This is a genomic window from Actinomadura rupiterrae, assembly GCF_024172125.1.
Classification (GTDB): Bacteria; Actinomycetota; Actinomycetes; order Streptosporangiales; family Streptosporangiaceae; genus Spirillospora; species Spirillospora rupiterrae.
In genome coordinates, this window is sequence record NZ_JAMZEA010000015.1 from 1 (window position 1) to 55,994 (window position 55,994).

Consider the following 55,994-nt stretch of genomic DNA (forward strand, 5'->3'; position numbering starts at 1 on the left):
ATTAGTAGTACCACGGGAAACGCGACCAATCGGGGTCGCGCTTCTCCAGGAACGAGTCCCGCCCCTCGGCCGCCTCCTCGGTCCCGTACGCCAGCCGCGTCGCCTCCCCCGCGAACACCTGCTGGCCCACCATCCCGTCATCGACCGCGTTGAACGCGAACTTCAGCATCCGCTGCGCCGTCGGCGACTTCCCGTTGATCTTCGCGCCCCACTCCAGCGCCACCCGCTCCAGCTCCGCATGCGGCACCACCGCGTTCACCATCCCCATCCGGTGCGCGTCCTCCGCCGAGTAGGTGTCGCCCAGGAAGAAGATCTCCCGCGCGAACTTCTGACCCACCTGCCGCGCCAGGTACGCCGACCCGTACCCGCCGTCGAAGCTCGCCACATCCGCGTCGGTCTGCTTGAACCGCGCATGCTCCCGGCTGGCGAGCGTCAGATCCGACACCACGTGCAGGCTGTGACCACCGCCCGCCGCCCACCCCGGAACGACGCAGATCACCACCTTCCCCATGAACCGGATCAGCCGCTGCACCTCCAGAATGTGCAGCCGCCCCGCCCGCGCCGGATCGATCGACGCCGCCGTCTCCCCCTCGGCGTACTTGTAACCGTCCCGGCCCCGGATCCGCTGATCACCCCCCGAGCAGAACGCCCACCCCCCGTCCTTCGGCGACGGCCCGTTCCCCGTCAGCAGCACGCACCCCACATCCGACGACATCCGCGCATGATCCAAAGCCCGGTACAGCTCGTCCACCGTGTGCGGACGGAACGCGTTCCGCACCTCCGGACGGTCGAACGCGATCCGCACCGTCCCCTGATCCACCGCCCGGTGATAGGTGATATCGGTGAAATCGAACCCCTCAACCCGCTTCCACGCCGACGCGTCGAACAACTCCGAAACCATGTGCCCCTCTTCACCCGGAACCCGTGCGGCCGGACGGCCGCCACCATTCAACCGCCCCACCGATGTGAACGCGTTCAACAGGGTCGCCTAAACTGGCACCGCCATGGAAGCCCGCCGCCTGCACGCCCTCGTCCTGCCCCCCGGACCACGCCTCCTCCAGGCCCTCCAAGCAGCCCTCGACGGCACCGGCCCCGCCATCTGCCCCCTGGCGCCAGACACCCCCACCCCCGCCCTGCAGGCCATCCTCGACGCCCTCGCACCCCACGCCGTCGAAACCCCCACCGGCACCACCCCCCGCCCCGGCGGCCAACCCGTCCACCCCGACACCGCCGTCCTCATCGCCACCTCCGGCACCACCGGCACCCCCAAATTCGTCGAACTCCCCACCCGCGCCCTCACCGCCTCCGCCACCGCCACCCGCCACCGCATCGGCGCCGACACCACCGACCGCTGGCTCTGCTGCCTCCCCACCAGCCACATCGCCGGCATCCAGGTCCTCGTCCGCGCCCTGCTCACCGGCACCCCACCCCACATCCACCCCCGCTTCGACCCCCACCGCATCGCCACCACCGACGCCACCCTCATCTCCCTCGTCCCCACCCAGCTCCGCCGCCTCCTCGACACCGGCGCCGACCTCACCCGCTACCGCGCCATCCTCCTCGGCGGCGCCGCCGCACCCCCCGACCTCCTCGACCGCGCCCGCACCGCCGGCGCCACCGTCCACACCACCTACGGCATGAGCGAGACCAGCGGCGGCTGCGCCTACGACGGCCTCCCCCTCGACGGCGTCACCCTCGACCTCGACCCCGACGGACGCGTCCGCATCGCCGGACCCGTCCTGTTCACCGGCTACCGCCTCAACCCCGACCTCACCCGCGCCACCCGCGACGGCCGCTGGTACCTCACCCAGGACCTCGGCACCCTCGACAACGGACGCCTCCGCATCCGCGGCCGCATCGACGACATCATCAACACCGGCGGCGAGAAGGTCGTCGCCGGCGACGTCGCCGAACGCCTCACCCGCCACCCCCGCGTCGCCGACGCCGTCGTCATCGGACGACCCGACCCCGAATGGGGCGAACGCGTCACCGCCGTCATCGTCCCCGACGGCCCCGCCCCCACCCTCGACGACCTGCGCGCCTGGGTCCGCGAAACCCTCCCCGCCCACGCCGCCCCCCGCGAGCTCGACCTCCGCGCCGCCCTCCCCCTGCTCCCCTCCGGAAAACCCGACCGCGCCGCCCTCCGCACCCCCTGACCCGGCCCTCCCCGGCCCGCCGCCCCCGGCGCTTGCGATCACCACCACCGGGTAGACCCCCGGAAGCCGTCCGTGACCACCCCGGACGCGCGAGGAGGGGACCGCATGACCCAGCACCCGCACCACCAGCCCGCCGACGACGACGGCCCGGACGGCGCCGGAGACACGAGCGCCACCGGTACGTCCGAAGCCGCAGCCAGCGAGGGAGCCGGGACCGGGGACGGGACCGAAGGCGAAACAGCCACCCGGACCGGGAGCGACGGCGACGGCAGTGGCAGCGGCAGCGGCGGCAGCGGCGGCGGGACGAGTGGCCTCGCCGACACCAGCGCACCCGACGCCGACTCCCACGAGAACACCCTCACCGTCATCCTCGCCCTCGCCGCCAACCTCGGCATCGCCGTCGCCAAGACCGCCGCCGCCTTCATCACCGGCTCGGCCTCCATGGCCGCCGAAGCCGCCCACTCGGTCGCCGACACCTTCAACGAAGTGCTCCTCATGATCGGCCTGCGCCGCTCCGGACGCCCCGCCGACCGCCGCCACCCCCTCGGCTACGGCAAGGAGCGCTACATCTGGACCCTGCTCGTCGCCGTCGCGATCTTCGGCATGGGCGCCCTGTTCGCCTTCTACCAGGGCGTCCAGACCCTCCTCGGCCACCCCACCGAGGCCGACCCCCTCGTCGGCTACATCGTGCTCGCCGTCTCCTTCGTCCTGGAGGGCACCTCCTGGCGCCAGGCCCTCCGGCAGATCCGCGGCGCCGCCCGCGACGAGGGCCTGACCCTGTTCACCCACATCCGCCGCACCGACGACCCCACCTCCGTCAGCGTCCTGCTGGAGGACTCCGCCGCCCTCACCGGCCTGCTCATCGCCTTCGCCGGACTCGGCCTGCACCAGCTCACCGGCAGCTCCGCCTGGGACGGCGTCGGCTCCATCCTCATCGGGGTCCTGCTCACCGCCGTCGCGCTCATCCTCGGCCGCATCAACCTCAACCTGCTCATCGGCAACCAGGCCGACCCCCGCATCGTCGCCGACATCCGCGGCCGGCTCGGCGCCGCACCCGAGATCGACTGGGTCGTCGACATCGTCACCCTCACCTTCGGCGCCGACCAGATCCTGGTCTGCGCCCGCCTGGACTTCCGCGACGCGCTGTCGGCCGCCGACGTCGAGCGCGCCTGCGTCCGCATGTCCCGCGAGCTGCACGACGCGCACGAGGAGGTCTTCGAGGTGTTCCTCGAACCCGTCCCGCGGGACGACCCGGACCTGCGCGAGCGCGTCATCGCCCGCTACGGCCGCGCCCTGCCGCAGAACCCGGGCCATGGCGCTCCTCCTCTGTCGGAGACGTGACGTAGAAGATGCTTTGTAAAATCTCTCCCGGCCGGGAGCTTTACGCAGTAAGGTTCATGAGGAGAGAGGTGCTGACCTGCAGGGTTCGGCCGTCCCCGGCCCCTGCTGCCACGGACTCCTGAGACACGCCGCCACCCGATCCCGGGAACAACGACCCCCTCCCGCGACGTTCCGACTAATGCGCGCGTCACCAGCAGGCGAGCACCAGCGAAGCCTCCGCGCTGCCACACCACGGAAGGGAGGGGGGTGTCCCCATGCCGCGAACCGCCGCCGAGAACCCGCTCACGGAATCGCCGAGCCCTGCCCTCGACGACCTCCTGGAGCGCGGCCGGGCGCAGGGCCGCCTCTCGCTCGACGAGGTGCGCCGGGCCTTCGAGGCCGCCGGGATCAGCCCCGGCCAGGGCCGGTCGATCCTGCGGGAGCTGTCGGAGGCCGGCATCAGCCTGGCCAGCGAGGACGACACCGCCGCCAAGAAGACCGCACGGGGCACCCGCACGGCGAAGGCGCCGACCACCGACACCGCCGGCAAGGCCACCAAGCCCAGTAGGAGCCGCGCGGCCAAGGCCGCCGAGAGCGCCGAGCTGACCGCCGAGCTGGTCGCCGCCGCCGAAGCGGCCGCGGAGACCGCCGAGGACGGCGAGACCCCCGCCAAGCCCGCCGCCGGCGCGAAGAAGACCACCGCCGCCAAGAAGGCCCCGGCCCGCAAGCGCGCCACCGGCTCGTCCAAGAGCACGGCCGGCAGCGCCGCCAAGTCCGTGGTGAAGGCCGCCCCCGAGCCCGCCTCCCCCGCCGACGAGGACGCCGACGGCGCCGATGACGGCACCTTCGAGCTCACCGAGGTCGAGGCCGCCGAGACCGAGGTCACCGCCGACCTGGACGACCAGTCCACCACCATGGGCGACTCGGTCCACACCTACCTCAAGGCCATCGGGCGCCGCCAGCTGCTCACCGCCGAGCAGGAGGTCGACCTCGCCAAGCGGATCGAGGCCGGCCTATACGCCGAGCACCTGCTGGAGAGCAGCGACACCCTCGACGACCGCTACCGCATCGAGCTGGAGTGGGTCGCCGGCGACGGCCGCCGCGCCAAGGCGCACATGCTGGAGGCCAACCTCCGGCTGGTGGTGTCGGTCGCCAAGAAGTACTCCGACCGCGGCCTGTCGCTGCTGGACGTCGTCCAGGAGGGCAACCTCGGCCTGATCCGCGCCGTGGAGAAGTTCGACTACTCCAAGGGCTACAAGTTCTCCACCTACGCCATGTGGTGGATCCGGCAGGCCATCCAGCGCGGCTTCGCCGACTCGGCCCGCACGATCCGGCTGCCCGTCCACGTGCTGGAGATGCTCAGCAAGCTCAGCCGCGTCGAGCGCGACATGCACCAGCGCCTCGGCCGCGAGCCCAGCCCGGAGGAGCTGGCCCTGGAGCTCGACAAGAGCCCCGAGCAGGTCCGCGAGCTGCTGCGCACCAGCCGCCAGCCGATCAGCCTCGACTCCACCATCGGCGAGGACGGCGAGACCCGCATCGGCGACCTCATCGAGGACACCGACAGCCCCGAGGCCGCCGAGCTGGTCGACCGGCAGCTGATGGCCGACCAGCTGCGCCGCACCCTGGACATCCTGAACCCGCGCGAAGCCAAGATCATGGCGATGCGGTTCGGGCTGTACGACGGGACGCCCCGCACCCTGGACGAGATCGGCAAGGCCCTCGGCCTGACCCGCGAGCGGATCCGCCAGCTGGAGAAGGAGTCGCTGTCCAAGCTGCGGCACCCCAGCAACGCGCGCCCGCTCCTGGACTTCGCCGTCTGACAGGCCCGTCCGCGCACCAAGGCCCGCCACGTCCCCCACCCGGACGCGGCGGGCCTTTCCCTTTCCGAACGATCAGCCCCGGTTCCGGCCGTAGCGCTCTGAACGATCAGCCTGGTTCCGGCCGTTGCGTCCCCGGTACGGGGCTTGAGTAGTGGCCACGCGCAGCCCGGCGAGGGCGCTGGTCAAGGGGCGGCGGGGCCTCGGATGCCGTCCAGGAGGTAGCGGGTGCGGCGGTCGTAGGCGTCGCGGGGTGGCAGCGGGCCGTGCTTGAGGGCGAGGGCGTTGTCGATGACGAGCGCGTGCAGGTCGTCCGCGGTGAACTCCGGCCGCAGCGCGCCGGCGGCCCGCGCAGCGGCGATGAACTCCTCGTTGGCCTCGCTTCCGGCGCGGCAGATCTCCATGAGCTGCGGCGAGTGCGGGTAGGTCTGCAGCAGGACGTCGTTGAAGGCGGGCTGGCGGTACTGCAGGTCGCGGATCGCGGTGAGGTAGTGGGCGATCCGCTCGCCGGCGTCGCCGATGGCCCGCGTCCGGTCGATGAAGGCGAACAGCTCCCTGGCGACGACCTCCTCGATGACGGCCTCGATGAGGCCGATCCGGCCGCCGAACCGGTTGAAGATCGTGGCCTTGCTCACGCCCGCCGCCCTGGCGACCTCCTCCAGCGGCACCGTCAGGCCCCGCCCCTGGAAGGCGCCGATCGCGGCGGCGCGGATCTGCTCGACGTTGCGCCGGGCGTCGGCGCGCAGCCGGGCCTGCGAAGGCACCGCACCGGCCACGGCCCCCACCGTCCCTTCCCGTCGCCCCCGGCCGTAATTTGACTTGCATGGTCAGTTTACCTACCGTCGCAAACGGACCAGAAGCTGACCCAGATGGTCAACTTATGCGGCCTCCCGCCGCCGGGACCGGCGCGGGGGGCTCGGGAAGGTCGAGAACATGATCGTTGTCACCGGTGCCACCGGCGGGCTGGGCGGCGCGACCGTCGAGCACCTCCTCAAGCGCGTCCCCGCCGATCGGATCGGGGTCAGCGTCCGCGACACCGCCAAGGCGCGGCACCTGGCCGACCTCGGCGTGCGCGTGCGGCAGGGCTCCTACGAGGACCCGGCGTCGCTGCGCGGCTCGTTCGCCGGCGCCGAGCAGGTCCTGGTGGTGTCCGGCAACGACCCGGCCGCCGACATCGTCGCGCTGCACCGCAACGCCGTCGAGGCCGCGGTCGCGGCCGGCGCCCGGCGGATCCTCTACACCAGCCAGCACGGCGCCGTCCCCGGCAACCCCTACCGGCCGTCGGAGATCCACATCGCCACCGAAGCCGTCCTGGCGGCCTCCGGAACCGCCTGGACCGCGCTGCGCAACGGCGCCTACGGCCCGCTTGACCAGCTGCTCGGCCCCTGGCAGCGGACCGGGGTGATCGCCCAGCCGCAGGACGGGCCCGTCCCCTACACCGACCGCGACGACATCGCCGAGGCCACCGCCGCGCTCCTCGCGGGAGAGCGCTCCCTCGACGGCCCCGTCACCCTGACCGCACGGGCCGCCGCCACCTTCGCCGACCTCGCCGAGACCGCCTCCGCCCTCACCGGACGCACCGTCCAGCGGGTCGTCGTGGACGACGAGCAGTGGGCCGCCGACCAGATCGCAAGCGGCGTCCCGGAGCCGATGGCCCGGCTCATGCTCACCTGGTACCAGGCAGCCCGCGCAGGCCACTTCGCCGAAGCCGACCCGCTGCTGGCCGAGCTCCTGGGCCGCGAGCCCCGCAGCGCCGCCGACCGGCTCGCCGCCGGCCTCGCCGCCTGAAGGCGGGCTACTCCGAGCGGCGGAACTCCATGATCGCCACGCCCATCAGGGCCAGGCCCATCAGCACCACCAGGACGATCTCCAGGCCGACCGGCACCCGCCAGCCGCCCCACGTCACGCCCGGATCGAACGTCCGGCGCAGCTCCGGCGTCAGCGTCAGGTGCGAGAACACCGCCTGGCGCAGCGGGTCGACGGCGTAGGTCAGCGGGTTGAACCTCGTCAGCACCGCCAGCCACACCGGCAGGCCCGCCAGCGGGTACAGCGCCCCCGACAGGAACATCATCGGCATCATGGCCATCTGCATCAGCCCGAAGAACGACTGCATGCTCTTGATCCGCGCGGCCATCATCACCCCGAACCCGGTCAGCGCGAACGCCCCCAGGAACATCAGCCCCAGCAGCTCCAGCAGCAGCACCGGGTCGTAGGGGATGCCGGCCAGCCCGGCCAGCGCCAGGATCACCGCGCCCTGCAGCGTCGCGACCGCCGCGCCGCCCACGCACTTGCCGACCACGATCGACGACCGCGACACCGGCGCGACCAGCATCTCCCGCAGGAACCCGAACTCCCGGTCCCACACGATCGACCCCGCCGAGAACATCGCGGTGAACATCACCGTCATCGCGCACACGCCGGGGAAGATGAACGTCTTCAGATCCACGTGCGCGCCGCCGGACGCGCCGCGCCCCGCGGTCATCAGGTTCGACAGGCCCGTGCCCATCACCAGCAGCCACAGCACCGGCTGCACCAGCCCCGACACCATCCGCATCCGGTCCCGCCAGTACCGGATCAGCTCCCGGTGCAGGACGATCTTCACCGCGCGCAGGTCGTGCGCCAGGCTCCGCTCGGGCACCGCGACCCGCGCCACCGGTCCCGCCTGCGGGGCCCGCGCCCCGTCCCGCTCGGTCGCCGTCACCGCATCCGCCCCCTTCACCGCGTCGTGCCCTCCGGCCGCGCTCCCAGCGCGCTCCGCCCCGTCATCCCGCCCGGCCGCCTCGCCGGCGCGTTCGGTCGCGTCGCCGTCCCGCTCGGCCGCGTCGCCGGCGCGTTCCACCGCGTCGTCCGCGCGCTTCATCGGCGGCCTCGCATCGCCATGCGCATCCAGTCGCTGGCCGAGCCCTCGGCGTCGCGGATCGTGGTGCCGGTGAACGACATGAACACATCGTCCAGCGACGGCCGCGACACGCTCACCGACCGGATCGGCATGCCCAGCTCGGCGAACAGCCGCGGCACGAACGCCTCGCCCGACTCCACCGAGAAGGTCACCGCGCCCTCGGCGACCGTCGCCGCCAGGTCGAACCGCTCGGCCAGCGCCGCGATCGCCGCCTGGTCGTCGTCGGTGCGGATCTGCACCCGGTCCTTGCCGACCCCGGCCTTCAGCGCCTCCGGCGTGTCGAGCGCCACGATCGACCCCGAATCCATGATCGCGATCCGGTCGCAGTACTCCGCCTCGTCCATGTAGTGCGTCGTCATGAAGATCGTGATCTGCTCGGCGGCGCGCAGCTCCCGGATGTACTCCCAGATGGACGCCCGCGTCTGCGGGTCCAGGCCCACCGTCGGCTCGTCCAGGAACAGCACCCGCGGCGAGTGCAGCAGGCCCCGCGCGATCTCCAGCCGCCGCTTCATCCCGCCCGAGTAGGTCTGCACCCGGTCGCCGCGCTTGTCCCAGAGCCGGACCATCTCCAGCACCTGCCGCATCCGCTCCGGCAGCGCCGACCGCGGCACCCCGTACAGCTCGGCGTGGAACCGCAGGTTCTGCTCGCCGGTCAGGTACCCGTCCAGCGTCGGGTCCTGGAACACCAGGCCGATGTTGCGGCGCACCTCGTCGCGCTCGCGCACCACGTCGAACCCGGCCACCCGCGCCGCCCCCGCCGACGGGCGCAGCAGCGTGCACAGCATGTTGATCGTGGTGGACTTGCCCGCCCCGTTCGGGCCGAGGAACCCGAAGATCTCCCCCGGCCGGACGGCGAACTCGATCCCCCGCACCGCCTCGACCGCACCGAACCTGCGGACCAGCCCGGCCACCTCGACGGCGGCCTCCCCGTCCCCCGGCATACGCGTCTCCTCACAGGCGGACACGCCGGACCGCCCCGGCGCCACCGCCGTACCCTACGCGCCCACACCGCGGCACTCCACGCCTTTACGTCCCACTGTCGCACACCCCCGCCGCTATGCCCCCAGTCGGGAAAAGCCCCCGTTCCGTCCGTCCACGCCGCCGCTCCAGACCCGCGGCGCGGCTTCATCCCTGGCGCTCTGCATGCCCGCCCGGTGCACCACGTCCGTGCCGTGCGAGGCCCATGTCCTGGCCACAGCGGGGCCGTATCCGGTTTAACCACTTCCGGGTGGCTACTTAATGCGGTAACAGTCGTCCGCTATCCGGTCCCGGGGGTGTGGTGATCGCGCTGCTGCTGGCTCCGGCCAGCTCCCTCGCCTACGGCTGCGCCGACTTCCTCGGCGGGCTCGGGGCGCGCAAGGCCCACGTGCTGCGGACGGTGACGGTCGCGGTGCCCGGGAGCCTGGTGGTGGAGCTGCTGCTGTGGCCGCTGCTCGGCGCCACCTTCAACAGCGGCGCGGTGCTGTGGGGGGCCGCCTCCGGGGTGGCGTCGGCAGCGGCGTTCACCCTGGCCTACCGGACGCTGGCGATCGGGCCGATGAACGTCCTGGCGCCGGTGACGGCCCTGGTCTCGGCGGCGCTGCCGGTGCTGGTGGGCCTGCTCCAGGGCGAGGAGCTCTCCACGTCCGCGTCCGTGGGGCTGCCGCTGGCGCTGGTCGCGGTGGTGCTGGTCAGCGCGGGCCCCGGCGCCGTCTCGGCCCGGCCGTCCTGGAAGGCCCTGGTGGCGGCGCTCGGCGCCGGCGCGGCGATCGCGCTCCAGCTGATCTTCTTGCACCAGGCTCCGTCGGGCAGCGGCGTCGCGCCGCTGATCATCGGCCGGACGGTCTCCTCGGCGATCACCCTCACCGCCGCCGCGGCGCTGCACGGCCGCCTCGGCGAGGAGAAGCCCGCCTACCTGATGTCGGCGGCCGCGGGCATCCTGGACTCGCTGGCCAACCTGCTGTTCCTGATCGCCTCCCGCACCGGCGACCTGTCCATCGTCGCGGTGATCGTCGCCCTCTACCCCTCGGCGACGGTCCTGCTGGCCCGCGGCGTCCTGCACGAGCGCATAGCCCGAGGCCAGCTCACCGGCCTCGCCACCGCCGCCCTCGCCGTCACCCTCCTGTCCATCACCTGACCGGGCGGACGAGGGTCAGCGGCCGAAGCCCGGGGGGCGGGAGGACGGGGGCGGGCCCGGGGGGCGGAGGTGGGCGGCGATGCGCAGGGGCGGCTCGTGGCGGGGGGTGTCCGCGGCGGGCTGGTCGGACGGGGCGGGGCCGGTCTGGGTGAGGTCGAGGCGGCCGGCGCGCAGCATGCGCAGCACCTCCAGCTCCTCCGGGGACACCAGAGCGGCCACGGTCTTGCCGTGGCGGGTGAGGACGACCTCCTCGCCGCCGTAGACGACCCGGTTGATCAGGTCCGCCAGGACCTTCCGAGCTTCCGTAACCGGTATCTCCACGCTGTTCATCCTATAGCGAACACCCCTCACTTCCCCTTCTCCCGCACTCGGGGGAAAATGTACGTTCTACCCAGGCTACCTATTTTGAGGAGAGGGCCATGGTGGGTGCGGACTGGACCGGCGGCGGCTCGCAGCGGCGGGGGGAGACGTTTGTGGGGAGGTCTCGGGCCTCGGTGGCGGCGCCGGAGGCGCAGCTGGGCGGGGAGGCGCTGTTCGGGCGGCTGCTGGGGCAGCGGATCGTGTTCCTCGGCGAGGAGGTCGACGACCAGGTCGCCAACCGGGTCTGCGCGCAGCTGCTGCTGCTCGCCGCGCAGGACGGGCGGCGCGACATCACCCTGTACGTCAACTCCCCCGGCGGCGTCGTCGACGCGGGCATGGCGATCTACGACATGATGCAGTTCGTCCCGAACGACGTGTCGACCGTCGCGCTCGGGATGGCCGCCTCGATGGGGCAGATGCTGCTGTGCGCCGGCGCGCCCGGCAAGCGGTACGCGCTGCGCAACGCGCGGATCATGATGCACCAGCCCTCCGGCGGGATCGGCGGCACCGCCTCCGACATCCGGATCCAGGCCGAGCAGTCGGTGTACCTCAAGCGCACCCTGTTCGAGCGGATCGCCTTCCACACCGGGCAGCCGCTGGAGCGGGTGGTGGAGGACGGCGACCGGGACCGCTGGTTCACCGCCGAGCAGGCCCGCGAGTACGGCTTCGTCGACCACGTCGTCGACACCACCGACCGGGTCGGCTCGTGATCGCGCCGCGCGCCGAGGGGCGCTATGTGATGCCGTCCTACGTCGAGCGGACGTCCTACGGGGTGAAGGAGAGCAACCCCTACAACAAGCTGTTCGAGGAGCGGATCGTGTTCCTCGGGTCGCCGGTGGACGACACCTCCGCCAACGACGTGACGGCGCAGATGCTGGCGCTGGAGGGCATGGACCCCGACCGGCCGATCAACCTGTACATCAACTCCCCCGGCGGGTCGCTGACAGCGATGCTGGCGATCTACGACACGATGCAGTACGTCCGGCCGGTGGTGGAGACCACCTGCCTCGGGCAGGCGGTGTCGGCGGCGGCGATCCTGCTGGCGGGCGGCGCGGCCGGCAAGCGGCAGGCGCTCGCCGGGGCGCGGATCCTGCTGGCGGAGCCGGAGGTGGGGGTGTCGCGCGGGTCGTCCAGCGACCTGGAGATCGAGGCGGCCGAGATCCTGCGGCTGCGGGACCTCACCGAGCGGATCGTCGCCGAGTCGACCGGGCGCGACACCGCGGCCGTCCGGCGCGACCTGGACCGGGCGCGGTTCTTCACCGCGGACGAGGCGCTGGAGTACGGGCTGATCGATCACGTGGTCACCACGCGGAAGCGGTGAACGGTCCGTCACGGCCCGGTGGCGAATACGGAAAAGTACCAGGGTTGGAACCCGGTCCGACTGGGAATCTTGCCGGGGTACTCAGCGTTGGTCTGAACAAGACCGCAAGCCGTCTGGGAGGCACGTGACGATGGCGGAGCGCGCACTTCGCGGCACCCGACTCGGAGCGACCAGCTACGAGAACGATCGCAACACCGATCTGGCCCCACGCCAGGAGGTCGACTACACCTGCGGCAAGGGGCACCGGTTCACCGTGACGCTCGCTGCCGAGGCCGAGGTGCCCATGACCTGGGAGTGCCGCAGCTGCGGCGCGACCGCACTGCGGGTGGACGGCGAGCTGCCCCAAGCGAAGAAGGGCAAGCCGCCGCGGACCCACTGGGACATGCTGATGGAAAGGCGGACGCTGGAGGATCTGGAGGAGGTGCTGGCCGAACGCCTGGAGATCCTGCGTTCGGGCCGGCGCAGGACAGCCTGACAGGCCGGCGCCTGCCACGACGACCGCCGGGCCGCCCCCGTCACTGACGGAGGCGGCCCGGCGGTTTTCCGTACCTGCGGCCCGGCGGTTTTCCGTGCCTGGGGTTCTTTCCGTACCCGGGGTTCTTTCCGTGCCTGGGTTTCGGGCCGTCCGGTGGCGCCGTTCCGGCCCTCCGCGGCCCGGTGGCCTCGCGGGGTCTGCCCGGGGGCTCAGGGGCGGTCGTCGTCGTGGATGACCTCGCCCTGGACGACGGTGCCGTGCGGGGCGGTTCCGGACTCTCCCCGGGCCGCTGAGGGGCGCCCGAACGGGTCCTGGCCGCCGAGGCCGGTCATGCCGGGCGGGAAGCCCGCGCGGGCCTGGACCGACTCCAGCCGCCGCGAGGCGACCCCGCCGAGCAGCCGCCGCAGCAGCGGCCGGGTGAACGGCAGGACGAACAGCAGCCCGGCGACGTCGGTGAGGAACCCGGGGATCATCAGCAGCACGCCGCCGGCCATCACCAGCGCGGCGTCGCCGAGTTCACGCTCGGGCAGCTCGCCGCGGCTGAGCGCGGCGTTCAGGGCGCGCCAGGCGCGGCGGCCCTCGCGGCGGACGAGCCAGCCGCCCAGCACCAGCCCGGCGGCCAGCAGCGCCACCGTCGGCCAGCCGCCGATCGCCTGCCCCACCACGATGATCAGGCTGATCTCCAGCACGGGCAGCAGCAGGAACGACAGGACCAGGACGAGCGGCAGCATGGCTTCCATTTTCGGGTGGACGAACCGTCATTCATGACAACGCCGCACCCCACCCGAACGTTTCCCGGCCCCGGGCGGGGGTCAGCGCTTGCTGCGCAGGCGGGTGAGGCGGTCGGAGACGCCCCACTGGGTGACGCGGAGCATCGCCTCGATCATGATGTCTCGGCTCATCTTGCTGGTGCCGTGGACGCGCTCGACGAAGGTGATCGGGACCTCGACGACGCGCAGGCCCTGCTTGAGGGAGCGGCGGGCCAGGTCGATCTGGAAGCAGTAGCCGCGCGAGTCGACGCCGTCCAGGCCGATCTTGTCCAGGGTCGCGGCGCGGAACGCGCGGTAGCCGCCGGTGGCGTCGCGCAGCGGCAGGCCGAGCATCATCCGGACGAACAGGTTGCCGCCGCGGGAGATGAACTGCCGCGACACCGGCCAGTTCTCGATCTTGCCGCCGGGGATGTAGCGGGCGCCGAGGACCAGGTCGGCGTCCTGGAGGGCGGTGAGCAGGCGGGGCAGCTCCTCGGGCTGGTGGGAGCCGTCGGCGTCCATCTCGACCATGACGTCGTAGCCGTGCTCGGCGGCCCAGCGGAACCCGGCGATGTAGGCGGCGCCGAGGCCCTCCTTGCCCTTGCGGTGCAGGACCTTGACGTGGTCGTCGGCGGCGGCCAGGGCGTCGGCGAGGTCGCCGGTGCCGTCGGGGCTGTTGTCGTCGGCGACCAGCACGTCCACCTCGGGCACCGCGGCCCGGACGCGGCCGACGATCGGCTCGATGTTGTCCCGCTCGTTGTAGGTCGGGATGATCACGAGGACCCGGCCCAGGTCGGCTGGGATGTCCATCGGCGTCAGTTCTCCTCGTCGTCGGTGCGTGCTTGCCCCCCAGTGTCCCGCACATCGGCGGGCGCCGCGTCCCGCCCGGCCGCGTCCTGCGCCGGGTCGGGCTCCGGGGCCCGCTCGGGGTCCGGTGCCGGGTCCGGTGCCGGGGCCGGTGCGGGGCCGTCCGCGGGTGCGGCGGTGCGGCGGCGGCGCGCCAGGCCGAGCGCGGCGGCGACCGCGCCGAGGGCGGTGAGGGTGAGGGCCCACTCGGGGAGCGCGCCCACGCGGTCCGCCATCGTAGTGGAGGTGCGGGCGGGGACCGCGGCGACCTGCACGGCGGGGACGAACTCCTTCGACCGGGCGATCATGCGGCCGTCGGGGGCGACGATCGCGCTGATGCCGCTGGTCGCCGCGACCAGGACGGTCCGGCCGTGCTCGACGGCGCGCAGCCGCGACATGGCGATCTGCTGGGGCGGCAGGCTCGTCTCGCCGTAGGTGGCGTTGTTGGTCTGGACGACCATGACGTTGCCGGGGGCCGAGTCGCGGGTCTCCTTGTCGTAGGCGACCTCGAAGCAGATGACGTCGCCGACGGTGATCGGGCCGAGCCTCATCACGCCGGACCGGTTCCCCTTGACGAAGTCGCGGGAGATGCGCTGGAACCGGGTGATCAGCTTGGTGAGGACGTCGCGGAACGGCAGGTACTCCCCGAACGGGACGGGGTGCCGCTTGACGTAGTAGTCGCCGGGCCCGGTCCTGGGGTCCCAGACGATGCCGCGGTTCTCGACCTTCGTGCCGTCGGGCGTGTCGACCAGCGCGCCGACCAGGACCGGGACGCCGATGTCGCGGACGGCGCCGTCGATGGCCTGGAAGGCGTCGGGTTCGGTGAAGGGGTCGAGGTCGCTGGCGTTCTCGGGCCAGATCACCAGCTGGGGGCGGGCGACGCGGCCGGCGCGGACGTCGGCGGCGAGCTTCTTGGTCTCGCGGACGTGGTTGTCCAGGACGGCGCGGCGCTGCCCGAGGAAGTCCAGGCCGAGGCGCGGCACGTTCCCCTGGACGACCGCGACGGTCACGGGCCGTCCGGACGCGGGCGTCGGGATGGCCGTCCCGCCGCCGACCACCAATCCGGCCAGGACGAGGGCGACGGCCGCGCCGAGCAGCGGCCCGCGCAGCCCGCGGCCCCGCCCCGACGGACCGTTCTGCACCGCGCCCAGCTCTCCGCCCTGCTCTCCGCCCTGCTCGGTGTCCTGCCCGGTGGCGGGGCGGACGTCGCGTCGCAGGCGCCAGGCGGTGACGGCGGCGTAGGCGATCAGCCCGCCGACCAGCGCGGTCAGGAAGGTCACCAGCGGCGCGCCGCCGAGCGAGGCGTAGGGGGTGAGGGGTGTGGCGGTCTGGCTGAAGGCCAGCCGCGCCCAGGGGAACCCGCCGAACGGCTGCCGGCCGCGCAGCGCCTCCTCGGCGACCCACCCGGCGGCGGTCCACAGCGGCCAGGCGGGCAGGCGCGTCACCACGGCCGTCCCGGCGGCGAGCGGGATGAAGTAGAGCGCCTGGACGAGGCTGAGCAGCACCCAGCCGTCCCAGCCGACCTTGTGGATGCCCTCCAGGACGGGCAGGAAGAACACCGCGCCGCCGACGAACCCGAGCCAGGCGGCGGTCCGGGCGGGCACGCCGCGCCAGGCCAGGGTGAGCAGCGCGACGGCGAGGGGGCCGAGGTAGGGCAGGTCGACCGGGGGGAAGGCCAGCCACAGCAGCAGCCCGGCGGTGGCGGTGACGGCGTGGCGGGGCCATCCGGCGCGTCCGCCGCGGCGGATCCGCGCCCACCGCCCCTCGCCCGGGCCCGAGGCCGGACCCGCGTCCGCGTCGCGGCCCTCGGCCGGATCGGCGGCGCCCGCGGCGGCGGGGTCGTCGCCCGTGCGGGGTCCCGGTTGCCGTTCCGGGAGGGTGTCGTGCGCCACCGCGGCTCCTTGTCCGATCTGTCGGCCCGTTGTGTTCAGCAGATCCGTTGCGGACCGGGGCGAACGCTACCGCGTCCGGACACGGAGGAGGGCCCCTGGCATCCATCGGGCCGGTGCCGTCCCCACAGGCGGTAGGGGCGGTGCACCGTTTTCTCCTGGATGTCGGGGCCCTTCCCGGGTCCAACCCCCGCGCGATCGGACGGCTCCGCTCCGGACGGCGCCGTGCGCCGCGCCTGGTTCGGACGGGGCGGGGAGGTGCCCGCGGCCCGCCGTGGCGCGGTGGCCGGTGCGCGCCGGGGCGGCCGATCGGTGAGTCCCGTGCTGGACTGGAGCAAAACTACCCAGTTCCGCGACCTTGTCAACCGCCTCCGGCGGGCCCGTCCGGCCGGTCGCGGGGCCGTGGCGGACACGTGCTGGTCACGCCCCGTTCAGTCCGCCGCCCGCCCCGCGCCCCGCCCGTCCTGGGCCCGTCCCAGGCTGGTCCCGGGACGGGTCGGAGCCCGTGCGGGGCGGCCGTCAGGGGACGACGACGGTGCCGGTGGCGGTGACGACGGTGATCGGTTCGGCGAGCACCTCGGCGGACGACTCGCCCTTGTCGGGGCGGCCTCGGCACACGACGCGGGCGGTGAGGTCCAGGGTGCGGCTGCGGCGGCCGACGCGGGTGACCACGGCGGTGGCCTCCACCACGTCCCCGGCGCGCAGCGGCGCGAGGAACCGCACGTCGGCGTACCCGGCGAACAGGCCCTCGTCGCCGTCGGTGCGGATGCACACCTCGGTGGCGACGTCGCCGAACAGGCCGAGCACGTACGCGCCGTCCACCAGGTTCCCGGCGTAGTGGGCGTGGGAGTAGGGGACGTAGCGGCGGTGGGTGACGGCAAGGCCCGTCCGCGGGTCGGCCGCCGCGTTGCTGTCGTCTGCGTTGCTGTCGTCGGTCACGGGGTCTCCTCGGAGCCGGAGGCCGCTCCGGCGGGCAGCAGGGCGTGGACGAGGTAGGAGGCGACCTCCGACGGGGTGGTGCCCTTGCCGAAGATGCGGTCCACGCCCAGGTCGGACGGGGTGACGGTGTCGAAGCGGGGGCCGCCGACCACCAGCAGCGGGCGGCCGATCCCGGCGGCGACGGCGGTGGGGTACTCGGCGTGGAAGGCCGCGGCCATCTGCTTGGTGTTGTGCAGGTGGGCGTTGCGCTGGGTGACGACCTGGGAGACCAGGACGGCGTCGGCGTCCTCGGCCTTGGCGCGCTCGACCAGCTCCTCGACGGTGACCTGGGCGCCCATGTTCACCACCTGGATCTCGCGGTAGTACTCCAGGCCCTTCTCCCCGGCGAAGCCCTTGACGTTGAGGATCGCGTCGATGCCGACGGTGTGGGCGTCGGTGCCGATGCAGGCGCCGACCACGACCAGGCGGCGGCCGAGCGCGCCGCGGATCGCCTGGTTGATCTCCGGCGCGGACAGCAGCGGGTACTCGCGTCCCTCGGGGACGGGGATGGAGGCGTAGTCGATGAGGTGGCCGGTGCGGCCGTAGACGATGAAGAAGGTGAAGTCGGGGCCCATCGGCTTGGCGTGCACGACGCTGGCGGGGTCCAGGCCCATCTTCCCGGCGAGCTGGAGCGCGGCGGCGTCGGCGCGGGGCCCGGCCGGGACGGGCAGGGTGAACGACATCTGGATGAGGCCGTCGCCGGTGGTGTCGCCGTAGGGGCGGATGACCTGCCGGGTGTCGGCGGGTTCGGCCGGGGCCTGGGTCCCGGCTCCGGTCGCGGTTCCGGTTCCGGTCAGCGGGTCGGCGGTCATGCGGGCACCTCCTGCGGGGCGGTCGCGGCGTGCGGGTCCTCGCTGTCGAGGATCTCGATGGCGGGGTTGACGTAGCCGTCGGCGCGCTCGACGACGCCGTCCAGGCCCTTGCCGCCGCCCGGGGGCCGGCGGGTGACGCCGAAGGTGCCCTCGGCGATCGCGGTGAGCAGCCCGTCCTTCTCGACCTTCTCCAGCAGGTCGATCGACTCCGACAGCACGCGGCGGGCGCGCTCGGCGACGAACCCGCCGGGGCGGGGCACGAAGTCCTCGGCGAGGCCGCCGCAGGCGTCGCGGACGTAGCGGACGTTCTCCAGCGCCAGGTCGCGGTCCGACAGCCAGGGGGTGTGGATGCCCTCGGTCATCATCCCGATCAGGATGATCGACTGGCCGGTCATCACGCCGGCGAGGTTGAAGAAGGCGTCCAGCAGGTAGCCGGCGAAGATGTTGCCGGTCATGTGCTTGGTCGGCGGCATGTACTTCAGCGGCGCGTCGGGGAACAGCTCGCGGACCAGCTGCGCGTGCGCCAGTTCCAGCCGGAACGACTCGGGGATCTTCGGGTTGATCTCGAAGGCGTGGCCGAGGCCGAGCTGGGCGTCGGACAGGCCCGCCTCGTGCCCGAACCGCTCGTTCAGCAGCTGCGACACGATGACGGTGTGCGCGGCGTCGACGGCGTCGGCGGTGGTGAGGTAGTTGTCCTCGCCGGTGTTGATGCAGATCCCGGCGCGGGCGTGGATCTGGCGGGAGAACCGCTGGTCGATGAAGGTGCGGCGGGGGTTGATGTCGCGGAAGATGATGCCGTACATGCAGTCGTTCAGCATCATGTCCAGGCGCTCCAGCCCGGCCAGCGTCGCGATCTCGGGCATGCACAGCCCGGAGGCGTAGTTGGTGAGCCGCACGTACCGGCCGAGCTCGCGCGACACGTCGTCCAGCGCGGCGCGCATCAGCCGGAAGTTCTCCTGGGTGGCGTAGGTGCCGGCGTAGCCCTCGCGGGTGGCGCCCTCGGGGACGAAGTCCAGCAGCGACTGCCCGGTGGAGCGGATCACCGCGACGACGTCGGCGCCCTCGCGGGCGGCGGCCTGCGCCTGGGGGATGTCCTCGTAGATGTCGCCGGTGGCGACGATGAGGTAGATCCACGGCTGGTCGGGGTCGCCGACGTCCTTCAGCATCCGGTCGCGTTCGGCGCGGCGCCGGTCGATGCGGGTGACGCCGCCGCGCGCGGCGCCGTGGGCGGCCTCGCGGGCGGTGCGGGCGTCGGCGCCGGTCGGGAGGCGGAACCGGACGCGTCCGGCGGCGGCGGCGCCGGCCAGCTCGGCCAGGGAGCCGTGGCCGCCGGTGTTCAGGGCGTCCCAGACCGGCAGCGCGACGCCGTGCTCCAGCCCGACCTGGGCCTGGACGGCGTCGACCAGGTGGTTGGCCCAGGGGCGGCCGTCGGCGTCGGCGCCCGACAGACCGGCCAGGCGCAGCAGGGCGCGCTCGACCGACACGGTGGTGTGGGTGCGGGCCATCCGGATGACCGGTTCGGCGGCGCGTGCGGCCAGGGCGCGGGCCTTGCGGACGACCTCGGGGTCGAGGTCGAGCTTGCCGCGGGCGGGCGCGCCGCCGGGGCCGTTCGGGGTGAGGGCGGCCGGGTTCGGGCCGGGCGTGTCCGGGCCGGTCACCGGGGTGCCCCCCTCGACGGGTCGGTCGGCTGGGCGGTCGGCCGGCGGCCGGGCCGTTGGGTGGGCATCGCCGTTCCCTTCCTCCGCCGCGCCCGCCCCGCGCCGGCTTCGGGCACGCGGACGGGCCGCGACGAACAATCGTCCTCATTGACGCGTTCTCTACGGAAGATCTTCCGGTATGCACCATGTCACGCGCAAGAACCTCTTTGCAGTCCCTCCGGAAACCGCGTTCCGGACACCTACCCACGCGCCGCGCCGCATGAAACAAGTTCGTCCGGCTAATCAATTGGGGGTGGCCCCGCCCCCACGGCCACGCCCCCGAACCGACGCGCGCGCCCCGCCGGGCGCGCGCGACCAGCGAGCGCACCGAGGAGAGCGAACGCATGTGCGGAATCACCGGATGGGTGGACTTCGACCGCGACCTGACCGCCGGCGCGGCGCACGCCGACACCGCCCGCACCGCGGCGGCGATGGTCGCCACCATGGCCTGCCGGGGCCCCGACGACCAGGGCGCCTGGACCGCCCCGCACGCCGTCCTCGGCCACCGGCGGCTCGCCGTCATCGACATCGAGGGCGGCCGCCAGCCCATGACCGCCGCGACCCCCGGCTCCCCCGCTCCCGGCGCTCCCGGCGCTCCTGGGGGCGACGGGCCCGGGAGTGACGGGCCGGCCGCCGTCCTCACCTACAGCGGCGAGGTCTACAACTTCACCGAGCTGCGCGCCGAACTGACCGCCCTGGGCCACACCTTCCGCACCCGCTCCGACACCGAGGTCGTCCTGCACGCCTACCTGCAATGGGGCGAGCACATGGCCGAACGCCTCAACGGCATGTACGCCCTGGCGGTCTGGGACACCCGCACCGAGGAGCTGCTGCTGGTCCGCGACCGGCTCGGCGTCAAGCCGCTGTACTGGCGGCGGCTGCCCGGCGGCCTGGCGTTCGGGTCCGAGCCCAAGGCGATCCTCGCCCACCCGGGCGCCGACGCCGTCCTGGACGCCGACGGACTGCGCGGCATCCTCGGCTTCTTCAAGGACGTCGGCCACTCCCCCTACCGCGGCATCGACGAGCTGCGCCCCGGGCACGTGCTGCGGATCGGCCGCTCCGGCGTGACCGTCCGCCGCTACTGGCGGCCGCCGTCCGCGCCGCACGCCGACGACCTGCCCACCACCATCGCCCGCGTCCGCGAGCTGCTGGAGGACATCGTCACCCGCCAGCTGGTGTCGGACGTCCCGCTGTGCACGCTGCTGTCGGGCGGGCTGGACTCCAGCATCGTCACCGCCCTGGCCGCCGCCCGCGGCCCCGTCCGGTCCTTCGCCGTCGACTTCACCGGCCAGGCCGAGACGTTCGTGCCCGACTTCATGCGCGACACCCCCGACACCCCGTTCGTGCACGAGCTCGCCGAGCACGCCAAGACCGAGCACGCCGACATCGTCGTGGACGCCGCCCGCCTCGCCGACCCCGACCTGCGCCGCACCGTCGTACGCGCCTTCGACGAACCCGCCGTCAACGGCGACATGAACACCTCCCTGTACCTGCTGTTCCGCGCGATCCGGGACGAGTCGACCGTCGCGCTGTCGGGCGAGTCGGCCGACGAGGTGTTCGGCGGCTACCTGTGGTTCCACGACCACGACTCCGTCCGCGCCGCCACCTTCCCCTGGGTCGCGATGGGCATGCGGCAGGCCACCCAGTTCGGCTCCGACCAGACCGGCCCCCTGGACCCCGCCCTGGTCGGCGGCCTGGACATGCCCGGCCACCTCGCCGAGCAGTACCGCCAGGCCGTCGCCGACGTCCCCGAGGTCCCCGGTGAGGACGAGCACGAACGCCGCATGCGCCGCGTCTGCCACCTGCACCTCACCCACTTCCTGCCGATGCTGCTGGACCGCAAGGACCGCGCCAGCATGGCCGTCGGCCTGGAGGTGCGGGTGCCGTTCTGCGACCACCGGCTCGTGGAGTACGTCTACGGCTCCCCGTGGGCGATGAAGAACCACGACGGCCGCGAGAAGAGCCTGCTGCGCGCCGCCGGACGCCACCTGCTGCCGCCCTCCATCGCCGCCCGCCGCAAGAGCCCCTACCCCGCCATCCAGGACCCCGCCTACGAGCTGGCCCTGCTCGACCAGGTCCGCGACCTGCTCGCCGACCCCAACGCGCCCGTCACCCCGCTGCTGGACCGCGCCGCCGTCAAGGAGATGACCGAACGGCCCCTGGACGGCACCGTCGGCACCGGCTTCGGCGGACGCCGCAGCGCCTTCGAACTCGTCCTCAGCCTGGACGTGTGGCTGCGCGACCAGAACGTCCGCCTCGCCCTCTGACCCGGGTCGCCCCGGCCGCCCGGGGCCCTGCCCTAACCCCCAGGTGACCTTGGGGTATCGCGCTAGGTTCCAGTCCGGTCACACTCACGCGCAAAGCCTGACCCAAACACCTTCCGTGAAAGTAAAATCACCAACCGTCACAATGGTGTTCGACCGGGAACGGAAGTGGGCCATGCCTGTCTACCTCCTCGCGGCGGCGTGCGCGATCGCCGTCGTGGTCATCGCGAGCCGCCTGCTGCGCCGCACCGGGCGCGGCTCCGACGACGCCTCCCCCGACGGCCCCACCAACAACCACGCCGGAGCGATGCTGTCGGCGCTGTTCCTGCTCGCGTTCGCCATCGCGATCGTCGTGCCCTGGACCAGCGCCGACGCCGCCCGCTCCAACACCTACACCGAGGCGCAGGCCCTGGTGGAGACCTACTGGTCCGCCGGACGCCTCGACCCCGCCGACGCCGCCCGCACCCGCACCGAACTCGCCGACTACGCCGCCTTCGTCCGCCGCACCGAGTGGCCGCTGATGCGCGACCACCGCACGCTCAGCCCCGACGGCTGGGCCCGCCTGGACCGGCTGCGCCGCGAGACCGCCGCCGTCCCGTTCAAGGACGGCGACGACTCCCAGGACGCCCGCACCGCCGTCCTGGACCACCTGTCGGAGATCTCCGCCGCCCGCCACCAGCGCGCCATGGACGCCCGCGCCCACGTCCCGCCCGGCCTGCTCGCCATCACCCTGCTCACCGGCCTCGTCGTGATCGTCCTGCCGCTGCTCGGCGGCGCCCGCCCGCGCGGCTTCGCGCTCGTCCCGCTGTGCATCATGGCCGCGCTGCTCGCCTTCGGGATGTACCTCGCGCTGGACATCTCGCACGTGTTCAGCGGCTCCCTCGCCGTCCACCCCGACGCGTTCAGCGCCGTCAGCGGCGAGTTCGCCCGCATCGCCCAGGGAGGCTGACCGATGCGCCGCGCGCTCGCCCTCCCGGCGCTGGTGCTCATCACCGCCGCCGCGAGCGGCATGACCCTCTCCCCACCCCTGCACGCCACCCCCGCCTCCGCCGAAACCCCCGACCCCCCGAACGCCCCCCGCCCACGCGCCCCCAAACCCCCACCCGCAATCTTCAAGCACACCACCCCGCAGCCCCACCTCCCCCGCCCCCTCCGGGCCCCCGTCCCGCGGATGCCCGCCCCGTCCCCTGCCCACGCCCCGCACGACGAGGCCGACCCGCAGGCGCCCGCCCCGAGCACCACCGGCAGCACGCAGACGCCCACCCCCCGCGCTGCACCTGACCCGCAGTCCCCCGCGCCGTACGGTGCCGAGCACCCGCGAACGCCCCCTCCGCGCGCGACCGGTGCCCCGCAGCCGACCACCCCGGGCGACGACAGCGGTCCGCGGGCGACCGCCCCACCGGCGCCCGCGCCGCGCGGCGCCGAGGACCGGCGGATCACCGCCGCGCGCGCTGCCGGTGATCCGCGGCTGACCGTCCCGGGCGACAACGCTGGCCCGCGCGTGGCCGTCCCGCGCGCTGCACCCAGCCCGCCGGCGCCCTCTCCGCGCGGCCCCGAGGGCCCGCGGACGCCCTCTCCGCGCGCTGCCGGTGATCCGCAGCCGACCGCCTCGGGCGACGACGGCGGTCCGCAGGTGGCGGTCCCGCGCGCTGCGGCCGGTCCGCCAGCGCCCGCGCCGCGTGGCGCGGAAGGTCCGCGGACGAGCGTCCCGGGCGCTGCCGGTGGTCCGCGGGTGGACATGCCGGGCGGCGCGCTGGGTGCGCCTTCGGCGGGCGGGTTGCTCACAGGGAATGATTCGTACTCGCTGCTTTTGCCGCAGCCGTCTGGGGCGTCCTCGCCTCGGCCGGATGCGGCGTCCGATGATCCGGCGCCGCCTTCGCCCCGGCCTCGGGCTCAGCCGGAGCCGCAGCCTCGGCCGCGCAAGGACGGAGCCGAAAGCCAGGCTGCGGCGAAGGCGAGCCCTCCGCTGCCGTCCGGGGCCGGGCTCGGGTCCGGTTCTGATCCTGGCTCGGGCTCGGCGGACGCTTCGGTGTCGGTCTCGGTGCTCGCTCCCGCGCCCACGCCGACGACGCCCGGGACGATCCTGAGCGTGTGCGTCCATGCCGATGTGATCGTGCATATCTGGGTGGGCGTCGGGATCTTCGGCCAGGCGTGCGGCTGTCCCCCGCCCCCACCTCCGCCGCCGCCTCCTCCCCCGCCGCCGCCACCCCCTCCGACCACACCGCCGCCCCCGCCTCCGCCACCACCCACGACACCGCCGCCTCCTCCCCCGACGACGCCGCCTGCGCCGCCGCCGGTCACGCCGCCTAATCCGCCGCCGCCCGCGGCTTCGCCTGCGCCGCATCCGCAGCCTGCCGCCGCACCGCCGGTGCAGCGCCCGGCGCCTCCGGCTGCCGTGCCGCACCCGTCCAAGCCCGCGCCGAAGCCACCGGCACGGCCCCGCATCCACGGACCGCACCACCCGATCGCGGTCATCCACCCCCAGCGCAAGGCGGGCTTCGGCGCACCGCTGGTCACCGTCGTCCTCGCCGTAGTGATCAGCGCCGGCGTCGCAACCCTCTTCGCGCACTGATCCCACCCGCGCGGGCACCTAGCCAAGTGGTCAGGTGCCCGCGCGGTGGCATGTCCGCGCGGTGGCATGTCCGCGCGGTGGCATGTCCGCGCGGTGGCATGTCCGCGCGGTGGCATGTCCGCGTGGGCCCGTGTCCGTGCGGGCCCGTGTCCGTGCGGGCCCGTGTCCGCGCGGGCCCATGTCCGCGCGGGCCCATGTCCGTGTGGAGGTAGGGCCGTGTGGAGGTAGGGCCGTGTGGAGGTAGGGCCGTGTGGAGGTAGGGCCGTGTGGAGGTAGGGCCGTGTGGAGGTAGGGCCGTGTGGAGGTAGGGCCGTGTGGAGGTAGGGCCGTGTGGAGGTAGGGCCGTGTGGAGGTAGGGCCGTGTGGAGGTAGGACCGCGCGGAGGTGGGGTGAGGTCGCCTGGTCGTGCTTGTGCGGGGAGTGGGCGGGTTGGTTGGGGGCTAGGGGGCTTGGAGGTGGCGGTGCAGGGCTAGCCAGGGGGCGGGGGCGCAGCGGTTGGTGAGTTCGGTGGGGTCTAGCCAGGCTGCGTCGGTGCATTCGCTGGACGGTGCTGGGCGTGTTGCTGGGCCCGGGGTGTCCAGGCGGGTGGTGTAGAAGGCCATGAACGTCCTCGGCGGGTAGCCGTAGCCGTCGGGCGGTGCGGCCTCCAGGGTGATCGCCTGTCCGCCGAACAGGCGCAGGTCACCGGCCGGGACGACCAGGCCGGTCTCCTCTGCCAGTTCACGCGCGGCCGCGTCCGCCGGGGCCTCGCCTGGCTCCACGTGTCCGCCGGGGACCTCCCAGCCGCGGCCCGACGGTCCACGCGGGTCAGCAGCGTCCGCCCGGCCGAGTCCAGCACCAGCGCGAACGCCGTGGTCACCACCCGTCCGCCGGACGGGAGGTCCGGCGTCAGCAGCACGTCCATCCGGTGCGCGACCGGAATCCACGGGACCGTCACCGTCTCCACCACCATGCCCGCCATGATCCCCCATCATGGCGGGCAGCCCGGGGCGGGGTTCAGATGCGGCCCTCGAACAGGGCGCGGACGCCCGGCTCCGAACGCAGCAGGTTCAGCGCCATCTCGGCGTGGCCCGGCACGTAGCCGTTGCCGATCAGCATCGTCACGTCCGCGGCCAGGCCCTCGGCGCCCAGCGCCGCCGCCGGGAACGAGGTGGCCATCGAGAAGAACACCACCGTCCCGCCCGCGGCGGTCGCCAGCACCGCGCCGTGCTCGCAGCCCGGCACGTCCACGCACACCACCGTCACGTCCACCGGCGCGCCGAGCGCCTCGGCGACCGCGACCGGGTCCCGCGCGTCGGCGCGCACCACGCGGTCCGCCAGCCCGGACGCCACCAGCCGCCGCTCCTCGTCCTCGGTCGGGACGAGCCCGACCGTCGCGGCCGCCCCCGCGCGTCGGGCCGCAGCCAGCGCCAGCGCCCCGCTCTTGCCCGCCGCGCCCAGCACCGCCACCGTCGGCGGCACCGGACGCGCGGCCACCACCCGGTGCGTCAGCGCGGGCGCGCCGCACACGTCCATCACCGCCAGCGCCAGCGGCACCGGCAGGTCGTCCGGCAGCACCGCCGCGATCGACCGCGCGAACAGGATCGCGTGCCCCTGCGCCGGGACCTGCTCGCTCAGCCCGTCCCAGCGGGCCAGCCCGTCGGTGATCTCCAGCGGGGTCAGCGTCAGCGACACCAGCGTCGCGACCCGGTCGCCCGGCTTCAGGCCCAGCGGCGACTCCGGCCCGACCTCCTCGACCGTGCCGACCAGCATCCCGCCCGACCCGGTCACCGGGTTGTGCATCTTGCCGCGCTCGCCGACGATCCGCAGCACCTCGGCCCGCACCGCCGCGCCGTCCCCGCCGTGCGCGGTGTGCAGCTGCCGGTAGGACGCGGCGTCCAGGTTCAGCCGCTCCACCGCGATCCGGACCTCGTCCGGCCCGATCGCCGCGGCGGCGTCCAGCCGGCGCGCCGCCTGCGGCAGCACCCCCGGCGGGTCCAGCACCCGGTGCAGCCCCACGGCCCTGCCGGCGGCGCCCCCGGACGCCCCGCCGGCGGGCCCTCCGGCCCCCGCCACCCCGGTCGTCGCACCGGTCCCGGCCTCCCGCACGCGCCACCTCCTACCCGTCCCCGGATGAGTCCCGCAAGATATCCGGGGTATCACTAGTTCATAAGGAAGTCTTCCCGTACGGCTTCACATATACAAGACTTTTAGCGATCACATCGCCATCGCGAGGAGAGAGGGTCAACGATGACCACCGCCCTGCGTCCCGACACCGCCGGCAACGCACCCGCCGGAACCGCCGGCCAGCCCTACGCCTACAAGCGCCGGCCGCTGGCGGAACCCGACTGGCGGCGGCTGCCCGGATGGCGCGACGTCACCACCGCCGAATGGGAGTCGGCCCAGTGGCAGCGCAGCCACTGCGTCAAGAACGTCCGCCAGCTCCGCGCCGTCATGGGCGACCTGCTCGCCGAGGACTTCTACACCGACCTCGAACGCGACCAGCGCGAACGCGCCACCATGTCCATGCTGCTCCCGCCGCAGATGCTCAACACCATGGACACCTCCTCCACCGAGGCGTTCTACGCCGACCCGGTGCGCCGCTACATGCTCCCGGTCTTCTCCGACCGCCGCACCGACTGGCCGTCCCACCCCTACGCCACCCGCGACTCCCTCCACGAGGCCGAGATGTGGGCCGTCGAGGGACTCACCCACCGCTACCCCACCAAGGTCCTCGCCGAACTGCTGTCCACCTGCCCGCAGTACTGCGGCCACTGCACCCGCATGGACCTGGTCGGCAACTCCACCCCCGTCGTCGACAAGCACCGCTTCACCATCAAGCCCCCGGACCGGCACGCCGCCATGCTCGACTACCTGCGCGCCACCCCCGGCGTCCGGGACGTCGTCGTGTCCGGCGGCGACGTCGCCAACCTCCCCTGGCCGCGCCTGGAGTCCTTCGTCGACGCCCTGCTGGACATCGACAACATCCGCGACATCCGGCTCGCCAGCAAAGCCCTCATGGGACTGCCCCAGCACTGGCTCCAGGACGAGGTCCGCGCCGGCATGGAACGCCTCGCCGGCAAGGCCAACAAGCGCGGCGTGCAGATCGCCATCCACACCCACGTCAACGCCGCCCGCTCGGTCACCCCGCTGGTCGCCCGCGCCGCCCGCGCCATGCTCGACACCGGCGTCCGCGACGTCCGCAACCAGGGCGTCCTGCTCGCCGGCGTCAACGACACCCCCGAAGCGCTGCTCGACCTGTCGTTCGCCCTGCTCGACGAGGCCGGGATCATGCCCTACTACCTGTACATGTGCGACATGATCCCCGGCTCGGAGCACTGGCGGCTGTCGGTCCGCCAGGCTCAGGACCTGCAGCACGCCATCATGGGCTACCTGCCCGGCTTCGCCACCCCGCGCATCGTCTGCGACGTCCCCTACGTCGGCAAGCGCTGGGTCCACCAGCTCGCCGAGTACGACACCGAGCGCGGCATCTCCTACTGGACCAAGAACTACCGCACCGGCATCGAACTCGCCGACCCCGAGGCCCTCAACCGCCGCTACGAGTACTACGACCCGATCCACACCCTCCCCGAGGCCGGCCAGGCCTGGTGGCGCAACCTGCCCGAGCCGAACGACGCGCCCCAGCCGCAGGCCTGACCCCCGAACCCCGGTCGTCCGCCCTTACGGGGGCGGGCGGACGACCGGACCCCTTCGCCGGCGACTGCGCCCGCCGCGCCCAGTCGTGGCCGTCGGGTGGTCAGCCCTCGGGGTCCGGCTCGACCAGGAACACCGGATGCCGGTCCGCCTCGGCCGCGAACGCCGCCGCGCCGTCGCCGGGCACCGCCGCGAACGCGTCCCGTACGAACGGCACCACACCGAACCGCCGCCGGTACGCCAGCAGCACCCCCGCCTTGCGCCCGCCGTCCACCTCCACCAGCCGGACGCGCCGCACCCGCCGACCCCGGACGATCTCCGCACGGCCGTCCGCCCGGACGTTGCGCACCCACTGCGTGTCCCCGAAGGGCGACACCAGCCACTCCCGGCCGTCCAGCCGCAGCAGCGCCACCGGCGCCGTCCGCGGCAGGCCACTGCGACGCCCCCGCGTCCGCAGCAACCGCAACGGCCCCATCGGCAGGCCCAGCGCCAGCATCCGCTGCGGAAACCGGCTCATCCGTACCAACCGCGACGGCAACCGCACCTCACCCATCACCGCTCCTCGCACCCCGCTACTCCCCCGAGCCCGCGCCTGCCCCCGACGAGGCCTTCGGGAACGGCGACACCGCAGTGGTGCACGCCGAGCAGCGGCAGCGTGCGACCGCGCGCAGGCCCGATGCCGAGGAAGTCCTCGGCGAGCAGCTCGCCGCAGGCGTCCACGTCGCCCCGCAGCTCGACCTCGGCCCAGCGCCGGACCAGGTCGAGGATCTCCTGCCGGTTCTCGTCCCCCTGGCGGCCCATGTCGTCACGTCCTTCCATAGCCGGAGAATCTTTCTCCACTTCACCCTGCCACGCACCCCGGCGACCCGCAAGGGAACCGGGGAGATTTTCCCCGCTTAGGTGCTAGAGTGCCGACCGGACCGGACGACGGAAGGGCCGGCCGAAGAGCCGGAAGGGGACGCCGCCCATGCGCGCCGACGCACGACGCAACCTGGAACGGATCCTGCTCGCCGCGCGCGAACTGGTCATCGAGCGCGGCCCCGCCGTCCCACTGGACGACATCGCCCGCAAGGCAGGCGTCGGCAGCGGCACCCTGTACCGCCGCTTCCCCGACCGCGCCACCCTCCTGCACGCGGTCGCCGCCGACGCCCTGACCCGCACCGTCCACGCCGCGCGCACGGCCACCGACCAGGAGAGCGACCCCTTCGAGGCGCTCGCCCGCTACATGCGCGAAGCGCTCGACCAGCGCGTCTCGGCCGTCCTGCCCGCCCTGCTCGGCACGGTCGACCTCGAAAATGACCCCGACCTCGCCCCTCTCCGCGAGGAGGCCGTCCGCCTGCTCCAGGACCTGATCGACCGCGCCCACGCGGCGGGCACGCTCCCCCCGGACGTCACTTTCGACGACATCGGCATGATGCTCGTCCGGTTCGCCCGCCCCCTCCCCGGCCCGATGCCGGACGAGACCAAGCATGAGCTGGCGCGACGGCATTTGGAGCTGTTCGTGCGGGGACTTCGGATGCCGGTGGACGGCGACACCACCGACGGCCTTTACAAAGTAGATCAATAGCTGCGGCCGCCGTTGTGGCAGCATCGACGCATGCAGTCGCAGCGCCACGTCGCCCTCCACTTCTCGCAGGCGAGCCGCGAGGCCGCCACGCACACCAACCTGTCGGCCGTCCGCCGCGACGGCCCCTGCCTGTGGGTCGCCGGCGACGAGACCGCGACGGTCGAGCGCCTCACCGCCTCCCCCGGCGACGACGGCCGGATCGCCGAGTACGGCGCCCAGCGCTCGGTGCGCCTCGCCGACCTGGTGGACCTGCCCGCCGGACCGGACGAGGAGGCCGACATCGAGGGCCTCGCCCGCGCGGACGGCTGGCTGTGGGCGATCGGCTCGCACAGCCTCAAGCGCAAGAAGCCCAAGCCCGGCCAGTCCCCCGACAAGGCGCTCAAGCGGCTGGCGACCGTCGTCCGCGAGGAGAACCGCTACATCCTCGCGCGGCTGCCCGTGGTGACCGGCGCGGACGGCCTGCCCGAGGTCGTCGCGAAGGACGGCGAGCGCACCGCGGCCGTCCTCGGCGGACGCGGCGACTCCCTCGCCGACCTGCTCGCCGCCGACCCGCACCTCGCGCCGTTCCTGACCATCCCCAGCAAGGACAACGGCCTGGACATCGAGGGCATCGCCGTCGTGGACGACCGCGTCCTCGTCGGGCTGCGCGGCCCGGTGCTGCGCGGCTGGGCCGTCCTGGTCGAGATCTCCCCCGAGCCGCACCCGCGCGACCCGCGCCGGCTGCGCGCCCGCGCCCTGGACGGCGGCGACGGCCCGCGCTACCGCACCCACTTCCTGGACCTCGGCGGGCTCGGCATCCGGGACCTGTGCCCGCACGGCGACGACCTGCTGATCCTCACCGGCCCCAGCATGGACCTGGACGGCCCGGTCCGGCTCGTCCGCTGGCCCGGCGCCCGGCACGGCCGCCCGTCCGGGCTGGTGACCGCCGACGAGCTGCACCCGCTCGGCGACCTGCCCTACGGCGACGGCGACGACCACGCCGAAGGCATCGCCGTCCTGTCGGACACCGAGCTGCTGGTCGTCTACGACAGCCCGTCCCCCGAGCGCCTCACCCCCGACGGCGCCGTCCTAGCCGACGTCGTCCCCCTCCCCTCCTGAAACACCCCCAACTCCCTCCCCCGAAGCCGACCCAGCCTGCAAGTGAACCGGGGACGCTGCCGTCGGGTTCGTCCCGCGCCTCGCCACATCCCGCCAGATCCCGCCGGGCGCGGTCTCTGCGCAGGTCATCGGGTGTGCCGTCCCAGTGGTTCCCGCGTTTGCCCGAGGCTCTGGCCCCGGTCGCGGTCGGGGTTCCAAGCTCTGTCCCAGCGGCGCGTCCGCGTCGCCGAACAGGAGGACACGGCATGCGCAAAGTCTGGAAGGCCGGAACCGTGGGGCTGGCGGGCACGGCAGCCGCGCTCACGCTGGGCGCGGCGCCCGCCCCGGCCCACGCGGCCACCCGCGCGGCGGTCCCGGCCGTGAAGGCCGCTCCGTCGCCGACCGTCCACGCCCAGGGCCGCTGGCACACCTGGCCCGGCGGGCACGACTCCCACTCCCCGATCAAGAACTGGAAGACCCGCAGCTACTACCGGTACCGGGGCGTCCGGGTCATCCAGGTCAACGCCCGTTGCTGGGGCAACGACTCGACGATGCACGTCTTCCTCATGTACGGCAGGAACAAGGTCGCCAAGAGCGGCCGGTGGGCCTGCGACGGCCGGTACCGCACCGTCCGCATCCACAACGCCGGCGCCTCGCACTACCACGCCTACTTCGCACTCGACCGCAAGCACACCATCGAATACTGGATGCAGTACTACCAGTAGACCCGTCCCAGCCACTGCTTGAGGGCCTTGGGACCTGCCGGTGCAACCGGTCAGGTCCCAAGGCCCTCAGCCTTTACAAAGTAGATCTCTTTCCGGGGCCGTGATCTCGCGGGTGTTGGGCGAGGTGAGAGTGGGGGTGTGGGGACGGTGTGTGAATTGGGTCTTGACGGACCGTGACGGCGGTGATTGCCTGCCAGGCGTTAGGAAACCTTCCTAACTTTCCGGTGTGGCGAGCGAGAGGTGACGCGCGTGCTTCGGCGAATCGGACACGGAAGCGGAGTGGGACGCGGAGCGGTTACGGGAGCGGCGGTCTGCGCGGCGGTCGCGGGGCTGGCGGGATGCGGCGGGCAGGCGTCCGCCGCTCGTCCGGTCTCGGCGAACGAGCAGGGCGGTGCCGCGCGGCCGTTCGGGGCGCACGCCTTCAGGTACGCCGCCGGGACGATCCGTCCGAGCGGATCGCAGGCGGCGATCGACAAGGCCGTGGTCGCGGTCTACCAGAAGTGGAAGAAGAGCTTCCTGCAGAGCAAGTGCGGCAACGGCTGGTACCAGGTGTACTCCCCCGACGCCGACCACCCCTACGTCGCCGAGGCGCAGGGCTACGGCATGGTGGTCACCGCGCTGATGGCCGGCGCGGACACCGACGCCAGGAAGATCTTCGACGGGCTCGTGAAGTACATGCTGGCGCACCCGTCGGTGAACAACCGCGACCTGCTGGCCGCCGAGCAGAACGCCGGCTGCAAGAGCGTGGACGGCTCCGACTCGGCGACCGACGGCGACATGGACGTCGCCTACGGCCTGCTGCTCGCCGACAAGCAGTGGGGCAGCTCGGGCACCTACGACTACAAGCAGCTCGCCGTGAAGCACATCAACGCCATCAAGAAGAGCGAGACCAACCCGACCTCGCACCTGCTGCTGCTCGGCGACTGGAGCGACTCGGGCGAATCGCACTACTGGATGAGCCGGTCGTCGGACTGGATGGTCGACCACTTCCGGGCCTTCCGGAAGGCGACCGGCGACGCGTCCTGGGACACGATCCGGTCCGCCCACCAGAAGGTCATCACCGACCTGCAGGACAAGTACGCCAGCAAGACCGGACTGCTGCCCGACTTCGTCGTCAACACCAAGACCGCGGCCAAGCCCGCCAGCGGGCAGGTGCTGGAGGACCCGCACGACGGCGACTACAACTGGAACGCCTGCCGCGACCCGTGGCGCATCGGCACCGACGCGCTGACCAGCGGGGACGCCGCGTCCCTGGCGTCGGCGCGGAAGCTGAACACCTGGATCAAGTCCGCGACCGGCGGCGACCCCGGCAAGATCTACACCGGCTACAAGCTGTCCGGGACGCCGTTCGACAAGGGCAGCGACATGGCGTTCACCGCGCCGTTCGCGGTCACCGCGGCCACCGACCCCGGCTCGAAGGCCTGGCTGGACGCGCTGTGGGGCGAGCTCACCGCGACGCCGGTCGACCCGAAGCTGTACTACGGCGCGAGCGTGCAGCTCCAGTCGATGATCGTGGTCTCCGGCAACTACTGGACGCCCTGACCGCCGCCCCGGACCCGGACCCGGACCCGGACCACAATAAGCGCTTACTTTTCCCGTCTGCCAGGATGGGCAGGGACGAACCGGTCCGACGAAGGCGGGACGAAGCATGATCGATTGGTCCGACGAGGACGTGATGATCCGCGACGCGGTGCGGAGCTGGGTCGAGGAGAAGGTCCGTCCCCACATGGACGCGCTGGACGCCGGGGACCTGCCCCCCTACGACCTGATCAGGGACCTGTTCCGGACGTTCGGCATGGACGAGATGGCGCGCTCCTCCTTCCGCAAGCGCCTGGAGAGGGAGGAGCGCGCCGCCGCGAACGGCGCGGCGGGCGACGACGGCTCCGAACCGGACCTGGCGTCCGAGGTCAGCGGCGGGGGCGGCAACGCGTCGCTGAGCATCCTGCCGATCGTCGAGCTGTGCAAGGTGTCGCCGGGCCTGGTCACCGCGATGGGCGTCAGCCTCGGCCTGGCCGCCGGGACGGTCATGAAGCGCGGCAGCGCCGAGCAGAAGCGGCGCTGGGGCCTGGACCTGCTGACCATGGACAAGGTCGGCGCGTGGGCGATCACCGAGCCGAACTCCGGGTCCGACGCGTTCGGCGGGATGCAGGCCACCGCGCGCCGCGACGGCGACGAGTACGTCATCAACGGGTCCAAGACGTTCATCACCAACGGCCCCTACGCCGACACGATCGTCTTCTACTGCAAGCTCGACGACGGCCGCGACCCGCGCGACCGGGAGATCCTCACCTTCGTCCTGGACCGGGGCATGCCGGGGCTGGAGCAGAGCAAGCCGCTGCGCAAGATGGGCCTGCACTCCTCCCCCACCGGCGAGCTGTTCCTGAACGACGTCCGCGCGGGCGCCGACCGGCTGCTCACCGGCGGCGGGACGGGCGCGCAGAGCGGCAAGGAGTCGGCGCGGCAGAACTTCGTCACCGAGCGGGCGGGCGTCGCCGCGATGGCGCTCGGCGTCATCGAGGAGTGCCTGCGGCTGTCGGTCGACTACGCCAGGAAGCGCGAGCTGTGGGGCAAGCCGATCGGGGACTTCCAGCTGATCCAGCTGAAGCTGGCCAAGATGGAGGTCGCGCGGCTGAACGTGCAGAACCTGGTGTTCCGGCACGTGGAGATGCAGCGCAAGGGCCGCACCCCGACGCTGGCCGAGGCGTCGGCGATGAAGCTGTACGCCGCGCAGGCCGCCGCCGAGGTCACCCAGGAGGCGGTGCAGCTGTTCGGCGGCAACGGCTACATGAGCGAGTACCGCGTCGAGCAGCTCGCCCGCGACGCCAAGTCCTTCCAGATCTACGCCGGCACCGACGAGATCCAGGTGACGCACATCGCCCGGGACCTCCTCTCCCGCTGACCCCGGCGCGCGCCGAGCCGTCCCGGACGGCTCGGCGCACGCGCAAGCCGGGCGTTCAGGTCAGCGGGGACGGGTGGAGCTCGCGGACGACGTCGAGGAAGTTCGCGGTCAGCGGCCGCAGCCGTCCGGGATGCCAGACCGCGCCGATCCGCCACTCGGCCGCCAGGTGCGCGACCGGGACGAGGGTGACCGCGGGCGGCGCGATGTCGGCCGCGCTCGCCGGCACGAACGCGACACCCGCCCCTGCCGCCACCAGCGCGAGGACGGTCTGCAGGTCGCGGCTCTCCTGCGCCGGTGAGGGGTCCAGACCGAGCGCCGCGCACAGCCGCGTGATCTGCTGGAACAGCCCCGGCCCGCGGGACCGGACGAGCCGGATCAGGCCGCGGTGGGCAATCCAGTCGGCCAGGTGGCGCGGGTCGTCCGGCGGGGTCTCTCCGGTGCAGGCGACCGCGAGCCGGTCGGTGTGCAGGATGTGCCGGCCCCAGCGCGCCTCCACCGGCATCCGGACGAACCCGACGTCCAGCTCGCCGCGTTCGAGCCGGTCGAGCTGCCCCTGCGACGGCAGGTCGTCCAGCGTGACGTTCACATCGGGGTGGCGGCGGCGGAAGGCGGCCACCGCGCGCGGCGCGAACTGCAGGCTGGACAGCCCGAACCCGAGGGTGAGCAGGCCGGTGTGCCCGGCGGCCAGGCGCGCCATCCGCAGCTCCAGCGCCTCGGCGCGCTCGACCAGCTCCTGCGCCTCGGGCAGCAGCGCGGCGCCGAGGTCGGTGAGGGTGGCGCCGTGCCGGCCGCGGTCGAACAGCCGTCCGCCCAGGCGCCGCTCCAGCGTCTGGATCTGCTTGGTGAGGGTCGGCTGGGTCAGGACCAGCGCGTGCGCGGCCTGCCCGTAGTGGCGGTACTCGGCGACCGCAAGGAACGCTCGCAGCAACCCAAGTTCCATTCCCTAATCTTATCGTTCGTCCTCAAAGATTGATTGGACGCATGGAACTTGCCCCGGTTTCACTGGGTTTGCACGCGGCACCCGAGCGCGCCGACCAGCAGGGAGATGCACAGGTGAACCACATCCAGGGGCAGCAGCGACCGCAGCCGGAGCGGACGCAGGCGGAGCGGTCGCAGGCGGAACAGGCGCAGGCGGAACAGGCGCAGCAGGGAAGGACGCTGCGCTGCGCGAGCGTCCAGTTCGAGCCGCGTCCCGACGACAAGGCCTACAACCTGGCGGTCGTCGAGCGCTTCACGCGCCAGGCGGCCGCGGACGGCGCGCAGGTGGTGGTGTTCCCCGAGATGTGCCTGCTCGGGTACTGGCACCTGCGCAGGCACTCGGCCGAGGCGCTGCACGCGCTCGCCGAGCCGATCGACGGGCCGTCGGTGGCGACCGTCCGGGAGCTGGCGATCCAGCACGGGCTCGCGGTCGGCGTCGGGTTCCTGGAGTCGGACGGGCGCGGCGGGCTGTTCAACGGCTTCGCGGTCTGCCTGCCCGACGGACGCGTCCACCGGCACCGCAAGCTGCACGCCTTCGAGCACGAGGCGATCTCCAGCGGCGGCAGCTTCACCGTCTTCGACACGCCCTGGGACGTCCGGCTCGGCGTGCTGGTCTGCTGGGACAACAACCTGGTCGAGAACGTCCGCGCGACCGCGCTGCTCGGCGCGTCGGTGCTGCTGGCCCCGCACCAGACCGGCGGCACCGCCTCGCGCAGCCCGCACGGCATGCGCCCGGTCCCGGCCGAGCTGTGGCACGGGCGGCACCGCGACCCGGCGGCGGTCGAGGAGGCGTTCCGCGGGCCGGACGGCCGCGGCTGGCTGATGCGCTGGCTGCCCGCCCGCGCGCACGACAACGGCATGTTCGTGGTGTTCAGCAACGGCGTCGGCGTGGACGACGACGAGATCCGCACCGGCAACGCGATGATCCTGGACCCCTACGGCCGCGTCCTCGCCGAGACCTGGGCCGCCGCCGACACCATGGTCACCGCCGACCTCGACCTGGACCTGCTGCCGCTGTCGACCGGGCGGCGCTGGATCCAGGGGCGCCGCCCGGAGCTGTACGGAATCCTCACCACCCGGTTCGGCGACGAGCGCGACCCGCGCACCGCGCGCTTCGCCACCGGCCCGGTCCCGCTCGTCCGCGCCCCCGGAACCGGGCTGGACCAGCCGTCCGCGAGGTGACTTCCGGGGCCCGGGCGTCCGCTGGCTGCGTCAGGCTTCGGGACGGTCCTGTTCGAGGTCGTGCATCGCGGCCGACAGTTCGGTGAGGGCGTCGAGGACCTCGGCGAGGCGGGCGAGGCCGAGCCGTGCGGAGAGGGCGTCGGCGAGGGCCCGGTGGGCGGGGTTGATCCGCGCCACCGCCGTCCGTCCCGCCTCGGTGGGGACGAGCAGCTTGGCGCGGGCGTGCGCGGGGTTGGGCCGGTACTCGGCCAGGCCCTCGCCGACCAGCAGGTCGGCGATCCGCTGCACGCTCTGCCGGGTGATGCCCATCGCGCGCGCGATCCCGGCGACCGGCAGCGGCTCGTACAGCACCGCGCCGAGCACCTGCCACCACGCCGCCGTCAGCCCTGCCGGACGCGCCATCCTCTCGGCCACGTCCAGGAACTGGCCGTTCAGCCGGAAGACCGCCAGCGCCGTGCCCGACAGCAGCGCGCCGCTGTCGGCGCCCTGCGCCTCACCGGCCCCGACCGGCCGGCCGTAGCCGGAGCCAGCCGTCCGGCCGTTGCCGTCGCCGGCCGGACGGGTGTCGCCGTCAGCGGCCGGCACCGGAGGCCGCCATGAGGACGGGGAAGGCCGACGGGTCGGAATGCTGGAACAGCCGGAACCAGGCGTCCAGCACCTCGGGGGTGTAGAGGCCGAGCTCGGCGAAGATCTCGCGGGCGAGCCCGGTCTGGGCGGTCGTCCCGGCGGTGATGACGCCGCCGCCGTTGACCGCGTCGGCCTCGACGTAGCGGTCGCCGCCCTTGTAGCCGGACGCGGCGAGGTACTCGGCGGCGCTGCTGGTGTGGTCGCGGTCATCCAGCAGCCCGGCGGCGGCCAGGCCGAACGTCGCGCCGCAGATCGCCGCGACCGGCACCCCGGCCTCGACGAACCGGCGCGCGGCCTCGGTGAACTCGCTGTTGCCGCCCGCGTCCCAGGTCGCGGCGCCCGGCAGGATCAGCATGGCCGAGTCGGCCGGGTCCAGCTCGTCCAGGGCGATGTCGGGCAGCACGCGCAGGCCGCCCATCGTCGTGACCGGCTCGCGCGTCGCGCCGACCGCCACCACCGCGAACTCGTTCGGCTCCGCGCGGAAGCTCCCGTTGGCGATGTGCGCGATCGCGTGCCCCACCTCCCAGTCGGCGAGCGTGTCGTAGACGGCCACATGCACGTTCTTCGTTCCGTTGCTCATGACAGTATTCTGTCATATTGACAGCATGTTGTCGATATCTCGGGCGCGCAGCGGGCTCCGGCGGGGCTTTCGCCTGCCTCCGGCGGGGCCTCGGGAGGGACGCCGTCCGAAGTCGGGCACACGAAATCGGCGCCAGGGGGTTGACGCGTTCGGTAGGAGTCCTTACTTTCGTGGCCACGTTAGGAAAGTTTCCTAACTCAGAGAGGGTCCGGGATGACCGTGCCGTCCGACGCGCCCACGCCCCCGCATGCGCCCGCCGCGCCCGCGTCCGCATCCGCGTCTGCGCCGGCGCCCACGCCGGGGACGCCCAGCCTGCTCCGCGCCATCAACGACCGCGCGGCGCTGGAGGCGCTGCTGGCGCACGGGACGCTGACCCGGCCCGAGCTGTCCCGGCTGACCGGGCTGTCCAAGCCGACCGCGTCGCAGCTGCTCGCCCGGCTGGAGGAGTCCGGCCTGGTCATGCGGGACGGGGTGCGCGAGGGGACGCCCGGCCGCACCGCCGAGCTGTACCGGATCGTCCCGTCGGCGGCGCACGTGGTCGGCCTGGACGTCACGCCGCGAAGGATCGTCGCGGCGGTCGCCGACCTCACCGGCGCGGTCGTCGGGGAGCACGTGCTGGCGACGCCGGGCCGCGCGAACGTCGATCCCGCCGCCCGCGCGGCCGCCGCCGTGGACGGCGCGGCCGAGGCGGCGGGCCTGACCCGCGACCGGCTCAACCGGGTCGTCGTCGGCATCCCCGGCGCGGTGAACCCCGCGACCGGACGCGTCGGGTACGCCGCGCACCTGCCCGGCTGGCACGTCCCGGGGATCACCGGGCACCTGGCCGCCGGGCTCGACCTCCCGGTGGAGGTCGAGAACGACGTGAACCTCGGCGCGCTCGCCGAGATGGCGTCCGGGCAGGCCGCCGGGGTCCGCGACTTCGCGCTGCTTTGGGTCGGCGACGGCGTCGGCATGGCCGTGGTGCTGGACGGCCGCCCGCACCGCGGCGCGACCGGCGGCGCGGGCGAGATCGGCTACATGCCCGCCGTGGGGGCGCCGCTGGTGCGCGGCGCGCGGCTGGCCCACACCGGCGGCGTCCAGACCCGGATCGGCAGCGCGGCCGTGCTGGCGCTGCTGCGGCACCACGGCTTCCACGGACGCGACATGCGCACCGCCCTCACCCGCGCCGTCCGGGCCCTGGACCCGGCGTCCCCGTCCCCGGCGGCCTGGGAGGCCGCGCAGCGCGCCGCGGAGGCGCTCGGGGAGCTGGCCGAGCGGCTGGCGGCGACGCTGGCGAACGTGGTCGGCATCCTCGACCCCGAGCTGATCGTGCTGACCGGCGAGGTGTCGCGCGCGGGCGGCGAGGCGCTGCGGGGGCTGGTCGAACGGGAGCTGCACAGCCTGACCATCCCGCGTCCGCCGGTGCGCCTGAGCGCGGTGGCGGGCAACGTCGTCCTGGCCGGCGCGCTGGACCAGGCGCTGCGCGGCTGCCGGGAGGAGGTGTTCTTCCGCACCCGGCCCGCGGCCGGCTGACCACCCGGCCCGTGGCCGCCCGACCAACCGGCCCGCGGCCTCCTGACGAACCGGCCCGCGGCCGGCTGACCCCCTCCCCGACCGCGCACCCCGCCCCCGGCAACCCCGACAGCGGGCCACGCGGCCCGGCCCACTCCTCACCACCCCCCGACGGCCGTCCGGCCGTCCTCCCCGAAGGAGACCAGGAGTGTTCCTCACCCCCCGGCGCGCCCGGCGCCTGTCCGCGGCGGCACTCGCCGCGACCGGGCTGCTCGCCTCCGCCTGCACCGCCGGAAGCTCCGGCGGTTCCGACTCCGGCCCCAAGGCCGACGCCAAGCAGACCATCGAGGTCTGGCACGGCTGGTCGGCCGACCACGAGGTGAAGGCGTTCGACGACGCCGTCGCCGGGTTCCGCAAGCTGCACCCGAACATCACCGTCAAGCTGGTCAAGGACCAGACCGACGACCGCATCACCAACGCCATCCGCGGCGGGAACCCGCCGGACGTGGTGTCCTCGTTCTCCACCGACTCGGTCGGCTCCTGGTGCAACTCCGGCGCCTGGCAGGACCTCACGCCCTACCTCACCAAGTCGAAGATCGACCTGAACATGTTCCCGCCGGCCGTCCGGCAGTACACCCAGTACAAGGGGCGGCGCTGCGCGATGCCGCTGCTCGCCGACGCCTACGGCCTGTACTACAACAAGGCGCTGATGAAGGGCAACCAGCCGCCGAAGACGATCGGCGAGCTGACCGCGCTGGCGAAGAAGCTGACCGTCCGCAACCCGGACGGGACGATCAAGGTCGCCGGGTTCATGCCGTCCGCGCAGTACTACGAGCACCAGGTGCAGCACCTGGCGACCGACTTCGGCGCCAAGTGGCTCACCCCCGACGGCAAGAGCAACCTCGCCGCCGACCCGGCCGTCAAGGCCTACCTGCAGTGGAACAAGAGCCTGATCGACTGGTACGGCTACGAGAACGTCAAGAAGTTCCTGAAGTCGGTCGGCCAGGAGTTCGAGGCGTCCAACCCCTTCGAGCAGGGCCGGGTCGCCATGGCGGTGGACGGCGAGTGGCGCACCAAGTTCCTTCAGGACGAGGCGCCCAAGGTCGACTACGGCACCGCGCCCGCGCCCGTCCCCGACGACCAGACCGCCCGCTACGGCGGCGGGTTCGTCACCGGCACCGTCATCGGCGTCCCGCGCGGGGCCAAGCACCCGCAGGCCGCCTGGGAGTTCGTGAAGTACCTGACCACCGACACCCACGCGCTGGTCACCTTCGCCAACGGCCTCGGCAACGTGCCGAGCACGCTGCCCGCGCTCGCCTCCCCCGAGCTGAAGATGCCGCCGCAGTTCCAGACGTTCCTGGACGTGTTCAAGAGCCCCAACAGCGCCACCACGCCCCCGACGCCGAACGGCAACGACTACGTGGTGAAGTTCCAGACGTTCGTCCAGGACCAGTGGGAGCCCGGACGCGTCGCCAACGTCGATGCCGCGCTGAAGGACCTGGACGCCAAGGTCGACCAGGCGATCAAGCTGAACGGCGGCTGAGCATGACCGCCCTCACCGCCCCGAGGGCCGCCGCGGGCACGGGGACGCGGGCACGCCGCCGCAACCGGCTGCGCGTGCTGGCGTTCCTGTCGCCCTGGCTGGTCGGCCTCGGCCTGTTCTTCGGCTACCCGCTCGCCGCGACCGTCTACTTCTCCTTCACCCGGTACGACCTGTTCACCCTGAAGTACGTCGGGTTCGACAACTACCGGTTCCTGCTGCACGACTCCGACGCCTGGCGCGCGATGCGCAACACGCTGTGGCTGGTCGCGGTGATGGTGCCGCTGCGGCTGCTGTTCGGGCTCGGCATCGCGCTGCTGCTCACCCAGATCAAGCGCGGCGGGAGCGTCCTGCGGTCGGTGTTCTATCTGCCGTACCTGATCCCGCCGGTGTCGGCGACGGTCGCGTTCGTGTTCGTCACCAACCCCGGCACCGGCCCGTTCCCCGCGATCGCCCGGCACCTGGGCGTGACGCTGCCGGACTTCTTCAACGACCCGTCCTGGTCGCGGCCCGGCCTGACCCTGATGGGGCTGTGGGCGGTCGGCGACCTGATGATCCTGCTGCTGGCGGCGCTGCTGGACGTGCCGAAGTCGCTGTACGAGGCGGCCGTGCTGGACGGCGCGAACGCCTGGCAGCGGTTCCGGTACATCACGCTGCCGTCGATCTCGCCGGTGCTGGCGTTCTGCGCCGTCACCGGCGTCATCCAGACCCTCCAGTACTTCACGCAGGCGCTGGTCGCGGCGAAGGTCGCCGCCGGGCAGGCCGACACCCCCGGGACGCAGTTCGCGCCCGGCTACCCCGACGGGTCCACGCTGACCTTCCCGCAATGGCTCTACGACGAGGGGTTCCGGCAGTTCAACATGGGATACGCCTGCGTGCTCGCGCTGCTGATGTTCGCCGTCGGGATGCTGTTCACCACGTTCCTGCTGCGCCGGTTCCGCGCCTTCGCCAGCGAGGAGGCCCGGTGACCGCCACCGCGACGCCCGCCGCCGGGACGCGCCCCGCGCCGCGCCGCGTCCACCGGCGGTCCCGTGCGACCCGCACCCGCCGGACGCTGTACTGGATCGCCGTCCACTCGCTGGCGATCGCGCTCGCGGTCATGTTCCTCGCGCCGCTGGTGTTCATGCTGCTCACCGCCGTCATGACCGACCGGCAGGCGCTGACCAGCTCGTTCTGGCCGCACAGCTGGCACTGGGGCAACTTCCACCGCGCGTTCACCGGCGACATGGTCCGCTGGACGCTCAACAGCGTCATGTACTCGGTGCTGTCGACGGCGTTCGTGCTGGCGTCCAGCATCCCGGTCGCCTACGCGCTCGCCCGGTTCCGGTTCCGAGGCCGCTCGGCCGCGCTGGTCATCGTCATCGCGACGATGATGCTGCCGCCGCAGGTCACCATGGTCCCGCTCTACATCGTCTGGTCGCGGTTCCACCTCACCGGGACGCTGTGGCCGCTGATGCTGCCGAACCTGTTCGGCGACGCGTTCTCCATCTTCCTGCTGCGCCAGTTCCTGGTGTCGATCCCGGCCGAGTACGCCGACGCCGCCCGCGTGGACGGCTGCGGCGAGCTGCGCACGATGCTGCGGGTCGTGCTGCCGATGGCGCGGCCCGCGATCGCCGCCGTCGCGCTGTTCCAGTTCTTCTACTGCTGGAACGACTACTTCGGGCCCCTGGTCTACGCCAACCCGAACCACTGGACGCTGGCGGTCGGCGTCGCCTCGTTCCGCGCCGCGCACCACGTGGAGTGGAACCTGACGATGGCGGCGACGCTGCTGACCATCCTGCCGGTCCTCATCGTGTTCTTCCTCGCCCAGCGCGTGTTCGTGCAGGGCGTCACCCTGACAGGAGTGAAGGGTTGAAACTGACCGTCATCGGGGGCGGCTCCACCTACACCCCCGAACTGGTGGACGGCCTGGCCCGGCTGCGCGACGCGCTGCCGGTCGCCGAGCTGGTCCTGGTCGACCCGGACGAGGACCGCCTCGTCCCGGTCGGCGCCATGTCGCGGCGGATGCTGGCCCGCGCCGGACACCCCGCCCGCGTCGTCACCACCGCCGACACCGCCGCCGGGGTCGCCGGCGCGGACGCGGTGATCGTGCAGCTGCGGATCGGCGGCCAGGGTGCCCGCCGCGCGGACGAGACGCTCCCCCTCGGCTGCGGCTGCGTCGGGCAGGAGACGACCGGCGTCGGCGGCCTCGCCAAAGCGCTGCGGACCGTCCCGGTCGTGCTGGACCTGGCCGACACCATCGCCAAGCACGCCCCCGACGCCTGGATCGTCGACTTCACCAACCCGGTCGGCATCGTCACCCGCGCGCTGCTGGACGCCGGGCACCGCGCGGTCGGGCTGTGCAACGTCGCCATCCACGTCCAGCGGCGCCTGGCCGCGCTGCTGGACGTCCGGCCCGAGCAGGTGGACCTCGGCCACGCCGGGCTGAACCACCTGACCTGGGTCCGCTCCGCCACCGTGGACGGCGTGGACCGCCTCCCCGAACTGCTGGCCGACCACCGGCCGCAGCTGGAGGAGATCAGCAACCTGCCCGGCGACCTGCTGCGGCACCTGGGCGTCCTGCCGTCCTACTACCTCAGCTACTACTACGAGCACGACCGGATCGTGGAGCGCCAGCGCACCGAGACCCCGCGCGCCGAGCAGGTCGCCGCCGTAGAGAGCGCACTGCTCGACCTGTACGCCGACCCCGCCAACGACACCCGGCCCGCGCAGCTGTCCGAGCGCGGCGGCGCGTTCTACTCCGAGGCCGCCGTGCACCTGCTCGCCGCGCTGCTCGGCACGCCCGGGGCCGTCGGCGTCCCGTCCGTGCAGGTCGCGAACGTCCGCAACAACGGGACCCTCCCGTTCCTGCCGGACCACGCCGTGATCGAGGTCCCGGCCCGCATCACCGCCAAGGGGCCGCTGTCGCTGCCCGTCCCGCCGCTGGAACCGCTCTACGCCGGGCTCGTCGCGCACGTGTCGGCCTACGAGGAACTCGCCCTGGACGCCGCGCTGCACGGCGGCGTCGACCGCGTCCGCACCGCGCTGCTCGCCCACCCCCTGGTCGGGCAGGACGCGCTCGCCGACCACCTGGCGGCCGACCTGGTCGCCGCCAACCGCGCCCACCTGCCGTGGGCGGCCCGGTGACCCCCACCTCCGGCCCGCCGCGCCGCGCGTCCGGCCCGGCGAGTCCCGCGTCCGGCCCGGCCGGCCGCGCGTTCCTCGCGGTGGACGGCGGCAACAGCAAGACCGACGTGCTGGTCGCCGACACCTCCGGCGCGCTCCTGGCCCACGTCCGCGGTGCTGGCTACCGCCCCCACGAAGGCGGCTTCGACCGCGCCGTGGACACCGTCGCCGACCTCGTGAATCGGGCCCTCGCCGACGCGGGCGGCCCGCCCCCCGCGCTGGTGTCGGCCTACATGGCCAACGTCGACCTGCCCGACGAGGAACGCGCCCTGGTCAAGGCCCTCCGCGACCGCGGCTGGACCGACCGCGTCACCGTCGGCAACGACACCTTCGCGCTGCTCCACACCGGCGCGCGGCGCGGCTGGGGCGTCGCGGTCGTGTGCGGCGCGGGCATCAACTGCGTCGGCGTCGCCCCGGACGGCGCGCGCGTCAGCTTCCCCTCCCTCGGCGCGCACACCGGCGACTGGGGCGGCGGCGGCACGCTCGGCGAGGCGGCGCTGTGGCACGCCGTCCGCGCCGAGGACGGCCGCGGCCCCGCGACCGCCCTCACCGCCGCCGTCGCCGCCCACTTCGGCGCCGCGAGCGCCGTCGACGTCGGGATCGCGCTGCACGTCGGCGACATCCACCGGGACCGGCTGCTGGCCCTCACCCCCGTCCTCATGGACGTCGCCGAAGCCGGAGACCAGGTCGCGCTGTCGGTGGTGGACCGGCAGGCCGAGGAGATCGCGCTGCTCGGCACCGCCGCGCTGCGCCGCCTCGGCCTGCTGGACCGCCCGACCGAGGTGGTGCTCGGCGGCGGCGTCCTCAGCGCCCGCCGCCCGCCGCTCATGGCCGGCGTCGAGCGCCGCTTCGCCGGGGCCGCGCCGCACGCCGAGCTGATCGTCGCGGACGCGCCGCCCGTCCTCGGCGCGGCGCTCCTCGCCCTCGCCGAACTCGCCGCCGACGAGCCTCCCGAGGACGGCGCGGACGAGCGGCTGCGGGCCGCCTGCGCCCGCCGCTGGACGCCCCCGGGCGCCGCTCCCGGCGCGGGAAGAGGATCACCGAAAAAAAGTTGATCAGGGTCCGAACCCCGCGCCGTCCGGTGGCGTCACAACCCTCACCGGAAGCGGCGCGGGGAGCGCACGGGGACGCATCGGGGGTGCCCCGCCCGCTTCTGGACAGCCGAGGAAAGGACCTGGATACTCACAGCCATGGACGGTCAGCCCTCGTATCCGGTGCGGGCGTCCGACACGGACCGCGACCAGGTCCTGCGCGCGCTCGGCGAGCGGCTGGCCGAGGGGCGGCTGTCCCAGGACACCTTCGAGCGCCGCGTCGAGCAGGTGCTCCAGGCCCGCAGCCGCGCCGAGCTCGACGACGCCGTGCGCGACCTGCCGCCCACCAACCGCGTCGTCAACCGCCTCACCGGGCTGGTGTCCACCGTGTCGCAGGTGACCGCACGGATCGAGGCCGCCTGGCGGGCACCGCGGCTGCCGCGCTTCCAGCTGCCCGACGCCGGCCTCAGCCGCATCGTGATCGGCCGCGCGCCCGGCTGCCAGTTCGTCCTGACCGACCTCACCGTCTCGCGCTTCCACGCCGAGCTGTACCGCGCCGGGGACGAGTGGATGGTGTCCGACCTGGGCTCGATGAACGGCACCCGGATCAACGGCTGGCGGCTCACCTCGCCCGCCCGCGTCCGGCCCGGCGACGAGCTCGGGTTCGGCAACCTCAACTTCATCGTCGCCGTCCCCTGAACCCGCCGCCGGGCGCGTTGCCGGACGGGTTGCCGGACGGTCAGGCCGTCCCGGCGCGGTAGACCACGAACGACACCGCGATGTACTGCAGCACGTAGGCCGCCACGGTGAAGGCGTGGAAGACCTCGTGGAACCCGAACCAGCGCGGCGACGGGTCCGGCCGCCGCAGCCCGTAGACCAGGCCGCCGACGCTGTACAGGACGCCGCCGAGCGCGACCAGCAGCGCGACCGCGACACCGGTGCCCTCGATGAACTGCGGCACGAAGAACGCCGCGACCCAGCCGAGGCCGATGTAGAGCGCGGTGTAGAGCCAGCGCGGCGCGCGCACCCACAGCACGCGGAACAGCACGCCCGCCAGCGCCCCCGCCCACACCACCGACAGCACCAGGACGCGGACCGCGCCGTGCAGGATCAGGTAGGCGAACGGCGTGTAGGTGCCGGCGATGATGAGGTAGATGTTGGCGTGGTCGAAGCGGCGCAGCACGTCCTGCACCCGCGTGGACCAGCGTCCCCGGTGGTAGGCCGCCGACACGCCGAACAGCAGCGTCGAGGTCAGCGTGTAGACCGCCGCGCAGATCCGCGCGGGCAGCGTGGGACCGAGCGCCACCAGCGCGATCCCCGCGAGCAACGCGAGCGGGAACGTTCCCGCATGCAGCCACCCGCGCAGTTTCGGCTTGACCGCCCCGGCGATCTCGGCCGCTCGGCGCATCGCACCCTCCCCCTCGGTCTCGGGGCCGCCGCCGGAGGACCCGGCCGGCGCGCCCGCTGTGGTTACGGAACCGTAGGTTCATAACTTACGGCACCGTAGGTTTCTTGTCCGGTGGTCTTCGAGTGAATCGTGGCACATCGCACCGGATTGCGGGTGGCGAGCAGGCGAGGAGCAGGGTGACCTGGGCGGGATTAGGGGTGACGGGACGCGCGGAGGTACGGGTGGCGGCACCGCGCCGCGCGCCTTGACGTTGTAAGGTTCGATCCGGGACGGCCGGCGCGGCCGTCCAAGCGAGGAGGAGAGAAGCATGCGGATCGGCTTCGCGGTACCCATCTCCGGCGCGTGGGCCACCCCCGCCAACCAGGTGGAGGTCGCGCGGAGGGCCGAGGAGCTCGGCTACCACTCCCTCTGGACGCTGCAACGGCTCCTCAACCCGGCGGGCTCCCCCGACATGACCTACCGCAACGTCCCCGACCCGCTGATCACGCTCTCCTACCTGGCCGGCCTCACCCGGAGGATCAGGCTCGGCGTCGCGATCGTGAACCTGCCGTTCGTCTCGCCGGCCCTCCTGGCCAAGCAGGCCGCCACGCTCGACCACGTCTCCGGCGGACGCCTCGACCTCGGCCTCGGCACCGGCTGGATGCCCGCCGAGTTCGCCGCCGCCGGAACGCCCATGGAGCGGCGCGGCGCCCGCGCCGAGGAGTACCTCGCCGTCCTGCGCACGCTCTGGGAGGACGAGGTGAGCGAGTTCCACGGCGAGTTCTACGACTTCCCGCCCGTGGTGATGGAGCCCGGGCCCGTCCAGACGCCCGGCCCGCCCGTCCTGCTCGGCGGCGCCGCCGAGCCCGCGCTGCGCCGCGCCGGACGGCTCGCCGCCGGCTGGGTCAGCTCCAGCCGCGCCGACCTCGACGCGCTCGGCCGGTCGGTCGGGACCGTCCGCGAGGCGGCCGAGAAGGCGGGCCGCGACCCCGGGTCGCTGCGGTTCGTGTGCCGGGGCGCGGTGCGCATCCGCCCGGACGGCGCGGCGGGTCCGGACCGTCCGCCGCTCACCGGCACGCTCGACCAGATCCTGGACGACTTCGCGCCGATCGCCGCGCAGGGCGTCACCGAGCTGTTCGTCGACCTGAACTTCGACCCCGAGCTGACCGGCCCGGACGCCGACCCGGCCGCGTCCATGGACCGCGCCCGCGAGGCCCTCGAAGCGTTCGCCCCCGAGTGCTGACCCCGGCGGGTCAGCCGGTGAAGCGGGCCAGCTTGTCGGGGTTGAGGACGGCGAAGATCCCGTGGATGCGGCCGCCGCGGACGTCGAACGCGACGACCTGCGGCTGACCGCCCATCGTCGCCACGATCGCGGGCTCGCCGTTGACCTCGGCCGGACGGACGTCCTCGAACGGGTACCGGGACAGCAGCCCGCCGATGAAGGCCAGCACGTCGTGCAGGCCGACGACCGGCCGCAGCGCGGCGCGGACCTTGCCGCCGCCGTCGTTCCACGCGGTGACGTCCTCGGCCAGCAGCTCGGCCAGCGTCCCCAGGTCGCCGCCGCGGGCCGCGTCCAGGAAGCGGCCGATCAGCGCGGCATGGTCGGCGCCGGACGGCTGGAACCGGTCGCGGCCGTCCGCGAGCTTGGCCGCCGCGCGGTGGTGGTGCTGGCGGCAGGCCGCCACGGGAACGTCGATCATGCGGGCGATCTCGTCGTAGGGCAGCTCGAACGCCTCGCGCAGCACGAACACGGCCCGCTCGGGCGGGCTGAGCCGCTCCATCATGTGCAGCGTCGCGTAGGACAGGGTGTCGCGCAGCTCGGCCGTGTCGAGCGGGCCGAGGTCCGCCGCCGCGACCGGCTCGGGCAGCCACGGCCCGACGTAGGCCTCGCGGGTGACCCGCGCCGACTTCAGCTGGTCGAGCGCGAGCCGGGACACCACGGTGAACAGGAACGCGCGCGGCTCCTCGACGTCCGCGGTGCCCGCGCCGGTCCAGCGCAGGTACGCCTCCTGGGCGACGTCCTCGGCGTCCCACATGCTGCCCAGCAGCCGGTAGGCCAGCCCGATGAGCAGCGGGCGGTGGCGCTCGAACACCTCGGTCTCATCGGGCATGGCCGAATCCTTCCAGGATCGTCGCGGGTGGTGAAGGGGCGTATCGCGAGGGGTGAAGCAGCGCGTCGCGAAGGGCGGGTCACGCGGCCGCGGAGGCTCCGCCGAGTTCGGCGGCGAAGCCGTCGCGCCAGGACGTGTGGCGCGGGCGCCAGTTCAGCCGCAGCCGCGCGCGGGCGTTGTCGGCGCCGCGCAGCCGGGTCATGTAGGCGACACCCCAGCCGCCCACGGCGAGCCTGGCCAGCGCGGCCGGGGCCCGCTTGGGCGCGGGCGCGTCCAGGATCCGGGCCAGCTCGGGCAGCCACTCACGGACGGGGGCGGGCTCGTCGTCCACGATGTTGAGCACGCCGGTGACGTCCCGGTCCAGCGCCGCGGCGACGGCCGTGGCGACGTCGTCGGCGTGGGTGAAGGAGAACACGGCGCCGCCGCCACCGACGACCGGCACCTTGCCCGCCCGCACCTGCCGGACGAACGACCCGTCCGGCGCGAAGACCGACCCGGGCCCGTACAGGTGGCCGAGGCGCAGCACCAGGCCGCCCGCCTCGGCGGTGGTGCGCTCCAGCTCGCGCAGCGCGCCCAGCACCGGGTCGAACTGGCGGGGCGTGCCCTGCTCCCACAGCGGCGCGTCCTCGTCGGCGGCGCCCTCACCGGGCTGGTAGGCGTAGGCGAGGCCCTGGGCGATGAGCCGGCCGGCGCCGGCGGCCCGCGCCGCGTCGGCCAGGTTGCGGGCGCCCTCGGTGCGCAGCCGGTTGGTCAGCGCGAAGTCGGCGGCCAGCCTGCGCGGGTTGAGCTCGGCGGGGATCGCGGTGAGCATGTTCACCACCGCGTCGGGGCGCGCCTCCCGGACGGCCCGGGCCAGGCCGTCCCGGTCCAGCGCGTCCGCGAGGGCGACCTCGGCGCCCGCCTCGCGCAGCGGACGGGCGCTCTCCTCGGTGCGGACCAGCCCGATGACGTCGTGCCCGGCGGCGCCCAGCATCGGCACCAGCCTGCCGCCGACGACTCCGGTGGCTCCGGCGACCAGAACTCGCATGATGACTCCTGTTGCGTTCGTCCCGGCTCGGTGGCCGGGAGCGGTGAATTACGGCAACAGGACGAGCGACCGCGGGCCGATGTGACAGTGCGGCGTGTGACGCGCGCCACACCCGCTCAGAGGGCGGGGCGGCGGCCTTCCCACGGCGTGCTGAGGACGACGGTCGTGCGGGTGGCGACGTTCGCGGCGGCGCGGATCTTCTGGAGCAGGTCCTCCAGCTCGTTCGGCGAGGCCACCCGGACCTTGAGGATGTAGCTCTCGTCCCCCGCGACCGAGTGGCACGCCTCGATCGCCGACAGGTGCGCCAGGCGCTCGGGCGCGTCGTCCGGCGCGGACGGGTCGATCGGCTTGATGGAGATGAAGGCGGTCATCGGCAGCCCGGCCTGCTCGTGGTCGAGCTGGACGGTGAACCGCTGGATGGCGCCGCGGCGCTGCAGCCGGCGCACCCGCTGGTGCACCGCCGACACCGACAGCCCGGTCTCCTTGGCCAGGTCGGTGAAGCTCATCCGGCCGTCGTCGGCCAGCAGCCCGAGGATCTGGCGATCGATCTCCTCCACCGGAAGAATCTAGCGCGCCCGGCGCCCCCCGCGCGATCCGAACCGTCCCGCAGCGCCCGGCGCGGTCGCATACCAGGGGCGATCAGTGCCGGGCGCGGTCGCGGCGGATGGGGGTCGGTGCGCAGGAGCCGCGGACGATCAGGTCGGTCGGCAGCAGGACGGGCCCGGACGGCGCGCGGCGCCCGGTTTCGCGGCCGGTGTCGCGGGCGGCCAGCTCGCAGGCGCGGTAGCCGATGTCGCGGCCCGGGCGGGCGACGGCGGTCAGCGGCGGGTCGCACAGCTCGGCCCAGGCGACGTCGTCGACCATGGCGATCGACAGGTCGGCGGGGACGCGCAGGTCCAGCTCGCGCGCGACCAGCACCGCCGCCTCCCCCGACAGGTTGCCCGAGGCCAGCACGGCGGTCAGGTCCGAGCGGCGCTGGAGCAGTCCGGCCGCCGCCGCGTACGCGCTGTCGCGGGTCGGACGGGCGCGGGCGACCAGGTCCTCCTCGACCGGGACGCCGAGGGCGGCGAGCGCGGCGCGGAAGGCGTCCTCGCGGGCGTCCGGCGGGGCGCCCGGGGCGGGCGCGCCGAGGAAGCCGATCCGGCGGTGGCCGAGCCCGACCAGGTACTCCGCGGCCGACCGGATGCCGGCCGCGTCGTCGGCGAGCACCGCAGGCACGCCGCCCCCGGCCCGAGCCCGCGCCGCCTCGCCGCCTCCGCCTCTGCCCTGGCGGCCTTCGGGGTGTCCGGACGGGCGGCGGCCCGCGTACACGAGCGGGACGCCCGTCCGGACGAAGCCGGACCACGGCTCGCCGCTCCCCGACGGCAGCGCGATCACGCCGTCCACGCGCTGCTCGGCGAACCGCTCGGCGATCTCGGCCTCGCGCGCGGGGTCGCCGAGCGTGACGTCCAGCAGCACGTGCTGGCCGAGCGAGCGGGCGCAGTCCAGGACGCCCGCGACCAGCTCGGCGCAGAACGGGTCGGTGACGTCCGGGACGGCCAGGCCCAGGCCGCCGGTGCGGCGGGTCTTGAGGCTGCGGCCGACCGCGCTCGGCCGGTAGTCCAGCTCGCGCGCGGCGGCCAGCACGCGCTCGCGGGTCGCGGCGCTCACCGCGCCCGCGCCGGAGAACACCCGTGAGACCGTCGCGATGCCGACCCCGGCCGCCGCCGCCACGTCCTTGATCGTCGCCGCCACGCCCCGCTCCCCTCGCCTGCTGCCCGGCTGCACGCCCGGCTCGCCCCATGCTGCCACGAACGACCCCTTTTATGGAAACGTTTCCATGCTGTTGAATCCGGATTCACCAAGGAAAGCCCAGGTGGCTCAAGGTCACTGGAAACGTTTCCAACGAAGGAGGCCGGGATGGCCAGGATCGCGCTGGAGAGCGTCGACAAGGTGTACGCCGGCGGTGTCAAGGCCGTCGACGGGCTGGACCTGGAGATCGCCGACGGCGAGTTCATGGTGCTGGTCGGGCCGTCCGGCTGCGGCAAGTCCACCGCGCTGCGGATGATCGCGGGCCTGGAGGAGATCAGCGGCGGGACCGTGTCGATCGGCGAGCGCGTGGTCAACGACCTCGCGCCCAAGGACCGCGACATCGCGATGGTCTTCCAGAACTACGCGCTCTACCCGCACATGACGGTCGAGCAGAACCTGGCGTTCGGCCTGAAGCTGCGCGGCGTCTCGAAGGACGAGCGGCGCACCAAGGTGCTCGAAGCGGCCAAGATGCTCGGCCTTGAGCAGTTCCTCGACCGCAAGCCCGCCGCGCTCTCGGGCGGCCAGCGGCAGCGCGTCGCGATGGGCCGCGCGATCGTCCGCGAGCCGCAGGCGTTCCTGATGGACGAGCCGCTGTCGAACCTGGACGCCAAGCTGCGCGTGTCCATGCGCGCCTCGCTGAGCCAGCTGCACGAGCGCCTCGGCGTCACCACCGTGTACGTCACGCACGACCAGGTCGAGGCGATGACCCTCGGCACCCGCGTCTGCGTGCTGCGCGAGGGCAAGCTGCAGCAGGTCGACACCCCGCAGCGGCTGTTCGACCACCCGGTGAACCTGTTCGTCGCCGGGTTCATCGGCTCCCCCGCGATGAACTTCGTGGAGGCCGAGCTGGTCCGCGGCGACGGCGGCGCGCAGGTGAAGTTCGCCGACTTCACCCTGCCGGTGCCCGACAGCCTGCTGGCCGGCCGCGAGGGCCTGGACGCCTACTTCGGCAAGAAGGTCATCCTCGGCATCCGCCCGTCGGACTTCGAGGACTCCGGGCACGCCAAGGAGGACTGGGCCCCGATCACCGTCAAGAGCACGGTGACCGAGGAGCTGGGCAGCGAGATCAACGTCATCTTCACCATCGACGCCCCGCCGGTCGAGCACAAGGACACCGCCGACCTGGCCGAGGACGCCGCCGAGGGCGAGGGCGACGGCGCGATCCCGCTCACCGACAACAAGGCCCTCTGGACGGCCCGGGTGAACTCCCGCTCGCACGTCCGCCCCGGCCAGACCGTCGACCTGGCGATCGACACGACCCGGCTGCACTTCTTCGACCCGGCGAGCGGCCTGGCGATCGGCCACGAGGGCACGAAGTCCGTCGCCGCCCAGGCCGAGACCGACGACGTCCCCGCCTGACGCGTCCCCGTCCGACGCCCGGTGAACGGCCGTCCGCCCCTGGCTCCGAGGGGCGGACGGCCGTTTCCGTCGTACGCGGCCGTTACGGCACTGTCACCGCGTGGAGGGTGACCGGGCCGCGCGTCGGGTCCAGTTCGTCGGCCTGGGAGACGCCCGCCGGAGTGAGGACGTCGAGGGCCTTCGGGACGCCGCCCGGGTCGCTCGCGCAGATCGGAGCGGATTCCCCGGGCGCGCACACGCCGAACTGGTACGGCTGCGGTGTGGCGGCGAAGCCGCGGGCGCGGTCGGCGCTGTAGCCGTCCTGGCCGGTGAGGACGACCGCGAACTTCCAGCCCTCCCCCGGCGTGCCGAACGTCGCCTTCGGCAGCGCGATCGTGATCGTCCGGGTCGTTCCGGACGACCTGACCGCGATCCCCTGCCGCGCCGTGCCGTCCGCGGTCGTCCAGACCGGTGCGGCGAAGCCCTCGGCCTCGACGCGCTGCGTCCAGGCGTCCGGGGCGGCGACCCCGTAGTTGCGCTGCGGGAACGCGGCGGCGGTCGAGCGGTTCGCGACGGACGGGTCCTGCACGTAGACGTCCAGGAGTTGCGCGCCGATCTGGTTGCCGAAGGTCGCGGTCAGGTCCCGCAGGGTCGTCCGCAGGTAGACGTTGTTCGCATCGGTCAGCACCTGGAAGCGCTGCAGGTCGAAGGCGCCCGGATGGAAGTCGGCGGCGGTCGGGTAGCGGTAGGTGCCGGGTCCGTTGTCGTCGTTGTCGGGGTCGGTGGCGTCCAGGACGGTCGTCCCGCCGACGATCTCGCCGGTGACCGTCCGCTGCGCGGAGGCGGTGCGTCCGTCGGACGTCGTCGCCGCGATGGTCAGGGCGACCTCGCCGAACGCGACCGGCGCCTGCGCCTGGAACGCGCCGTCCGCGCCCGCCGTCACCGACACGGTCTGCGACGCTCCGCCGGTATCGACGGGCGTGGCGACGACATCGACGGTCGCGCCCGGAGCGGTCGTGCCGCGCACGGTGACGGTCGTCCCGTCCACGCTGGAGCCGTCGTCGGGCGCGGTGAGCGCGAGCGGCGCGGCGTCCGGCATGCCGTGGTCGACGTATCGCGCGCGCACGAGGGCGGGCTGCTCGACCGGACGTCCCGCGCCGAGCCCCAGAACGAGCCGGGCCAGCTGCGACTGCGCCCAGGTCAGCGGCGACGCCGAGCCCGCCGGGCCGCCGGCGCGGAAGCCGATCGAGGCGGTCGCCGGGTCCGTCCCGTAGGGCGAGGCGGCGGCGTCGGGGTCCTCCCATGCCTGCTCGGGGACCAGGCCCGTCCCGGACGCCATGCCGCGCATCGCGGTCAGCAGGTCGCGGGCGCCTGCGCTGTCACCGGTCTGCAAGGCTTGCTCGGCGCGCTCGCCCGCCAGAACCGGCCACAGGTGCCCGGAGCCGGTGTTGGACGGCGGCCATGGACGTCCCGTGGGCGCGCACGAGGTCGGGTCGGGTTCGTAGCAGTCGCCGTAGCCGTCCTCGGTTCCGGCGGTGTCGCTGCCGTAGCGGTACCAGCCGGCGCCGGACGGGGTCGTCCGCTTCAGCGCCTTGTCCACGGCGCCGAGCGAGGCGAGCACGTCGGGGTCGCGCGCGGGCAGGACGCCCAGCCGGGTCAGTTCGAGGAACCCCGCGTCCACGACGCGGCGCTGGTCCTCGGTCGGTCCGCCGTTGCCGAGGTTGTAGGACACGGCCGCGTCCGGGTCGCCGTTGCGCGACAGCCGCAGGAAGTAGCGCGCCGCGTAGGGCCCGGACGTGGTGACCGTCCAGCCCTTGACCGAGCGGGCGAAGCGGTCGGCGGTCGCGCGGTAGAGCCGGGCGCGGGCCGCGTCGCCGTGCCGGTCGGCGATGCTCCCGGCGGCGACCAGGCCCGCGGTCTCGGCGGCGATCGTGGACGGCGAGTACCCCGACTGCTCCTCCCAGCGCTCGACGCCGAAGGACGGCCCGTGCGCGACCACGAAGTCCGCCGCGCCCCGGACGTGCGGCCACAGCGAAGCGTCGTCGGCCAACCCGGCCTGCTGGGCCATCAGGAGCGGGTAGGCGGACTCGTCGAGCTGGTCGCCTCCGGTATCGGGCGCGGTCTTTCCGTTCAGCAGCGAGTTGCGCGGCATGCGCCCGTCCGGTTGCTGCTGGCGTTCCAGCAGGAACCGGGCCGTGGCGCGTGCCGTCGTCGCATCGCCCGCCGCGAGCAGTCCGGTGAACGCCTCATAAAGGTCGCGCGAGAACACCTCGCGGTACGAGCCGAAATACACGGCCTTGCCGCCGGGTGCGTCACCCGCGTCCACCGCCTGCCCCCAAGGGCTGGCCAGGGACGCCACGACCGCTCCCGGGAACGTCTTGTCCTCGCTGGCCTTCAGCACGTTCACCGACAGCCAGTACGCGTCGCGCAGCTTGGCGTCCAATCCGGCGGGCGGTTTGCGCAACTGGGCGTCATAGGCGCGCCATCCCGCTTGGTACGTGCCGAAAGTCGACGGGAACGGATGCGACGCCGCCGAATCGGCCGTGGCGAGCGCGGACGACGCCGACCGTCCGAATCCGAGTGCGAAAGTGACCTGGCCGTCCTTGTCGATCGGCAACCGCGCGGTCGCGACGACATTGCCGTTCGGCGCGGACGGATAGGCCGGGGTCAGCTCGTGTTTGGCGTCCAACTGGGAAAGGCCGTCGCTGTCCGTTCCGGCATAGCCGACGCTCGCCTCGGGCAGGGCACGCTGAGCGCGGAGCGCCAGATGCGTCGGGACGGCGTAGTCGCGGTTGGCGGCATTGGTGACCGTGTTCGTGTCGGATACGACCGGCGCGCCCGTCGATGCGTCCACGACGCCGCTGTCGGCTCCGCCGTTGGTCGTCCCGCCGCCGCCGTTCCCGTTGACGTTGGTGTCGAGCCGCACGTAGAGGCGCAGGTTCGCGGGCTGGACGCGCGTGCTCATCACCACCGCGTCGCGGGCCGGGTCGGTGACGTAGGTGGTGGTGATCCGGTACCGGCCGTTCTTGCTGGACGCCGTGACCGTGCAGGCCATCCCGGACGGGTCGGTCGCGACGGTGTAGGTCGTGTCGCGGGCCTGGAGCTCGGTGAAGGTCCTCCCGTCGGTGACGACGTACTGCATCGTCTCGACATTCGTGTTGTCGATGGTCGGTTCGTAGACGTCCGACAGGACGCCGCCCGCGACCGTGTACCAGACCTTCGAGGCGCTGCTCCGGGCCGTCCCGACGCAGTCCTTCCGCGCAAGGTCGAAGTGGGATCCGGCGCCCGGCCCACCCGGTGCGGGCGCGCGCCCCGCCCGTCCGGCGGGTCCGCCGGGCTGGGCCGACACGGCTGCGGGCGGCACCGCCGGCAGGACCGCCGCCGACGCGGCCACCAGCGCGAACCCGCGAAGAAGCCGTCGTGTGGGAACCGGCATCGCGCCTCCTCCGCCGACCGGACGCCGAGTCCGGACGTTCCGACATCATCCGGACCCGCGACCCCGATGTCACCCCCCTAGCCGCCCCGGGCCGTCCGCGCTCCCCTTGCGCGGGCGGAGGGTTCGACCAAGGATGGA

Annotated in this window: 52 protein-coding genes; 28 read left to right on the forward strand and 24 right to left on the reverse strand. The window is 73.5% G+C overall.

Annotation, left to right across the window (positions count from 1 at the left end; translation table 11 throughout):
- Window position 1 precedes the first annotated feature (1 nt).
- A complete protein-coding gene (locus tag FHU30_RS39465; RefSeq protein WP_253882829.1) occupies window positions 2-901 on the reverse strand; it encodes a 1,4-dihydroxy-2-naphthoyl-CoA synthase in 900 nt (299 codons plus the stop codon).
- Between the two features lie 103 nt (window positions 902-1,004).
- Between FHU30_RS39465 and FHU30_RS39470 the strand changes: the two genes are divergently transcribed.
- The 3 genes from FHU30_RS39470 to FHU30_RS39480 all read left to right on the forward strand — a co-directional run bounded on the left by FHU30_RS39470 (window position 1,005) and on the right by FHU30_RS39480 (window position 5,296).
- Window positions 1,005-2,156: an AMP-binding protein gene (locus FHU30_RS39470; protein ID WP_253882830.1), complete on the forward strand. Its 1,152-nt coding sequence runs from the start codon at window positions 1,005-1,007 to the stop codon at window positions 2,154-2,156.
- 105 nt (window positions 2,157-2,261) lie between these two features.
- Entirely contained in the window at window positions 2,262-3,497 is a 1,236-nt protein-coding gene (locus tag FHU30_RS39475) for a cation diffusion facilitator family transporter (RefSeq protein ID WP_253882831.1), read from the forward strand.
- 254 nt (window positions 3,498-3,751) lie between these two features.
- Window positions 3,752-5,296: an RNA polymerase sigma factor gene (locus FHU30_RS39480; RefSeq protein WP_253882832.1), complete on the forward strand. Its 1,545-nt coding sequence runs from the start codon at window positions 3,752-3,754 to the stop codon at window positions 5,294-5,296.
- A 182-nt stretch (window positions 5,297-5,478) separates the two neighbouring features.
- Here FHU30_RS39480 and FHU30_RS39485 read toward each other — a convergent pair whose 3' ends face one another.
- Complete coding sequence (locus FHU30_RS39485) at window positions 5,479-6,069, reverse strand: TetR/AcrR family transcriptional regulator (RefSeq protein WP_253882833.1); 591 nt, start codon at window positions 6,067-6,069, stop codon at window positions 5,479-5,481.
- 157 nt (window positions 6,070-6,226) lie between these two features.
- Between FHU30_RS39485 and FHU30_RS39490 the strand changes: the two genes are divergently transcribed.
- Window positions 6,227-7,081 carry an NmrA family NAD(P)-binding protein gene (locus FHU30_RS39490; protein WP_253882834.1) on the forward strand — a complete coding sequence of 285 codons (855 nt, stop codon included), beginning with the start codon at window positions 6,227-6,229 and terminating at the stop codon, window positions 7,079-7,081.
- 7 nt (window positions 7,082-7,088) lie between these two features.
- Here FHU30_RS39490 and FHU30_RS39495 read toward each other — a convergent pair whose 3' ends face one another.
- Window positions 7,089-8,153, reverse strand: coding sequence for an ABC transporter permease (locus FHU30_RS39495; RefSeq protein ID WP_253882835.1), 1,065 nt, complete (start codon window positions 8,151-8,153; stop codon window positions 7,089-7,091).
- Window positions 8,150-9,133 carry an ATP-binding cassette domain-containing protein gene (locus FHU30_RS39500; RefSeq protein ID WP_253882836.1) on the reverse strand — a complete coding sequence of 328 codons (984 nt, stop codon included), beginning with the start codon at window positions 9,131-9,133 and terminating at the stop codon, window positions 8,150-8,152. Before FHU30_RS39500 ends, FHU30_RS39495 begins: the two co-directional genes overlap by 4 nt.
- A gap of 338 nt (window positions 9,134-9,471) precedes the next feature.
- Between FHU30_RS39500 and FHU30_RS39505 the strand changes: the two genes are divergently transcribed.
- The gene (locus tag FHU30_RS39505) at window positions 9,472-10,308 is read left to right on the forward strand and encodes an EamA family transporter (RefSeq protein ID WP_253882837.1); all 837 of its coding nucleotides are present in this window, start codon (window positions 9,472-9,474) and stop codon (window positions 10,306-10,308) included.
- Window positions 10,309-10,323: 15 nt separating this feature from the next.
- On the opposite strand, the gene FHU30_RS46640 is transcribed toward FHU30_RS39505, so the two are convergent.
- Window positions 10,324-10,629: a type II toxin-antitoxin system Phd/YefM family antitoxin gene (locus FHU30_RS46640; RefSeq protein WP_308211481.1), complete on the reverse strand. Its 306-nt coding sequence runs from the start codon at window positions 10,627-10,629 to the stop codon at window positions 10,324-10,326.
- 152 nt (window positions 10,630-10,781) lie between these two features.
- On the opposite strand from FHU30_RS46640, the gene FHU30_RS39515 reads away from it, so the two are divergent.
- The 3 genes from FHU30_RS39515 to FHU30_RS39525 all read left to right on the forward strand — a co-directional run bounded on the left by FHU30_RS39515 (window position 10,782) and on the right by FHU30_RS39525 (window position 12,464).
- A complete protein-coding gene (locus FHU30_RS39515) occupies window positions 10,782-11,378 on the forward strand; it encodes a ClpP family protease (RefSeq protein ID WP_253882838.1) in 597 nt (198 codons plus the stop codon).
- Window positions 11,375-11,989, forward strand: coding sequence for an ATP-dependent Clp protease proteolytic subunit (locus tag FHU30_RS39520; RefSeq protein WP_308211482.1), 615 nt, complete (start codon window positions 11,375-11,377; stop codon window positions 11,987-11,989). Before FHU30_RS39515 ends, FHU30_RS39520 begins: the two co-directional genes overlap by 4 nt.
- A 130-nt stretch (window positions 11,990-12,119) precedes the next feature.
- On the forward strand, window positions 12,120-12,464 hold the full coding sequence (locus FHU30_RS39525) for an RNA polymerase-binding protein RbpA (protein WP_253883020.1): 345 nt from the start codon (window positions 12,120-12,122) through the stop codon (window positions 12,462-12,464).
- A 209-nt stretch (window positions 12,465-12,673) separates the two neighbouring features.
- On the opposite strand, the gene FHU30_RS39530 is transcribed toward FHU30_RS39525, so the two are convergent.
- The 6 genes from FHU30_RS39530 to kamD all read right to left on the reverse strand — a co-directional run bounded on the left by FHU30_RS39530 (window position 12,674) and on the right by kamD (window position 19,396).
- On the reverse strand, window positions 12,674-13,195 hold the full coding sequence (locus FHU30_RS39530; RefSeq protein ID WP_253882839.1) for an FxsA family protein: 522 nt from the start codon (window positions 13,193-13,195) through the stop codon (window positions 12,674-12,676).
- A gap of 81 nt (window positions 13,196-13,276) precedes the next feature.
- The gene (locus FHU30_RS39535; RefSeq protein WP_253882840.1) at window positions 13,277-14,023 is read right to left on the reverse strand and encodes a polyprenol monophosphomannose synthase; all 747 of its coding nucleotides are present in this window, start codon (window positions 14,021-14,023) and stop codon (window positions 13,277-13,279) included.
- A 5-nt stretch (window positions 14,024-14,028) separates the two neighbouring features.
- Window positions 14,029-15,951, reverse strand: coding sequence for an apolipoprotein N-acyltransferase (gene lnt / locus FHU30_RS39540; protein ID WP_253882841.1), 1,923 nt, complete (start codon window positions 15,949-15,951; stop codon window positions 14,029-14,031).
- A gap of 516 nt (window positions 15,952-16,467) precedes the next feature.
- A complete protein-coding gene (kal, locus tag FHU30_RS39545; RefSeq protein WP_253882842.1) occupies window positions 16,468-16,887 on the reverse strand; it encodes a 3-aminobutyryl-CoA ammonia lyase in 420 nt (139 codons plus the stop codon).
- Window positions 16,884-17,738 carry a lysine 5,6-aminomutase subunit beta gene (gene kamE / locus FHU30_RS39550; RefSeq protein WP_253882843.1) on the reverse strand — a complete coding sequence of 285 codons (855 nt, stop codon included), beginning with the start codon at window positions 17,736-17,738 and terminating at the stop codon, window positions 16,884-16,886. Before kamE ends, kal begins: the two co-directional genes overlap by 4 nt.
- Complete coding sequence (gene kamD, locus FHU30_RS39555) at window positions 17,735-19,396, reverse strand: lysine 5,6-aminomutase subunit alpha (RefSeq protein ID WP_253882844.1); 1,662 nt, start codon at window positions 19,394-19,396, stop codon at window positions 17,735-17,737. Before kamD ends, kamE begins: the two co-directional genes overlap by 4 nt.
- Before the next feature lie 383 nt (window positions 19,397-19,779).
- Between kamD and asnB the strand changes: the two genes are divergently transcribed.
- The 4 genes from asnB to FHU30_RS39575 all read left to right on the forward strand — a co-directional run bounded on the left by asnB (window position 19,780) and on the right by FHU30_RS39575 (window position 24,271).
- The gene (gene asnB / locus FHU30_RS39560; protein WP_253882845.1) at window positions 19,780-21,702 is read left to right on the forward strand and encodes an asparagine synthase (glutamine-hydrolyzing); all 1,923 of its coding nucleotides are present in this window, start codon (window positions 19,780-19,782) and stop codon (window positions 21,700-21,702) included.
- A gap of 172 nt (window positions 21,703-21,874) precedes the next feature.
- Entirely contained in the window at window positions 21,875-22,648 is a 774-nt protein-coding gene (locus tag FHU30_RS39565; protein ID WP_253882846.1) for a bestrophin-like domain, read from the forward strand.
- Between the two features lie 1,202 nt (window positions 22,649-23,850).
- On the forward strand, window positions 23,851-24,009 hold the full coding sequence (locus FHU30_RS39570) for a hypothetical protein (protein WP_301324347.1): 159 nt from the start codon (window positions 23,851-23,853) through the stop codon (window positions 24,007-24,009).
- Between the two features lie 85 nt (window positions 24,010-24,094).
- Window positions 24,095-24,271: a hypothetical protein gene (locus FHU30_RS39575; RefSeq protein WP_253883027.1), complete on the forward strand. Its 177-nt coding sequence runs from the start codon at window positions 24,095-24,097 to the stop codon at window positions 24,269-24,271.
- Window positions 24,272-24,711: 440 nt separating this feature from the next.
- On the opposite strand, the gene FHU30_RS47830 is transcribed toward FHU30_RS39575, so the two are convergent.
- Window positions 24,712-25,245, reverse strand: coding sequence for an NUDIX hydrolase (locus tag FHU30_RS47830; protein WP_372504044.1), 534 nt, complete (start codon window positions 25,243-25,245; stop codon window positions 24,712-24,714).
- 22 nt (window positions 25,246-25,267) lie between these two features.
- Window positions 25,268-26,359: an L-erythro-3,5-diaminohexanoate dehydrogenase gene (gene kdd, locus FHU30_RS39585; protein WP_253882847.1), complete on the reverse strand. Its 1,092-nt coding sequence runs from the start codon at window positions 26,357-26,359 to the stop codon at window positions 25,268-25,270.
- 141 nt (window positions 26,360-26,500) lie between these two features.
- Here kdd and FHU30_RS39590 point away from each other — a divergent pair, with 141 nt between their 5' ends.
- Window positions 26,501-27,907 carry a KamA family radical SAM protein gene (locus tag FHU30_RS39590; protein WP_253882848.1) on the forward strand — a complete coding sequence of 469 codons (1,407 nt, stop codon included), beginning with the start codon at window positions 26,501-26,503 and terminating at the stop codon, window positions 27,905-27,907.
- Window positions 27,908-28,007: 100 nt separating this feature from the next.
- On the opposite strand, the gene FHU30_RS39595 is transcribed toward FHU30_RS39590, so the two are convergent.
- Both FHU30_RS39595 and FHU30_RS39600 read right to left on the reverse strand, forming a co-directional pair.
- On the reverse strand, window positions 28,008-28,457 hold the full coding sequence (locus tag FHU30_RS39595; RefSeq protein WP_253882849.1) for a nitroreductase family deazaflavin-dependent oxidoreductase: 450 nt from the start codon (window positions 28,455-28,457) through the stop codon (window positions 28,008-28,010).
- On the reverse strand, window positions 28,457-28,723 hold the full coding sequence (locus tag FHU30_RS39600) for a nuclear transport factor 2 family protein (RefSeq protein WP_253882850.1): 267 nt from the start codon (window positions 28,721-28,723) through the stop codon (window positions 28,457-28,459). The genes FHU30_RS39595 and FHU30_RS39600 overlap by 1 nt, the downstream gene beginning before the upstream one ends.
- A 148-nt stretch (window positions 28,724-28,871) precedes the next feature.
- Between FHU30_RS39600 and FHU30_RS39605 the strand changes: the two genes are divergently transcribed.
- From FHU30_RS39605 to FHU30_RS39625, 5 genes are all read left to right on the forward strand, one after another.
- Window positions 28,872-29,471, forward strand: coding sequence for a TetR/AcrR family transcriptional regulator (locus FHU30_RS39605; RefSeq protein ID WP_253882851.1), 600 nt, complete (start codon window positions 28,872-28,874; stop codon window positions 29,469-29,471).
- Window positions 29,472-29,501: 30 nt separating this feature from the next.
- Window positions 29,502-30,569 carry a DUF3616 domain-containing protein gene (locus FHU30_RS39610; RefSeq protein WP_253882852.1) on the forward strand — a complete coding sequence of 356 codons (1,068 nt, stop codon included), beginning with the start codon at window positions 29,502-29,504 and terminating at the stop codon, window positions 30,567-30,569.
- 245 nt (window positions 30,570-30,814) lie between these two features.
- The gene (locus FHU30_RS39615; protein ID WP_253882853.1) at window positions 30,815-31,273 is read left to right on the forward strand and encodes a hypothetical protein; all 459 of its coding nucleotides are present in this window, start codon (window positions 30,815-30,817) and stop codon (window positions 31,271-31,273) included.
- Window positions 31,274-31,552: 279 nt separating this feature from the next.
- On the forward strand, window positions 31,553-32,815 hold the full coding sequence (locus FHU30_RS39620; protein ID WP_253882854.1) for a family 8 glycosyl hydrolase: 1,263 nt from the start codon (window positions 31,553-31,555) through the stop codon (window positions 32,813-32,815).
- A 106-nt stretch (window positions 32,816-32,921) separates the two neighbouring features.
- Complete coding sequence (locus FHU30_RS39625) at window positions 32,922-34,172, forward strand: acyl-CoA dehydrogenase family protein (protein WP_253882855.1); 1,251 nt, start codon at window positions 32,922-32,924, stop codon at window positions 34,170-34,172.
- Between the two features lie 55 nt (window positions 34,173-34,227).
- Here the strand turns inward: FHU30_RS39625 and FHU30_RS39630 are convergent, their stop codons facing one another.
- The gene (locus tag FHU30_RS39630) at window positions 34,228-35,112 is read right to left on the reverse strand and encodes a LysR family transcriptional regulator (protein WP_253882856.1); all 885 of its coding nucleotides are present in this window, start codon (window positions 35,110-35,112) and stop codon (window positions 34,228-34,230) included.
- Between the two features lie 113 nt (window positions 35,113-35,225).
- On the opposite strand from FHU30_RS39630, the gene FHU30_RS39635 reads away from it, so the two are divergent.
- Window positions 35,226-36,332: a nitrilase family protein gene (locus FHU30_RS39635; protein WP_253882857.1), complete on the forward strand. Its 1,107-nt coding sequence runs from the start codon at window positions 35,226-35,228 to the stop codon at window positions 36,330-36,332.
- A gap of 30 nt (window positions 36,333-36,362) precedes the next feature.
- On the opposite strand, the gene FHU30_RS39640 is transcribed toward FHU30_RS39635, so the two are convergent.
- Window positions 36,363-36,800: a MarR family winged helix-turn-helix transcriptional regulator gene (locus FHU30_RS39640; RefSeq protein WP_253883021.1), complete on the reverse strand. Its 438-nt coding sequence runs from the start codon at window positions 36,798-36,800 to the stop codon at window positions 36,363-36,365.
- 103 nt (window positions 36,801-36,903) lie between these two features.
- A complete protein-coding gene (locus FHU30_RS39645) occupies window positions 36,904-37,539 on the reverse strand; it encodes a DJ-1/PfpI family protein (protein WP_253882858.1) in 636 nt (211 codons plus the stop codon).
- Window positions 37,540-37,752: 213 nt separating this feature from the next.
- Between FHU30_RS39645 and FHU30_RS39650 the strand changes: the two genes are divergently transcribed.
- The 7 genes from FHU30_RS39650 to FHU30_RS39680 all read left to right on the forward strand — a co-directional run bounded on the left by FHU30_RS39650 (window position 37,753) and on the right by FHU30_RS39680 (window position 45,465).
- Window positions 37,753-39,051, forward strand: a complete 1,299-nt coding sequence (locus FHU30_RS39650) for an ROK family transcriptional regulator (RefSeq protein WP_253882859.1) — start codon at window positions 37,753-37,755, stop codon at window positions 39,049-39,051.
- Between the two features lie 187 nt (window positions 39,052-39,238).
- Complete coding sequence (locus tag FHU30_RS39655) at window positions 39,239-40,573, forward strand: ABC transporter substrate-binding protein (protein WP_253882860.1); 1,335 nt, start codon at window positions 39,239-39,241, stop codon at window positions 40,571-40,573.
- A gap of 2 nt (window positions 40,574-40,575) precedes the next feature.
- Window positions 40,576-41,538, forward strand: coding sequence for a carbohydrate ABC transporter permease (locus FHU30_RS39660; protein ID WP_253882861.1), 963 nt, complete (start codon window positions 40,576-40,578; stop codon window positions 41,536-41,538).
- Window positions 41,535-42,425, forward strand: coding sequence for a carbohydrate ABC transporter permease (locus FHU30_RS39665; RefSeq protein WP_253882862.1), 891 nt, complete (start codon window positions 41,535-41,537; stop codon window positions 42,423-42,425). Before FHU30_RS39660 ends, FHU30_RS39665 begins: the two co-directional genes overlap by 4 nt.
- Entirely contained in the window at window positions 42,422-43,696 is a 1,275-nt protein-coding gene (locus tag FHU30_RS39670; RefSeq protein WP_253882863.1) for a family 4 glycosyl hydrolase, read from the forward strand. The genes FHU30_RS39665 and FHU30_RS39670 overlap by 4 nt, the downstream gene beginning before the upstream one ends.
- A complete protein-coding gene (locus FHU30_RS39675) occupies window positions 43,693-44,790 on the forward strand; it encodes an N-acetylglucosamine kinase (RefSeq protein WP_253882864.1) in 1,098 nt (365 codons plus the stop codon). Before FHU30_RS39670 ends, FHU30_RS39675 begins: the two co-directional genes overlap by 4 nt.
- A gap of 135 nt (window positions 44,791-44,925) precedes the next feature.
- A complete protein-coding gene (locus tag FHU30_RS39680) occupies window positions 44,926-45,465 on the forward strand; it encodes an FHA domain-containing protein (RefSeq protein WP_253882865.1) in 540 nt (179 codons plus the stop codon).
- 40 nt (window positions 45,466-45,505) lie between these two features.
- Here the strand turns inward: FHU30_RS39680 and trhA are convergent, their stop codons facing one another.
- Window positions 45,506-46,174 (reverse strand): PAQR family membrane homeostasis protein TrhA, encoded by a 669-nt coding sequence (gene trhA, locus FHU30_RS39685; RefSeq protein ID WP_253882866.1) that lies wholly within the window; start codon window positions 46,172-46,174, stop codon window positions 45,506-45,508.
- A gap of 307 nt (window positions 46,175-46,481) precedes the next feature.
- Here trhA and FHU30_RS39690 point away from each other — a divergent pair, with 307 nt between their 5' ends.
- The gene (locus FHU30_RS39690; protein WP_253882867.1) at window positions 46,482-47,396 is read left to right on the forward strand and encodes a TIGR03619 family F420-dependent LLM class oxidoreductase; all 915 of its coding nucleotides are present in this window, start codon (window positions 46,482-46,484) and stop codon (window positions 47,394-47,396) included.
- A gap of 10 nt (window positions 47,397-47,406) precedes the next feature.
- Here FHU30_RS39690 and FHU30_RS39695 read toward each other — a convergent pair whose 3' ends face one another.
- From FHU30_RS39695 to FHU30_RS39710, 4 genes are all read right to left on the reverse strand, one after another.
- On the reverse strand, window positions 47,407-48,264 hold the full coding sequence (locus tag FHU30_RS39695) for an RNA polymerase sigma-70 factor (RefSeq protein ID WP_253882868.1): 858 nt from the start codon (window positions 48,262-48,264) through the stop codon (window positions 47,407-47,409).
- Window positions 48,265-48,343: 79 nt separating this feature from the next.
- Window positions 48,344-49,291, reverse strand: a complete 948-nt coding sequence (locus FHU30_RS39700; protein ID WP_253882869.1) for an NAD-dependent epimerase/dehydratase family protein — start codon at window positions 49,289-49,291, stop codon at window positions 48,344-48,346.
- Window positions 49,292-49,407: 116 nt separating this feature from the next.
- Entirely contained in the window at window positions 49,408-49,848 is a 441-nt protein-coding gene (locus tag FHU30_RS39705) for an Lrp/AsnC family transcriptional regulator (RefSeq protein ID WP_253882870.1), read from the reverse strand.
- 82 nt (window positions 49,849-49,930) lie between these two features.
- A complete protein-coding gene (locus FHU30_RS39710) occupies window positions 49,931-51,082 on the reverse strand; it encodes a LacI family DNA-binding transcriptional regulator (RefSeq protein ID WP_253882871.1) in 1,152 nt (383 codons plus the stop codon).
- A 108-nt stretch (window positions 51,083-51,190) separates the two neighbouring features.
- On the opposite strand from FHU30_RS39710, the gene FHU30_RS39715 reads away from it, so the two are divergent.
- Window positions 51,191-52,441 (forward strand): ABC transporter ATP-binding protein, encoded by a 1,251-nt coding sequence (locus FHU30_RS39715; RefSeq protein ID WP_253882872.1) that lies wholly within the window; start codon window positions 51,191-51,193, stop codon window positions 52,439-52,441.
- Between the two features lie 82 nt (window positions 52,442-52,523).
- Here the strand turns inward: FHU30_RS39715 and FHU30_RS39720 are convergent, their stop codons facing one another.
- Window positions 52,524-55,856: a glucodextranase DOMON-like domain-containing protein gene (locus FHU30_RS39720; protein WP_253882873.1), complete on the reverse strand. Its 3,333-nt coding sequence runs from the start codon at window positions 55,854-55,856 to the stop codon at window positions 52,524-52,526.
- Window positions 55,857-55,994 lie beyond the last annotated feature (138 nt).

What these genes read in the sequence shown, in the direction of transcription:
- FHU30_RS39465 (WP_253882829.1), bottom strand. Translation starts at nt 901, where the DNA reads ATGGTTTCGGAGTTGTTCGACGCGTCGGCGTGGAAGCGGGTTGAGGGG.
- FHU30_RS39470 (WP_253882830.1), top strand. Translation starts at nt 1,005, where the DNA reads ATGGAAGCCCGCCGCCTGCACGCCCTCGTCCTGCCCCCCGGACCACGC.
- FHU30_RS39475 (WP_253882831.1), top strand. Translation starts at nt 2,262, where the DNA reads ATGACCCAGCACCCGCACCACCAGCCCGCCGACGACGACGGCCCGGAC.
- FHU30_RS39480 (WP_253882832.1), top strand. Translation starts at nt 3,752, where the DNA reads ATGCCGCGAACCGCCGCCGAGAACCCGCTCACGGAATCGCCGAGCCCT.
- FHU30_RS39490 (WP_253882834.1), top strand. Translation starts at nt 6,227, where the DNA reads ATGATCGTTGTCACCGGTGCCACCGGCGGGCTGGGCGGCGCGACCGTC.
- FHU30_RS39495 (WP_253882835.1), bottom strand. Translation starts at nt 8,153, where the DNA reads ATGAAGCGCGCGGACGACGCGGTGGAACGCGCCGGCGACGCGGCCGAG.
- FHU30_RS39500 (WP_253882836.1), bottom strand. Translation starts at nt 9,133, where the DNA reads ATGCCGGGGGACGGGGAGGCCGCCGTCGAGGTGGCCGGGCTGGTCCGC.
- FHU30_RS39525 (WP_253883020.1), top strand. Translation starts at nt 12,120, where the DNA reads ATGGCGGAGCGCGCACTTCGCGGCACCCGACTCGGAGCGACCAGCTAC.
- FHU30_RS39530 (WP_253882839.1), bottom strand. Translation starts at nt 13,195, where the DNA reads ATGCTGCCGCTCGTCCTGGTCCTGTCGTTCCTGCTGCTGCCCGTGCTG.
- FHU30_RS39535 (WP_253882840.1), bottom strand. Translation starts at nt 14,023, where the DNA reads ATGGACATCCCAGCCGACCTGGGCCGGGTCCTCGTGATCATCCCGACC.
- kamE (WP_253882843.1), bottom strand. Translation starts at nt 17,738, where the DNA reads ATGACCGCCGACCCGCTGACCGGAACCGGAACCGCGACCGGAGCCGGG.
- asnB (WP_253882845.1), top strand. Translation starts at nt 19,780, where the DNA reads ATGTGCGGAATCACCGGATGGGTGGACTTCGACCGCGACCTGACCGCC.
- FHU30_RS39565 (WP_253882846.1), top strand. Translation starts at nt 21,875, where the DNA reads ATGCCTGTCTACCTCCTCGCGGCGGCGTGCGCGATCGCCGTCGTGGTC.
- FHU30_RS47830 (WP_372504044.1), bottom strand. Translation starts at nt 25,245, where the DNA reads ATGATGGGGGATCATGGCGGGCATGGTGGTGGAGACGGTGACGGTCCC.
- FHU30_RS39590 (WP_253882848.1), top strand. Translation starts at nt 26,501, where the DNA reads ATGACCACCGCCCTGCGTCCCGACACCGCCGGCAACGCACCCGCCGGA.
- FHU30_RS39595 (WP_253882849.1), bottom strand. Translation starts at nt 28,457, where the DNA reads ATGGGTGAGGTGCGGTTGCCGTCGCGGTTGGTACGGATGAGCCGGTTT.
- FHU30_RS39600 (WP_253882850.1), bottom strand. Translation starts at nt 28,723, where the DNA reads ATGGAAGGACGTGACGACATGGGCCGCCAGGGGGACGAGAACCGGCAG.
- FHU30_RS39605 (WP_253882851.1), top strand. Translation starts at nt 28,872, where the DNA reads ATGCGCGCCGACGCACGACGCAACCTGGAACGGATCCTGCTCGCCGCG.
- FHU30_RS39610 (WP_253882852.1), top strand. Translation starts at nt 29,502, where the DNA reads ATGCAGTCGCAGCGCCACGTCGCCCTCCACTTCTCGCAGGCGAGCCGC.
- FHU30_RS39615 (WP_253882853.1), top strand. Translation starts at nt 30,815, where the DNA reads ATGCGCAAAGTCTGGAAGGCCGGAACCGTGGGGCTGGCGGGCACGGCA.
- FHU30_RS39625 (WP_253882855.1), top strand. Translation starts at nt 32,922, where the DNA reads ATGATCGATTGGTCCGACGAGGACGTGATGATCCGCGACGCGGTGCGG.
- FHU30_RS39630 (WP_253882856.1), bottom strand. Translation starts at nt 35,112, where the DNA reads ATGGAACTTGGGTTGCTGCGAGCGTTCCTTGCGGTCGCCGAGTACCGC.
- FHU30_RS39645 (WP_253882858.1), bottom strand. Translation starts at nt 37,539, where the DNA reads ATGAGCAACGGAACGAAGAACGTGCATGTGGCCGTCTACGACACGCTC.
- FHU30_RS39650 (WP_253882859.1), top strand. Translation starts at nt 37,753, where the DNA reads ATGACCGTGCCGTCCGACGCGCCCACGCCCCCGCATGCGCCCGCCGCG.
- FHU30_RS39660 (WP_253882861.1), top strand. Translation starts at nt 40,576, where the DNA reads ATGACCGCCCTCACCGCCCCGAGGGCCGCCGCGGGCACGGGGACGCGG.
- FHU30_RS39680 (WP_253882865.1), top strand. Translation starts at nt 44,926, where the DNA reads ATGGACGGTCAGCCCTCGTATCCGGTGCGGGCGTCCGACACGGACCGC.
- trhA (WP_253882866.1), bottom strand. Translation starts at nt 46,174, where the DNA reads ATGCGCCGAGCGGCCGAGATCGCCGGGGCGGTCAAGCCGAAACTGCGC.
- FHU30_RS39690 (WP_253882867.1), top strand. Translation starts at nt 46,482, where the DNA reads ATGCGGATCGGCTTCGCGGTACCCATCTCCGGCGCGTGGGCCACCCCC.
- FHU30_RS39695 (WP_253882868.1), bottom strand. Translation starts at nt 48,264, where the DNA reads ATGCCCGATGAGACCGAGGTGTTCGAGCGCCACCGCCCGCTGCTCATC.
- FHU30_RS39700 (WP_253882869.1), bottom strand. Translation starts at nt 49,291, where the DNA reads ATGCGAGTTCTGGTCGCCGGAGCCACCGGAGTCGTCGGCGGCAGGCTG.
- FHU30_RS39715 (WP_253882872.1), top strand. Translation starts at nt 51,191, where the DNA reads ATGGCCAGGATCGCGCTGGAGAGCGTCGACAAGGTGTACGCCGGCGGT.
- FHU30_RS39720 (WP_253882873.1), bottom strand. Translation starts at nt 55,856, where the DNA reads ATGCCGGTTCCCACACGACGGCTTCTTCGCGGGTTCGCGCTGGTGGCC.